General features: G+C 65.5%; 49 protein-coding genes (2 of these 49 running past the window's edge). 21 read left to right on the forward strand and 28 right to left on the reverse strand.

Annotated features, from left to right (window positions below; translation table 11 throughout):
* Positions 1-116, forward strand: partial view of a hypothetical protein gene (locus tag LDL28_RS07840; protein WP_233058047.1) — the 3' portion only. It extends 67 nt beyond the left edge of the window; the window shows 116 of its 183 coding nt (coding positions 68-183); the start codon falls outside the window, past its left edge; its stop codon occupies positions 114-116.
* A gap of 16 nt (positions 117-132) precedes the next feature.
* On the opposite strand, the gene LDL28_RS07845 is transcribed toward LDL28_RS07840, so the two are convergent.
* The 5 genes from LDL28_RS07845 to budA all read right to left on the reverse strand — a co-directional run bounded on the left by LDL28_RS07845 (position 133) and on the right by budA (position 6,983).
* Positions 133-552, reverse strand: coding sequence for an NUDIX domain-containing protein (locus LDL28_RS07845; protein WP_233058048.1), 420 nt, complete (start codon positions 550-552; stop codon positions 133-135).
* A gap of 147 nt (positions 553-699) precedes the next feature.
* The gene (locus LDL28_RS07850; RefSeq protein ID WP_233058049.1) at positions 700-2,394 is read right to left on the reverse strand and encodes an alpha-keto acid decarboxylase family protein; all 1,695 of its coding nucleotides are present in this window, start codon (positions 2,392-2,394) and stop codon (positions 700-702) included.
* Between the two features lie 115 nt (positions 2,395-2,509).
* Complete coding sequence (dld, locus tag LDL28_RS07855; RefSeq protein WP_370636280.1) at positions 2,510-4,243, reverse strand: D-lactate dehydrogenase; 1,734 nt, start codon at positions 4,241-4,243, stop codon at positions 2,510-2,512.
* 194 nt (positions 4,244-4,437) lie between these two features.
* A complete protein-coding gene (alsS, locus tag LDL28_RS07860) occupies positions 4,438-6,129 on the reverse strand; it encodes an acetolactate synthase AlsS (RefSeq protein WP_233058050.1) in 1,692 nt (563 codons plus the stop codon).
* A gap of 68 nt (positions 6,130-6,197) precedes the next feature.
* The gene (gene budA / locus LDL28_RS07865; RefSeq protein WP_233058051.1) at positions 6,198-6,983 is read right to left on the reverse strand and encodes an acetolactate decarboxylase; all 786 of its coding nucleotides are present in this window, start codon (positions 6,981-6,983) and stop codon (positions 6,198-6,200) included.
* A gap of 230 nt (positions 6,984-7,213) precedes the next feature.
* On the opposite strand from budA, the gene LDL28_RS07870 reads away from it, so the two are divergent.
* The gene (locus LDL28_RS07870) at positions 7,214-7,618 is read left to right on the forward strand and encodes a hypothetical protein (RefSeq protein WP_233058052.1); all 405 of its coding nucleotides are present in this window, start codon (positions 7,214-7,216) and stop codon (positions 7,616-7,618) included.
* Between the two features lie 60 nt (positions 7,619-7,678).
* Here LDL28_RS07870 and LDL28_RS07875 read toward each other — a convergent pair whose 3' ends face one another.
* The gene (locus tag LDL28_RS07875) at positions 7,679-8,023 is read right to left on the reverse strand and encodes a chaperone modulator CbpM (RefSeq protein WP_233058053.1); all 345 of its coding nucleotides are present in this window, start codon (positions 8,021-8,023) and stop codon (positions 7,679-7,681) included.
* A complete protein-coding gene (locus tag LDL28_RS07880) occupies positions 8,020-8,949 on the reverse strand; it encodes a DnaJ C-terminal domain-containing protein (RefSeq protein ID WP_233058054.1) in 930 nt (309 codons plus the stop codon). Before LDL28_RS07880 ends, LDL28_RS07875 begins: the two co-directional genes overlap by 4 nt.
* A gap of 282 nt (positions 8,950-9,231) precedes the next feature.
* Here LDL28_RS07880 and LDL28_RS07885 point away from each other — a divergent pair, with 282 nt between their 5' ends.
* On the forward strand, positions 9,232-10,986 hold the full coding sequence (locus tag LDL28_RS07885; RefSeq protein ID WP_233058055.1) for a Na+/H+ antiporter: 1,755 nt from the start codon (positions 9,232-9,234) through the stop codon (positions 10,984-10,986).
* 90 nt (positions 10,987-11,076) lie between these two features.
* The gene (locus LDL28_RS07890; protein ID WP_233058056.1) at positions 11,077-11,442 is read left to right on the forward strand and encodes a hypothetical protein; all 366 of its coding nucleotides are present in this window, start codon (positions 11,077-11,079) and stop codon (positions 11,440-11,442) included.
* Between the two features lie 74 nt (positions 11,443-11,516).
* Here LDL28_RS07890 and LDL28_RS07895 read toward each other — a convergent pair whose 3' ends face one another.
* Positions 11,517-12,515 (reverse strand): aldo/keto reductase, encoded by a 999-nt coding sequence (locus tag LDL28_RS07895; protein ID WP_233058057.1) that lies wholly within the window; start codon positions 12,513-12,515, stop codon positions 11,517-11,519.
* 203 nt (positions 12,516-12,718) lie between these two features.
* Between LDL28_RS07895 and LDL28_RS07900 the strand changes: the two genes are divergently transcribed.
* Complete coding sequence (locus LDL28_RS07900) at positions 12,719-13,612, forward strand: DUF2272 domain-containing protein (RefSeq protein WP_233058058.1); 894 nt, start codon at positions 12,719-12,721, stop codon at positions 13,610-13,612.
* A gap of 50 nt (positions 13,613-13,662) precedes the next feature.
* Here LDL28_RS07900 and LDL28_RS07905 read toward each other — a convergent pair whose 3' ends face one another.
* Positions 13,663-14,073, reverse strand: a complete 411-nt coding sequence (locus tag LDL28_RS07905; RefSeq protein WP_233058059.1) for a rhodanese-like domain-containing protein — start codon at positions 14,071-14,073, stop codon at positions 13,663-13,665.
* A gap of 150 nt (positions 14,074-14,223) precedes the next feature.
* Between LDL28_RS07905 and LDL28_RS07910 the strand changes: the two genes are divergently transcribed.
* From LDL28_RS07910 to LDL28_RS07920, 3 genes are all read left to right on the forward strand, one after another.
* On the forward strand, positions 14,224-15,246 hold the full coding sequence (locus LDL28_RS07910) for a cysteine synthase A (protein WP_233058060.1): 1,023 nt from the start codon (positions 14,224-14,226) through the stop codon (positions 15,244-15,246).
* Positions 15,247-15,324: 78 nt separating this feature from the next.
* Complete coding sequence (locus LDL28_RS07915) at positions 15,325-16,044, forward strand: response regulator (RefSeq protein ID WP_233058061.1); 720 nt, start codon at positions 15,325-15,327, stop codon at positions 16,042-16,044.
* Between the two features lie 8 nt (positions 16,045-16,052).
* Positions 16,053-17,612 (forward strand): ATP-binding protein, encoded by a 1,560-nt coding sequence (locus LDL28_RS07920; RefSeq protein WP_233058062.1) that lies wholly within the window; start codon positions 16,053-16,055, stop codon positions 17,610-17,612.
* A gap of 216 nt (positions 17,613-17,828) precedes the next feature.
* Here the strand turns inward: LDL28_RS07920 and LDL28_RS07925 are convergent, their stop codons facing one another.
* Positions 17,829-18,377 (reverse strand): hypothetical protein, encoded by a 549-nt coding sequence (locus tag LDL28_RS07925; protein ID WP_233058063.1) that lies wholly within the window; start codon positions 18,375-18,377, stop codon positions 17,829-17,831.
* Positions 18,378-18,704: 327 nt separating this feature from the next.
* Between LDL28_RS07925 and LDL28_RS07930 the strand changes: the two genes are divergently transcribed.
* Together LDL28_RS07930 and LDL28_RS07935 are read left to right on the forward strand one after the other, a co-directional pair.
* On the forward strand, positions 18,705-19,283 hold the full coding sequence (locus LDL28_RS07930; RefSeq protein WP_233058064.1) for a YqaA family protein: 579 nt from the start codon (positions 18,705-18,707) through the stop codon (positions 19,281-19,283).
* Between the two features lie 143 nt (positions 19,284-19,426).
* Entirely contained in the window at positions 19,427-20,413 is a 987-nt protein-coding gene (locus tag LDL28_RS07935) for an SDR family oxidoreductase (RefSeq protein WP_233058065.1), read from the forward strand.
* Between the two features lie 41 nt (positions 20,414-20,454).
* On the opposite strand, the gene LDL28_RS07940 is transcribed toward LDL28_RS07935, so the two are convergent.
* Positions 20,455-21,381, reverse strand: coding sequence for a 4-(cytidine 5'-diphospho)-2-C-methyl-D-erythritol kinase (locus LDL28_RS07940; protein WP_233058066.1), 927 nt, complete (start codon positions 21,379-21,381; stop codon positions 20,455-20,457).
* Positions 21,381-23,219, reverse strand: a complete 1,839-nt coding sequence (locus tag LDL28_RS07945) for a tetratricopeptide repeat protein (protein ID WP_233058067.1) — start codon at positions 23,217-23,219, stop codon at positions 21,381-21,383. Before LDL28_RS07945 ends, LDL28_RS07940 begins: the two co-directional genes overlap by 1 nt.
* 18 nt (positions 23,220-23,237) lie before the next feature.
* On the opposite strand from LDL28_RS07945, the gene LDL28_RS07950 reads away from it, so the two are divergent.
* Both LDL28_RS07950 and LDL28_RS07955 read left to right on the forward strand, forming a co-directional pair.
* The gene (locus LDL28_RS07950) at positions 23,238-24,197 is read left to right on the forward strand and encodes a uracil-DNA glycosylase family protein (RefSeq protein WP_408887021.1); all 960 of its coding nucleotides are present in this window, start codon (positions 23,238-23,240) and stop codon (positions 24,195-24,197) included.
* A 166-nt stretch (positions 24,198-24,363) separates the two neighbouring features.
* Complete coding sequence (locus LDL28_RS07955) at positions 24,364-26,346, forward strand: lytic transglycosylase domain-containing protein (RefSeq protein WP_233058069.1); 1,983 nt, start codon at positions 24,364-24,366, stop codon at positions 26,344-26,346.
* 76 nt (positions 26,347-26,422) lie between these two features.
* Here LDL28_RS07955 and LDL28_RS07960 read toward each other — a convergent pair whose 3' ends face one another.
* Entirely contained in the window at positions 26,423-27,712 is a 1,290-nt protein-coding gene (locus LDL28_RS07960; protein ID WP_233058070.1) for a hemolysin family protein, read from the reverse strand.
* Positions 27,713-27,853: 141 nt separating this feature from the next.
* Entirely contained in the window at positions 27,854-29,035 is a 1,182-nt protein-coding gene (gene hpnH, locus LDL28_RS07965; RefSeq protein ID WP_233058071.1) for an adenosyl-hopene transferase HpnH, read from the reverse strand.
* Between the two features lie 451 nt (positions 29,036-29,486).
* On the opposite strand from hpnH, the gene dxs reads away from it, so the two are divergent.
* The 5 genes from dxs (at position 29,487) to hpnK (ending at position 35,860) form a co-directional block, all read left to right on the forward strand.
* Positions 29,487-31,502, forward strand: a complete 2,016-nt coding sequence (gene dxs, locus LDL28_RS07970) for a 1-deoxy-D-xylulose-5-phosphate synthase (RefSeq protein ID WP_370636282.1) — start codon at positions 29,487-29,489, stop codon at positions 31,500-31,502.
* The gene (locus tag LDL28_RS07975; RefSeq protein ID WP_233058073.1) at positions 31,499-32,161 is read left to right on the forward strand and encodes an ABC transporter substrate-binding protein; all 663 of its coding nucleotides are present in this window, start codon (positions 31,499-31,501) and stop codon (positions 32,159-32,161) included. Before dxs ends, LDL28_RS07975 begins: the two co-directional genes overlap by 4 nt.
* Before the next feature lie 63 nt (positions 32,162-32,224).
* Positions 32,225-33,403, forward strand: coding sequence for a bacteriohopanetetrol glucosamine biosynthesis glycosyltransferase HpnI (gene hpnI, locus LDL28_RS07980; RefSeq protein WP_233058074.1), 1,179 nt, complete (start codon positions 32,225-32,227; stop codon positions 33,401-33,403).
* Between the two features lie 105 nt (positions 33,404-33,508).
* Positions 33,509-34,933, forward strand: a complete 1,425-nt coding sequence (hpnJ, locus tag LDL28_RS07985) for a hopanoid biosynthesis associated radical SAM protein HpnJ (RefSeq protein ID WP_233058075.1) — start codon at positions 33,509-33,511, stop codon at positions 34,931-34,933.
* 72 nt (positions 34,934-35,005) lie between these two features.
* Positions 35,006-35,860, forward strand: a complete 855-nt coding sequence (hpnK, locus tag LDL28_RS07990; protein ID WP_233058076.1) for a hopanoid biosynthesis-associated protein HpnK — start codon at positions 35,006-35,008, stop codon at positions 35,858-35,860.
* A gap of 21 nt (positions 35,861-35,881) precedes the next feature.
* Here the strand turns inward: hpnK and trxA are convergent, their stop codons facing one another.
* The 5 genes from trxA to tsaE form a co-directional block, all read right to left on the reverse strand.
* Positions 35,882-36,211 (reverse strand): thioredoxin, encoded by a 330-nt coding sequence (trxA, locus tag LDL28_RS07995; RefSeq protein ID WP_233058077.1) that lies wholly within the window; start codon positions 36,209-36,211, stop codon positions 35,882-35,884.
* A 72-nt stretch (positions 36,212-36,283) separates the two neighbouring features.
* Positions 36,284-39,880 carry a double-strand break repair helicase AddA gene (gene addA / locus LDL28_RS08000; protein WP_233058078.1) on the reverse strand — a complete coding sequence of 1,199 codons (3,597 nt, stop codon included), beginning with the start codon at positions 39,878-39,880 and terminating at the stop codon, positions 36,284-36,286.
* Positions 39,877-42,927 carry a double-strand break repair protein AddB gene (addB, locus tag LDL28_RS08005; protein ID WP_233058079.1) on the reverse strand — a complete coding sequence of 1,017 codons (3,051 nt, stop codon included), beginning with the start codon at positions 42,925-42,927 and terminating at the stop codon, positions 39,877-39,879. The genes addA and addB overlap by 4 nt, the downstream gene beginning before the upstream one ends.
* Positions 42,924-43,685, reverse strand: coding sequence for a nucleotidyltransferase family protein (locus tag LDL28_RS08010; RefSeq protein ID WP_233058080.1), 762 nt, complete (start codon positions 43,683-43,685; stop codon positions 42,924-42,926). The genes addB and LDL28_RS08010 overlap by 4 nt, the downstream gene beginning before the upstream one ends.
* Positions 43,676-44,149: a tRNA (adenosine(37)-N6)-threonylcarbamoyltransferase complex ATPase subunit type 1 TsaE gene (gene tsaE / locus LDL28_RS08015; protein WP_233059236.1), complete on the reverse strand. Its 474-nt coding sequence runs from the start codon at positions 44,147-44,149 to the stop codon at positions 43,676-43,678. The genes LDL28_RS08010 and tsaE overlap by 10 nt, the downstream gene beginning before the upstream one ends.
* A 217-nt stretch (positions 44,150-44,366) precedes the next feature.
* Here tsaE and LDL28_RS08020 point away from each other — a divergent pair, with 217 nt between their 5' ends.
* Together LDL28_RS08020 and LDL28_RS08025 are read left to right on the forward strand one after the other, a co-directional pair.
* Entirely contained in the window at positions 44,367-45,395 is a 1,029-nt protein-coding gene (locus LDL28_RS08020) for an NAD(P)/FAD-dependent oxidoreductase (RefSeq protein WP_233058081.1), read from the forward strand.
* Between the two features lie 95 nt (positions 45,396-45,490).
* Positions 45,491-46,756, forward strand: a complete 1,266-nt coding sequence (locus tag LDL28_RS08025) for a D-amino acid dehydrogenase (RefSeq protein ID WP_233058082.1) — start codon at positions 45,491-45,493, stop codon at positions 46,754-46,756.
* Positions 46,757-46,895: 139 nt separating this feature from the next.
* On the opposite strand, the gene LDL28_RS08030 is transcribed toward LDL28_RS08025, so the two are convergent.
* The 3 genes from LDL28_RS08030 to LDL28_RS08040 form a co-directional block, all read right to left on the reverse strand.
* A complete protein-coding gene (locus LDL28_RS08030) occupies positions 46,896-47,156 on the reverse strand; it encodes a hypothetical protein (protein ID WP_233058083.1) in 261 nt (86 codons plus the stop codon).
* A gap of 221 nt (positions 47,157-47,377) precedes the next feature.
* Complete coding sequence (gene typA / locus LDL28_RS08035; RefSeq protein ID WP_233058084.1) at positions 47,378-49,201, reverse strand: translational GTPase TypA; 1,824 nt, start codon at positions 49,199-49,201, stop codon at positions 47,378-47,380.
* Positions 49,202-49,398: 197 nt separating this feature from the next.
* Positions 49,399-50,409: an adenosine kinase gene (locus LDL28_RS08040; RefSeq protein ID WP_233058085.1), complete on the reverse strand. Its 1,011-nt coding sequence runs from the start codon at positions 50,407-50,409 to the stop codon at positions 49,399-49,401.
* Between the two features lie 295 nt (positions 50,410-50,704).
* Between LDL28_RS08040 and LDL28_RS08045 the strand changes: the two genes are divergently transcribed.
* Positions 50,705-51,301 carry a polymer-forming cytoskeletal protein gene (locus LDL28_RS08045; RefSeq protein WP_233058086.1) on the forward strand — a complete coding sequence of 199 codons (597 nt, stop codon included), beginning with the start codon at positions 50,705-50,707 and terminating at the stop codon, positions 51,299-51,301.
* Between the two features lie 106 nt (positions 51,302-51,407).
* Here LDL28_RS08045 and LDL28_RS08050 read toward each other — a convergent pair whose 3' ends face one another.
* Both LDL28_RS08050 and rnd read right to left on the reverse strand, forming a co-directional pair.
* Positions 51,408-52,052: a GcrA family cell cycle regulator gene (locus LDL28_RS08050; RefSeq protein ID WP_233058087.1), complete on the reverse strand. Its 645-nt coding sequence runs from the start codon at positions 52,050-52,052 to the stop codon at positions 51,408-51,410.
* 143 nt (positions 52,053-52,195) lie between these two features.
* Positions 52,196-53,383, reverse strand: coding sequence for a ribonuclease D (gene rnd / locus LDL28_RS08055; RefSeq protein ID WP_233058088.1), 1,188 nt, complete (start codon positions 53,381-53,383; stop codon positions 52,196-52,198).
* 137 nt (positions 53,384-53,520) lie between these two features.
* On the opposite strand from rnd, the gene queF reads away from it, so the two are divergent.
* Positions 53,521-54,000: a preQ(1) synthase gene (gene queF, locus LDL28_RS08060; protein ID WP_233058089.1), complete on the forward strand. Its 480-nt coding sequence runs from the start codon at positions 53,521-53,523 to the stop codon at positions 53,998-54,000.
* Between the two features lie 107 nt (positions 54,001-54,107).
* Here the strand turns inward: queF and atpC are convergent, their stop codons facing one another.
* The 4 genes in view from atpC to atpA are tightly spaced (at most 32 nt apart) and all read right to left on the reverse strand, a layout consistent with a single transcriptional unit that may run on beyond the window.
* Positions 54,108-54,533 (reverse strand): ATP synthase F1 subunit epsilon, encoded by a 426-nt coding sequence (gene atpC / locus LDL28_RS08065; RefSeq protein WP_233058090.1) that lies wholly within the window; start codon positions 54,531-54,533, stop codon positions 54,108-54,110.
* A gap of 29 nt (positions 54,534-54,562) precedes the next feature.
* A complete protein-coding gene (gene atpD, locus LDL28_RS08070) occupies positions 54,563-56,038 on the reverse strand; it encodes a F0F1 ATP synthase subunit beta (protein WP_233058091.1) in 1,476 nt (491 codons plus the stop codon).
* A 32-nt stretch (positions 56,039-56,070) separates the two neighbouring features.
* Positions 56,071-56,952, reverse strand: a complete 882-nt coding sequence (locus LDL28_RS08075; protein ID WP_233058092.1) for a F0F1 ATP synthase subunit gamma — start codon at positions 56,950-56,952, stop codon at positions 56,071-56,073.
* A gap of 16 nt (positions 56,953-56,968) precedes the next feature.
* On the reverse strand, positions 56,969-57,671 hold the final stretch of the coding sequence (atpA, locus tag LDL28_RS08080) for a F0F1 ATP synthase subunit alpha (protein ID WP_233058093.1). Its footprint extends 836 nt past the window's final position; the window shows 703 of its 1,539 coding nt (coding positions 837-1,539); the start codon falls outside the window, past its right edge; the stop codon is at positions 56,969-56,971.

Raw genomic sequence — 57,671 nt, forward strand, 5'->3', positions numbered from 1 at the left:
TCGCGACCGATGAGGTTCCGACCCGCTCCCAGACCACGCGGATGATCTATTCCCGCCACCGTCGCGCGCTGCGGGATTATGCCCGCAAGCTCGGCACCGCAACCGAGCCGTCCTGATCCCTTAACGGGCCGTTCACCCCATCTTTCGCCGCCGCAGGGCCGCCAGTGCCTGGCGTGTGGGTGTTGTCAGCCGGTCCGGCAGGCTGTCGGGGGCGTACCAGTGCGGGCCTTCATGTTTTTCGGGCTCCATGAGACGTGGCTCCCCCTGCCATGAGGTCACCAGATAAACGGGGGAAACCCAGTGATGCCCACCCGTGGCGTCCATTTCCTCTACCAGGCAAAGCAGGTCACGCGCCTGTATGGTCATGCCCAGTTCCTCGGCTATTTCGCGCTCCGCCGCATGGGCCGTCGTCTCGTACGGATCGACCTTGCCGCCGGGCAGGCCCCAGCATCCCGCTTCCAGCCCCCGCAGGCGCCGCAACAGCAGAATCCGGCCATCCCGGTCCATGATGGCCGCGCCACACCCCACGCGCGGGCCGGTCCTGTCCGTCATTTACCTGTACTCCTGTTGTTTGAAGGCGCCTGAAACTAATGGCCTGATAAGAATAATAAAAGCTTCCCCAAAAGAAGGCTGTTCAAACAGCCTGATAAAAAAGGGGCACCCGAAGGCGCCCCACTAGCCGGAAAATGGTGTCCGGCCTTACCGCGCCACGGGCGGGCGGGCATTGGCCGTCGCCACCCGGCGGCCCCAGGAAATCAGGTCGCTGGTGCAGTCGTCACGGTCGATCACACATTCGATCAGGGTCGGCCCCTGCGTGTTCGCGAGCGCCGCGGCAATCGCCTTTTCCATTTCGGCCCCCGTGGTGGCGCGGAAGCCCCTGCCGTGTCCGTCCTCCGCGTTGAAGACGTTCATGAGCCCGGCATAGTCCCAGTTCTTGATGTTGTTGTACGGGCCATCATGAATCTGGACTTCGATGGTGTAACCCCGGTTATTGATCAGGAAAATGATCACCGGCAGGTTCAGCCGCACCATCTGGGCCACTTCCTGCGCGGTCAACTGAAAGGAGCCATCACCGATCATGGCGATGATCCGGCGTTCCGGCGCGCCCACGGCATAGCCAAACGTGGCCGGAACGGACCAGCCGATATGGCCCCACTGCATTTCCAGTTCCACGCGCGCGCCATGGGGCAGCTTCATCTGCATGACGTTGAACCAGGAATCCCCGGTCTCGGCGATGACGGATGTGCTGGTGGTCAGCAGGCCCTGAATCTGCCGGGCCATTTCAGCACGCACCAGCGGTGCGTCCGGGGCGGCGGGCGCGGGCGGCACGGCGGCGGTGTGGACGCGGCGGTATTCCACCAGCGTGGCGTCCTTTTTCGGCTGGCCTTTCAGCCGTTCGATCAGGGCTTCCAGCACATCGCGCAGATGGACGCCATCAAACGCCTTGCCGCCTGCCGCGATGTGGCGGCTGTCGAGCAGCGCGACATTGTCGCCCTTGGGCCATGCGGTCCACCCGACGGTGGAATAATCGTTGAAGACCGGCGCAAGGCACAGCACCCCATCGGACCAGTCATATATCTGCTGCGCCTTGGAACTGCTGACATCCCCCCAGTAGGTGCCGATATAACCCGCGTGGTCCTCGGGGAAGAAGCTCTTGGCCGCCGCCATGGTCGCGACCGCGCAGCCCAGCGCATCGGCCAGGCGTATGGCCACGTCCTCGCACCCTGCCGCGCGCAGGCGGCTGCCCAGCAGCAGCATCGGCTTCTTGCGCGTGGCGATGAAGCTGGCCAGTTCGTCCACCGCCAGCCTGAGTGTCGCGGCATCGGATGGCGCATCAGCCAAGATTGCGCCAACCGGGCCGGGACGTGGGCAGGGCTGCGAGGCGATATTGCACGCGATCTCGATATAGGCGGGTTTCTTCTCGCGCAGGGCGGTGCGGATGGCATGGTCGATCAGGGCCGGCGCGTCTTCCGCCGCCGTGATGGACACCGCCGCACAGGTCAGCCGCTTGGCGATTTCAAGCTGATAGGAATAGTCCGGCGTGCCGATGGTATGGTGCAGGATATGCCCGCTGCCATGGTCGTTGGAATTGGGCGCGCCCGAAATCAGGATGACCGGCAGGTTCTCGGCATAGGCCCCGCCAATGGCGTTCAGCGCCGAGAGCGCGCCGACGCTGAAGGTGACGACCGCGGCCCCCGCCCCACGCGCGCGGGCATAGCCTTCGGCGCTGAAGCCGCAGTTGAGTTCGTTGCAGCAATAGACCTGTTTCAGGCCCTCGATTTCCAGAAGCTGGTCCAGCAGGACAAGGTTATAGTCGCCCGCCACCGCGAAGTGATGGCCAAGTCCGATCTGCGCCAGACGCTCGCCCAGATAATGGCCCACTGTATATGTCATTATTGAGACTTTCCTTCCCTTGTGCGGGCGCATCGGCCCGCGCCCGCCCCCCATGGGGTGCAATGGATGGCCCGCACCGGGCCATCATGCCCGAAGCATGGCCCGGCGATGGTGCCTAGCCTACGCTTTCGGCAACCCAGTTCCGGCGCTTGGTCGCCTGGCCGATGCCCGGATTGAAACAGTTGCATGGATCAAGCTGGCGGTAATGGGCCAGTACATCATCCGGGGCGCTGTAGAGATGCCCGAAATTATGCTCCGCCGGATAGCGCGCGCCACGCCGGTCCAGCAGCGGCAGCATCCGGTGTTCGAGCGCCATGCAGTCATAGCCTTTGCGGACCACGTAGTCCTGATGCATCACATGGCACAGGAAATGGCCATAATACAGCTTGACGATGATTTCGTCCTCGATGTCCCTGGGCAGCACCTCGAACCAGTCGCGGTCATTACGCCGCAGGGCCACGTCCAGCGCGACGATGTTCTCGGTCGTGTCGGTGTGGATGTCGCGGTAGCGTATGGCCGCGCCCGCGGCGGCAAAGCGGTGCAGGAACGCCTTCGCCCCTTCATCGGGGGTGCATTCGAAGAAATCGCCTTCATGCGTTTCGAAATGGCTTTTCAGGAATTCCCGCGCTTCCTGCGCACCCGATGCGCTGACCTTGAGCATCAGGTGATGTTCGAAACGGTCCCGGTAGTCACGCATGCGCGCGGGCAGGTGTTCGGGAAAGAGATGGCTCAGGAACTGCATGCAGCGGTCGCTGAAATGCTTGGGCAGGAAGCCCAGGCGCCCCGCCACCCGGTCGAACGCGTTTTTCATGGCGAACAGCGCGGGCAGGCGTTTCGTGCCGATCAGGCGGATGATGACGAATGTGTCCTTGCCGTATTTCTCGGCAATGTTGAACGCGTCACGGTGCAGGTATTCACCCGCGATCGGCAGTTCCGCGAAAGACGACAGGATATGCCGCCGCACATCTTCCAGCACATCGGTCCCGTTGGTGCCGATATAGAACACGACGGGGTTCTTCTCCGCCTCGAACGTATCGAGGCGGACGGCGAACAGCCCCAGCTTGCCCGCGCAGCCGGAGCCTTCGTGCAGGCGGCGCAGGTCGGCGTTGTAGCGGGCGGGGGTATCGGCCTCCACATCGCGCACATGGCGGGCATAACCATCGTCATGCCCGCGCCCGGCATGCCAGTCGATGCTGGATTCGGGAAAATTGCCGGCTTCCGCGCGGGTGAGGATCTCCTCGGGGTCGGTGCCCAGTTCGATGCCGAGATGGTTGACCAGTTGCAGCTCACCCGCGGGCGAGACCTGCGCGAACAGTGCCATGTCGGTATAGGCCGGGCCACGACGCACCAGCGCGCCCCCCGAATTGTTGCTGACGCCGCCAAACACCGAAGCCCCGATGCATGACGAGCCGATGACCGAATGCGGTTCGCGCCCGATGGGCTTAAGCCTGCCCTCAAGCTGGTCCAGCGTCGCGCCGGGCAGGCAGACAACCTGCCTGCCGCCACCGATCAGGTGGATCGTGCGCATACGCATGCTGTGCACGATCACGATGTCACGGTCATAGGTATCGCCATCCGGCGTGGAGCCGCCGGTCAGGCCGGTATTGGCCGCCTGCATGATCACGATCACGCCCGCCTTCACGCAGGCCCGGAGCACGCGCCACTGCTCAACCAGCGATCCGGGCATGACCACCGCAAGCGCGCGCCCTTCCCCAAAGCGGAAGCCGCGCCGGTAGGGCAGCGTCGCCCCGTCTTCGGTCAGCACATGGGGGTGGCCGACAATGTTCCGAAGTTCCGTAACCAGTTCCGCACCTGCAGGCGATGACATGCCGTGTGCCTTGTTCAGCATTCCTTGCTTTCCTTAATGCCATGTCCCTGCCGTGCCCGCCGTTACAGGTCACACCGCGCGCAGGGAATGATGGCTGTCAGTCTGGCATGTCCGACGCCGGGGGACTTACGCATAAAATGCCGATGTCGCATGCCGGAACGGACCGGCCCGCCCGCGCGGGGGCATGGGCCGGGGTTTGCCGCCGCCGCGTTCCCTTACGCGGCGGCGGAGGTTTCGCCCAATGTGGCCAGCGGCTTCATGAGCAGGTGGTTCTGCGAATAATCGACCGGCACGGAAATCACCACCGGGCCTTCACACTCCATGGCTTCGCGCAGCGCCGCCGCCACGCCATCGGCGGAATGGACCGCGATGCCCCGCGCCCCGCACGAACGGGCGAACATGGCGAAGTCGATCGGCCCGAATTCCACGCCGGAACCACGGCCGTATTTCTTCTTCTCCTGCATCTCGACCATGTTGTAGGCCTGATCGACCCAGACCATGTGGATGAGGTTGCACTTGAGCCGCACCGCCGTTTCCAGTTCCATGCACGACATCATGAACCCGCCATCACCCGATATGGAAATGACCTTCTGCCCCGGGTTGACCAGGCTTGCGGCAATTCCCCACGGCAGGCCGACGCCCATGGTCTGCTGCCCGTTGCTGATCAGCATCTGCCGCGCGCGGAAGGACAGCAGGTAACGCGCCAGCCAGATATGGAAGGTGCCCATGTCCAGGCACATCGTGACATCGGGGGTGATGAACTGCTCAAGCTCACGCACGATGTGGAGCGGATGCACCGCCGCGTTGCTGGTGCCGCGCGCGCCCGCCAGCGCGGACAGGCGGGTGGCGTGATACTGCGCCAGGATGTCCTCAAGCTGTGGCGCGCGCGGCAGCCTGCCCGCCTGTGCCGCCAGCGCCCGCACGGTGGCCGCGATGTCCCCCACCAGTTCGACCGCCGGGTCATAATGGGTGTCGAGCTCCGCCGCCACGACATCGATATGCACGATCTGGCGGCCGTTATCGACATTCCACAGCCACGGATCATACTCGATCGGGTTGTAGCCGATGGAGATGACCACATCCGCCTCATGCAGCAACTGGTCGCCCGGCTGGTTGCGAAACAGCCCCACGCGGCCACCAAAACGGTCGGACAGTTCCTGCGACACCGCACCGGCGGCCTGGTAGGTGCCGATAACCGGCACGCCGGTCGTGGCCACCAGTGCGCGCACCGCATCGGCCACGTCGGGCCGGCTGGCCAGCAGGCCCAGCAGGATGACGGGGCGCTGCGCCCGCCGCACCAGCTTCAGGGCCTCGGCCACCGCATCGGCGGGGGCGGGGCCCGGTACGGGCAGCCTGCGCCCGGCCAGAACGCGCCCCTCCGCGGGCATGGACAGGATATCCATGGGCGTGCTGACGAAGGCCGCGCCGGGGCGACCGCTTTCGGCAAAGCGCAGGGCGTTGGCCACCACTTCGGACACGGCGGCGGGGGATGTGATTTCGGCGCTGTATTTGGTCACCGGCTGGAACAGGGAAACGGTGTCCATGCTCTGGTGGGTCAGCTTCAGCCGGTCCGCGAGCTTTACCGCCCCGCCGATGGCCAGTACCGGATCCCCTTCGGAATTGGCGGTGGCGAGCCCGGTCACGAAGTTGGACGCGCCGGGGCCGGACGTGGCGATCGCCACGCCCGCCTTGCCCGTCAGCCGGCCGATGCCACCGGCGATGAAGGCCGCGTTCTGTTCGTGCCGGGTTACGACCGTCTCGATGGGCGAGTCGACCAGCGCATCGAACAGGCGGTCCACCTTGGCCCCCGGAATGCCGAATACATGGGTCGTGCCGTGTGCGACGAGGTTGCGCACGATCATGTCCGCCCCGCACTCCGGCGGGGCCGATTGGGTCTTGTCAGTCATGATGTCTGGTTTCCTGAACGGGTTGGCCCGCAAGCCTGCGCGGGCGGTCAGGCGGGAGGGGCGTGCCCTCAGCCGCCCTCGGCCACGCGAATGGCCTCATGAATGTTTTCTGGCGACAGGTTGGCGCGCGCGAACTGTTCCGTGCGGGGAAGCTGGATTTCCACATCCGAGATCACGCCCACCTCCAGCTTGCCCTTCAGCACCGCGTAATCGGTAACATGGCCGCCGCGGCGTCCGTCTTCCGTCAGGAAATGCAGGTGGTAGCCCGCCACGTTCACGCCCTGCATGTAGCCCGGCGTGCGGAAACCCAGCATGATGCCCGCCGACGCGCCAAGCTGCATGGTGGGCTGGCGGCTGACCACATCCAGCATGGGCGGGTAGGGGCGGCACTGGCAGAACACGGTGCGTGTCTCCACACGTTCGAACAGGCCGGTAAAGCGCACGGCGGCGAACAGGTTGGGATTGTTGACAAGCTGGTCGACAATCGCCTCGAAGCCGTCTTTGTCGCGCGCGGTGTCGATCATGTATTCCTTCTCCGGGTTGAAGAAGGTGACGCAGGCGAACGGCGTCTTGAGGTCGCCCGGCACGCGCCCGGCCTGCCCGTCGGCGCGGAACTGGTGGATCACGCTGTCATTGACGATCATCTCGCCATCCAGCGCATTGAAGGTGCCCAGGCCGAAATTGCCGTGCATCAAAAGTTCGTCAAGCGTGGTCTCGCCATCGTACACCGCGTCCAGCAGGGCGGCCATGGTCGATGTCTGATACAGGCGGTTCATGCGCGGGCGCACGCCCGTCGCATCCGCCGCGCTGGACCGGGTGTCGATATCGTTCACCGCGTAGCATTTCAGCTTCATGGCCTCGGTCTCCTGCAACGGCAAGGCGCGGGGCTTCGCCCGCCACGCTTCCCGGTCATGTGGGATTGCGCAGTGATGGTGGGCTACACCGCTTCGTACGTCCAATATATATTCAAGGCTATTTCCATATATAAAAAATATGCATCTGGTGGGGATATGTCCCGCACGGCTTGCCCTTTTCGCCGCGCCTGCCATTGTAACGCCTGAAGAAAGATCAGGATGGCAAAGTAATGAAATCATTCAGCATGGCGCTTGGCGCGCTGGCCCTGGGCGGCATGATCGCCAGTTCCGGCATGGCGCGCGCCGATGAGGCCGACCCCAAGCCGCCCTATGGTCCCGGGGCCTATACCGGGGAATGGACGGCGCTGGGCCTCCAGCCCGTGACCATCAGCGCCAATCGCGCCCTTGGCCCGGCGGCGCGGCTGTACCTCCGCCTGCCCGATGCGCTGAACAAGATTACCGGGCTGACCGGCCGCACCATCGAACTCAAGGTGCATGATGACACGTCCCTGCTCTCGGTCGATGACAACCCGCGCACGGTGTTCCGCCTGGTCTCACCCAACAGCGCCGACCTGCAGATGCAGGGCGAAAAGCCGGGGCAGAAGCTGGATCTGCCGCTCAGCCGCGCGGACTGAACGAAAAAAAGCCCCCGCACCGGGCCGGGTGCGGGGGCTTTTCAGGGAAAGTGCGGGCATTCAGTCGTGCATGTGGGCGTCATGCATGCTGGTCAGGAGGGCGCGCAGCGTGCCGCGCAGTTCGTTCTCACGCGGGATGCTGATGGCCTCACGCAGGCGCAGCATCTGGCGGCGGGCGGCGTAAAGCTGGTCCAGCAGTGACAGCACCACGGGCACGCCTTCGTCATTGACGCCCATTTCATCGCGCAGTTCGATAATCAGGCGGGCACGCGCCTCGTCGATCTCACGGAAAAGATAGTGCCCGCGCGTGCCTTCGGGCCGCAGCCATTCACTGTCGATCCACCCCTGCACGTCCTCCGCCGGCACGTTGCCGATGCGCAGGCACAGGGTCTCGAGCGTGATCATGCCTTGGCCTCCCCCTGCTCCGCCGTCTCACCGGGTGTCCAGCTCTTCAGGAAGGCTTCGAGGGCGGCGTCCACCTTGCCGATGGTGACCTGGAGCTTCACGTACAGGTTGCCCGCTTCCTGCCCGCCATGCGCCTTGACCCCGCGCCCGCGCAGGCGCAGCACGCTGCCGGTGTCCGAGCCGGGCGGCACGTTCATCTTGACCGATCCCGCCGGGGTGGGAATGGTGATGCTGCCGCCCAGCACCGCCGTTTTCAGGTCCACCGGCAGCGACATGCGGATGTCATTGCCCTCACGCGTATAGGTACTGTCGGGCGCGACCGTGATGGTGATGAGCGCATCGCCCGCCGGGCCGCCCTGATGCCCCGGATCGCCCTTGCCGCGCAGGCGCAGCACCTGCCCGTCGGTAATGCCGGGCGGGATCTTGACATCCAGCGTCGCGCCCCCGGGCAGGGTGATGCGCGACGTGCCGCCATTGACCGAATCAAGAAAGCTGACGGTCAGCGCGTACTGGCGGTCGCCGCCCTTCATCGGGCCCTGCGGCCTGCGGCGGAAACCACCGCCGCCCTGACCGAACATGGTGCCGAAAATATCGCCCAGATCATCTTCCGAAAACTGGCCGCCGCCGTAATTGAAGCCCTGCGGCCCTTCCGCGTAATCACGGTAGCCGCCACCACCGCCGCCAAATCCGTAGCCCTTTTCCTGGCCGCTGGCGTCGATTTCGCCCCGGTCGAAGCGTGCGCGCTGCGCCTCGTCCGACAGCAGGGCGTTGGCGGCCCCCACGGCCTTGAAATTTTCCTCGGCCACCTTGTCGCCCGGGTTGAGGTCGGGATGGTACTTCTTGGCCAGCTTGCGATAGGCCTTGCGTATGTCATCCTGGCTGGCCGTGCGGGCTATGCCGAGTACTTCGTATGGATCCTTGCTCACTTAAAAATCATCCCTTCGTCAGGAACATGCCAGCCTGGCCACGCCACGCCCATCCCTGAACACCATGTATACAGCCTTGCGACCACTCTTCCTTCAATAATGGGAATTGGAAGCAGAAGGGTCAATGAAAGCAGGGGGAAATCTTCGGGTTACCGCTTGCGCATGGCTGACAGGAAAAAATAGCAAAGCAGAGAATTGAGAATAACATTTTTTGTATTTCTCATTCCAAGAAAAATAAACTATTTCTTGAGAATAATAGAAATATAAAAAGACCCCCTCAAGATGCATGCCGTTTTCCTCACCCTTGCATTACTGACTGTTACCGGGATCAGCAGCCTGATCTCACGCGTGGGCCGCATTCCGGTGCCGCTGCCGCTGATCCAGATCGGCGTGGGCGCGGTGGCGGCGCTCGCGGGGTTGAATATCGGCTTCGACCCGGACATGTTCCTGCTCCTGTTCATTCCGCCCCTGCTCTATGCCGATGCCTACCGCATGCCGATGCGTGAGTTCGGGGAACTGCGCAACATCATCATCATGATGGCGCTGGGGCTGGTGGTGTTCACCACGCTGGTATGCGGCTATTTCATCCACTGGCTGATCCCGCCCATCATGCTGCCCGCGGCTTTCGCGCTGGCCGCCGTCATGTCGCCCACCGATGCGGTCTCGGTCGGCAGCATGATCGAGGGGGGGCGTGCGCCCGCGCGCGTGGTGCATATCCTGCATGGGGAGGCGCTGCTGAACGACGCGTCCGGGCTGGTCTGCTTCAAATTCGCCGTGGCGGCGGCCATGACGGGGCTTTTTTCCTTCCAGCAGGCGCTGGGCAGCTTCATCTTCATGTCCGTGGGCGGCATTGTGATCGGCATCGCCTGCGCATGGGCGGCCTGCCGGGCGGAGCATGTGCTGCTGGTGCGCGGTTATGATGACCCGCCCACGCACATCACGCTGGCCATGATGCTGCCGTTCGGCATCTACCTGACCGCCGACGCGCTGCAATGCTCGGGCATCCTGGCCGCCGTGGCGGGCGGCATGACCGTGAAGTTCACGGGCGTGATGAACGAAGCCCGGACCGAAACCCGCCTGAAGGCCACAACGGTATGGGACATGGTGAACTTCACGTTCAATGCCGTGATCTTCCTGCTGCTGGGGCTGCAGTTGCCCGATCTGGTCACCGGCGGCGCGCAGATCGCGCGGGAGGGCGGCATTTCCCCGTGGTTCCTGATCCTGGCCATTGTCGGCATCCAGGTCATGATGAGCCTGATCCGTTTCGCGTGGATATGGATTTCGATCTCGGCCCGGCGGCTGTTCGCGCATTTCCGCCACCGCAAGACGGTCGTCCCATCCGCCCGCACCGTGCTGCTGATGACGGTGGCGGGCACGCGCGGGGCGATTACACTGGCGGCCGTGCTGTCACTGCCGGTGGTGACGGCGGCCGGCCCCGGCTTTCCCGGTCGCGACCTGCTGGTCACGCTGGCGGCGGGGGTCATCATCTGTTCGCTGCTGCTGGCCAGCCTGGCCATTCCGCCGCTGCTGCACGGCATGAGCGCGGATGAAAACGACCCCGCCCTGCATGAACTGGACATGATGCGCATCGAACTGGCGCAGGTCGCCATCCAGACCCTGCATGCCGAACAGACGGCGCTGGCGCAGAAGGAACTTGACGCCACACCCGGCAATGAGGAGATGGTCGACCTGAAACAGGAAGCCGTTGGCCGCCTTCTGCACGAATATCAGGACACGGTGCGCAGGCTGGACAATTCCCGCGCCGCCGAGGCCAGCATCCGCGCCACCGCCATCCGTGAAAAACGCGCCGAACTGGCCCTGCGGTTCCGGATTATCCGGCATATGCGCGAACGCCTGCACATGCGCGTGGTCGAAAAACACATCAACGACGAAACCGAGTGGACCATCAACCAGGAACTCGACTTCATCGAACAGGAACTCCAGATCGAGGCCCGTTCCCTGCCCCGCCCCGACAGCCTGCCCCCCGCGCCACCGGCCGTCGCCCCGATTGCGGGGGCGCGGACGGCCGAGGGATAGGCCCCGGCCTGCCGGCCTGACAGAACCGGATGACGGCGCTATGATCGCCCCCACCACGACACCATGACAATGACGGGAGATACAGCCTTCATGCCTTTCATCCGCACCCTGCCCATCGGGCTGTGCCTCGGCATGGGTCTTGTCATGGCGGTGTCATGCGCCCATGCCCGTTCACATCATCTGGAGGTGCACCAGCACCATCCCCACACCAATTCGCCCTACGGCTACATCCGCAATTACGAACCCGTGTACGACAAGCAGGATCCGCGCTACATCTCCGCCACACAGCGCTGCGAAACACAGTCTTCCATCGGGGCGCTGTACAACGGCAGCGGGAACAGCACCCAGGTCTCGGCGGGCAGCAGCCACAAGAAATATTTTGCCGTATGCATGGTGGAAAACGGGGCCTGGAAGGCGCGCTACGAAAGCAATGTCGGCGGCCGGATCGCCCAGTAAGAAGCTTTTTTTTCAAAAGCCTTCAGGAGACGCCGCCTTTTTGAAAAAAGGCGGCGCCCAAAAACTTTTGTTGTTCAGCGGCCCGGTGGCGCCATGAATTCCGGCCCCACGGGATCCTTGATGCAGTTACGCAGGATCGTATCGATCTCGCGCTGGTCATCGGCATCCAGATGCCAGCCACTGGCGTCCGCCACCGCCGCGATCTGGTCCGGGCGGCGCGCGCCCCACAGGGCAATGGTCGGCCCCTGATCCAGCACCCAGCGAATCGCAAGCGCCAGAAGCGACTTGCCATGCCGCTCACGCGCGAAGTCCTGCAACTGCCGCACCGCTTCCAGATACTGGGCGAAGCGTGGCGACTGGAACTTGGGGTCGGCGCTGCGCAGGTCGTCGGAGCCGAATTCCGTCCGCGCCGTCATCTTGCCCGACAGCAGGCCACGGCATAGCGGCCCATAAGCCAGAATGGCCAGGTCGTGCTGGCGGGCATAGGGCAGGATGTCGCGCTCCATTTCACGCTCGAACAGGTTATAGGGCGGCTGCACGGCGGACAGGGGGGCGAACGCGCGGAACGCCTCCATCTGCTCCACGGTGAAATTGCTCACGCCAAGGGCAAGCACCTTGCCTTCACGCACCAGTTCTTCAAGCGTGCGGGCGGTTTCCTCCATCGGCACGGCGGAGTCCGGCCAGTGAACCTGATAGAGGTCGATGTAATCGGTGCGCAGGCGACGCAGCGAATCCTCGACTTCCCTGCGGATGCGCGCGGCCGACGTATTGCGGAAAGGCTTGTGGTCCGCCTTCCAGTCCAGGCCGACCTTGGTTGCGATCGCCACCCTGTCGCGCCGCCCCTGAAGGGCCTGGCCCACGATTTCCTCCGAATGGCCAAAACCGTAAACGGGCGCGGTATCGACCAGCGTGATGCCCAGTTCAACCGCTTCGTGAATGGTGGCGATGGCCTGCTGGTCATCCGGGCCGCCCCACATCCAGCCACCAATGGCCCATGTGCCCAGGGCGATGCGTGATACGGGATGTTTCAGGCCACGGATCGTGGTGGTTTCCATCATGGACGTTTCCGTCATGAAGTTTTCTCCCTGTCTGTACATTTGGTCATGGCGGATATTTTCCCCGCGGGCCTGACTGTGCCACAGCATGGGCGCCCATGTTACCCTCCCGCCGCCCCGGCAGGGAAAGGGGGGTATGTCCTTTTTCCCGGGCCGACCCTTCCGTCGGGTCGGCTGGCACCGTATGGAGGGAAGCTGTTGCCCGCAACGGAGTGCCGATCTTGCGCAAGATAGCCTTTCTCGCCCCCCTGGCCTGCCTTGCGGCCTGCGCGTCCGGTCCCGGCAACCATGCCCACCGGGCCATGACGCCCGCCGCGCAATACGCCACGGGCGCGGGCGCGCTGATCGTGAACACGCATGTGCCCGATTTCGCCACCCGTGGTTACGAAGCCTTTACCCGGCAGGATGTGGTGGCCATCGCCCTGCGCGAATGGCGGCTGTTCGGCCAGCCGGTCGATGATGACGACCCGCTGCTCCGCCCCGAACCCACAACACCCTCCGTCAAGCCCGAACGCACGCCCGGCCTGTGGCAGCGCGTGGGCGAATACTGGTGGATCGGGCAGGATCCGGAGGAAACCGAAGTCGCCTGGGATGGCAAGCACGATGCGGACGGGCACATAACCGATTTCACGCATGACGGGCTTTACGCGTGGTCGGCGGCCTTCATTTCCTATGTGATGCGGGTGGCAGGGGCCAATGACCGCTTCGCCTATTCCCCCAACCACGCGACCTACATCAATGCCGCCGCATCAGGTCAGGAAAAGGGCGTGAAAGCCCGCAATCCCGCCCATTACGCCCCGAAGATGGGGGATCTGATCTGTGTGGGGCGCGGGGCAAGCAAATCGGTGCGCTTTCGTGACCTGCCGACTCCGCAGGGCTTTCCCGCCCATTGCGGCATCGTGGTCGCCACCGGGCAGGACGACGCGCCCTTTGGTCACCAGCTCAGCATCATTGGCGGCAACATAGATGACGCGGTCGCCCTGACCCATGTGCCGATAGCCCCCGACGGACGCCTGACCGACCGCAGGGGCAATAGTCTCGACCCGCGCTACCCGTGGTGCGTGGTGCTACAGGTCCGTTACGACGCGGACCGCGAACCCGTAACCAGCCAGTAACCCCGCCCGCCCGGCGCAAACGCACCCGCCGGGCGGGGGCCGGTCGGTTCTCAGCCCCGCGCGCAGGGCAGTTGGGACGCCTGCCAGCCCGCAAGGCGGCCACGGCGGCCGGTGGCGTCTTCTGGCCCCTCGAATCCATCCGCCACGTTGAACACGTTATGGTAGCCGGCCTCATAGGCCGCATGGGCGGCGGCCATGCTGCGCATGCCGGAACGGCAGATGAAGTAGATCCGGGCCGTCCGGCCAATCCCCGCCTTTTCCAGCGTGGCGATGAAATCGGGGTTGACCAGCCCCACCGGGGGCAACTGCCAGCTGTCGCGCACCACTTCCTTGCCCGCGCCGGACAGGTCGGGCACGCCCACCTCCGCCCACTCCATGGGGGTGCGCACGTCCACCAGATAGGTATCGGGATCGCCACGCACGGCTTCCCATGTGGCGGCGGGTGAAATATCTTCAATCATTACCGTTTCCTTTCAGCGGCAAAACCTGTTGCAGGGATATGCCAAGTCGCCGCCATTCCTGATAGTAGGGAATGAAATACGCACGACATGACCGAACCTGCCGCCAGCCGTGCCGCATGATATTATCCAGACCAGTGAAGGTGCTGCCTTATGGCCAAAAGTGCAAATCCCGTCTTACCCCTCTCTCCCGACATGCCGGCGGCCGTCGGCCATACGCCCCTGATCCGACTGCGGCAGGCGTCGGAAGCGACGGGATGCGATATTTACGGCAAGGCGGAATTCATGAACCCCGGTGGTTCGGTCAAGGACCGGGCGGCGCTGGCCATCATCAACGACGCCGAGCGCCGGGGCGTGCTCAAGCCCGGCGGCACGATCGTGGAAGGCACTGCGGGCAATACCGGTATCGGGCTGACGCTGGTGGCCAATGCGCGCGGCTACCGCTCGATCATTGTCATGCCGGAAACCCAGAGCCAGGAAAAGATCGATTTCCTGCGCATGATCGGCGCGGATCTGCGCCTTGTGCCCGCCAAACCGTTCCGGGATCCGGGCAACTACGTCCATGTCTCGCGCCGCCTGGCCGAAGAAACGGGTGGTGTGTGGGCTAACCAGTTCGACAATACCGCCAACCGTGAGGGGCACCGCCACACCACCGCCCCCGAAATATGGGAACAGACCGAAGGCCGGATCGACGCCTTCACCTGCTCGTGCGGCACGGGCGGCACGCTGGCGGGGGTCACCCTGGGGCTGGAAGACTGCGCGCAGCGCGCCGGGGTGGCGCGGCCCCGCATCGTGCTGGCCGACCCGGAGGGATCGGGCCTGTACGGCTGGGTGAAATCGGGCGACCTGTCGGCCAGCGGGTCATCCGTTACCGAAGGCATCGGCCAGTCGCGCGTGACGGGCAACCTGGAGGGGCTGCACTTTGATGATGCCGAGCGCATACCGGATGCGGAAGCGCTGGAACAGATTTACGCGCTGCTCATCCACGAAGGGCTGTCGGTCGGCGGATCGACGGGCATCAACATCGCCGCGGCCATACGCGTGGCGCGCGCCATGGGGCCGGGGCACCGTATCGTCACCATCCTGAGCGATGGCGGCGCGCGCTACCAGTCCAAGCTGTTCAATCCCACCTTCCTGCGCAGCAAGCACCTGCCGGTGCCCGCCTGGCTGGCCTGAAGGGCCACTGTGGCCCGATAATTGCAACGGAGTGAAACATCTGGTGCGGCGGCGTACCGGGTCATGTAGAATACCGCAATGACCCCCCTGCCGCATATCCTGATCATTGATGATGACCGCGAGATCCGTGACCTGCTGGCGCGCTTTCTCGAACGCAACGAACTGCGTGTCACCACCGCGCGCGACGGGCATGAAGCCCGCCGCCGCTGGGCGGAGGGACACTACCAGCTTGTCATCCTTGACCTCATGCTGCCGGGGGAAAGCGGGCTGGACATCTCGCGCTGGCTGCGCACGCAGGCCAACGTGCCCATCGTGATGCTGACCGCCATGGGCGATGATACCGACCGGATCATCGGGCTGGAACTGGGGGCGGATGATTACGTCCCCAAACCCTTCAACCCGCGCGAACTTCTGGCGCGCATCCGCGCGGTGCTGCGCCGCACATCCGACACGCCGGACCCGCGCAGCGTGCCGGTGCTGCATACCCTGCGCTTTGCCGGATGGGTGCTCGATACCGGCCGCCGCCGTCTGGTCAACCCCGACGATGTGGAAGTCCCGCTGACCGGCGGGGAATACGACCTGCTGCATGCCCTGCTGGAACGGGCCAACCGCGTCATGACGCGCGACATGCTGTTCGACCTGCTGCGCGGGCGGCAGGCGGGGCCGTTCGACCGGGCCATTGACGTGGCGATCAGCCGCCTGCGCCGCAAGCTGGAAGATAACGGGCGCAATGCGCAGCTCATCAAGACCGTGCGTGGGGGTGGCTATGTCCTCGCCGCGGAGGTTGAGCGTATCTGACCGCGCGTATGTCCCCCTTTCCGCCGTCCTACCTGTCCCCCCCCGCACCGGATGAACAGCCGCCCGGCAACTGGTGGACGCACCTGCGCACGCGCCTGCTGCCCCAGTCCCTGGCGGCGCGGACCACGCTGCTCCTGATCGGCGGGCTGGGGGTGATCCAGATCATCGGCCTGACCATCCATGCCATGGACCGCTTCGATTTCGACCAGCGCATGATCAACGCGCAGGCCCGCAGCAAGGTCTTCACCTATTACCGCGCCATTGTGGAAACCGCCCCCTCCGACCGGGCGCGCGAACTCGCGGCCCTTCACCTGCCCGAAGGGGTCAGCATAACCCTGACCCCCGGCCCGGAACCGGACATGGTCAATGGCCTGGTCATGCCGCCCCACCCCCCGCACCACATGCACCCGCCGGGCGACTGGATGCCCCCCGATGACAGGGGGCCCACGCCCTTCGGCCCGCCGGGCCACCACCACCACCCCTTCGGCCCCGGCGGGCCGGATGGTGATGGGCCGGGAGAAGATCCGGGCATGGGGCCGCTGCCGCAGTCGCTCCGGCCCGAGCAGGTCATGGTCTCCCCCGCGACGGGGCGCAGGCGCACGGTCGCCTTCCTGCTTCCCGATGAGCGGCGATGGGTCACCATCCATTACATAACGCCCCGGCCCAGCCCGTTCCGCTCCCCCACATTTCCCATCGCGTTCCTGATCATGACGTTCACGGGGGGGCTGCTGATCCTGTGGGGGGTGCGCAGGCTGATCGCGCCGGTCAGCACGCTGGCCGCCGCCGCCGAGGAACTGGGCCGCAATGTCAACGCCCCGCCCATGCCCGAAGACGGCCCGCTGGAGGTGGCGCGCGCCGCCCATGCCTTCAACACCATGGCGCACCGCATCCGTCGCTATCTCATGGATCGCACGCTCATGCTGACCGCCATCGGCCATGACCTGCGCACCCCCATCACACGGCTGAAGCTGCGCGCCGAATTCGTTGAGGACGAGGAGATGCGGGCCAAGATTCTCACTGACCTCGACGAACTGGAAGCCATGGTCACGGCGACGCTGTCCTTTGGACGCGATGCGGCGCAGCGCGAACCCATGGGGCGGGTCAACCTGACCGCCCTGCTCCAGACCATCGCGGATGAAGCCGCCGAGACCTACCCCGAAGCCGCCGGGGAGATCACCTTCACCCATGCCGACATCCCGGACACGCATGTCCGCACCCGGCCGGTCGCGCTCAAGCGCGCGCTGAACAATCTGGTGACGAACGCCATAAAATACGGCGGTGGCGTGCGCATCACACTCAATGCACCCCAGCAGGGCGAAGGCGGGGACGCGGGTGAATACACCGTCACCATACTGATCGAGGATGAAGGCCCCGGCCTGCCGACCGAGGATCTGGAACGCATGTTCGACCCCTTCGTCCGCGCCGAACAGAGCCGCAACCGTGAAACCGGCGGCACCGGGCTGGGGCTGTCCATTTCACGCAATATCATATGGGGGCTGGGGGGGGACATCCGGCTGACCAACCGGCAGCCGCATGGGCTGCGTGTGACCGTGACCCTGGTGTGTTAGGGCGGCACGCCCCGCATGGGCCTGGCCATCACATTGATGTGTAGGGTCGGGACTGACGGGCGGCGGCATGCAGGAGATGAGAAAGACAGGCGATGGGGGCGATCGGATCCTGTCTGGAGGGTTGTTCCGGAGTCCGGGGGGAGGCGACTTGACGAATACCGGAGTTCAGGAATGAATTTTCAACGGCCCGGTTAAATATCCGGTAAAGGCAGGCTGTTATATCGCCACTGATGTCAGGTGAATATTGGATTCATCAAGTTCGTCCTGACGGATCATGTCCTTCACTTTCGCGATGGAAAAAGACGGCGCCTTTGTCTTGGAGCGCTGGCGTTTCTCGTTATCGTCCTCGATAAACGCATTTGTTGCGGGGTCGAGATAGCCGTAGCCGCACAGATATGGATTCCGCACATCGGCCATCACGGCCACGACATGATAACGCCGACGTCCCACCCAGTATTCAGCAACCGAGTCCTGATCCACGCCGGGATAGTTGAACGTTACTCCGCGGGAATGGAGATAATCAAAGATATTCCCCATGAGAACATTCATAAGCTTCTGTTTTCTCGGATTGAATTCAAAAGCATAATAAAAATGTTCCAGATAGACCTTCTCTTCCTGCGGCAGGGACTTCGGATTGACCCATCCCAGGATGCTCTGCATCTTCGTGGGTTTGGGTTTTACCTTGATGGGCCGGTCACGGAAGATAATAGTCCCCCGTTGGTTAAAGAAAATCGGAAGAATAACGTGTTGCGGATCATCATTCATGAAATCACCTCCTGATTTTGCAATATCAGACCTCTCCTGTTTCCGGCAATGGCCTGAATATCAGGCGCCTCCATCATGTTCGTGCCCATGGAAATGACCCACGGGGAAGAATTTCGTCCCTGTTGAAACAGAATCCGCGCGGCCGTTCCGGCGCAAACGCGGTTCCCGGATATGATCCATTCCACACGCGCCCCATAAAATGATGCCCTGTTCACCCCGCGCGCGGAGCCATTGCGCCTCTGGCCCGTTTGGGTCGCGTGGAAGGCCGGGACAGCCGGATTCCAATAACTTCTTGCTCCGCCCGGGGGACAATGGCATTGCCCGATAATGCTTAACCGCCTGTATGCCCGCATCATTGCGCTGGCTGCCAGTCCGCATGCCGCCATCTGGCTGGCTGTCATCTCCTTTGCCGAGGCCAGCGTCTTCCCGCTGCCGCCCGACATCATGCTCGTGCCCATGGTGCTGGCGTGCCGGGAACGCGCGTTCCGGCTGGCGGCCATCTGCACGCTGGCAAGCGTGTGCGGGGCGGTGCTGGGGTGGACCATCGGCGCGTTCCTGCTCGATTATGCCGCCATACCCATCGCGCGGTTCTATCATGCTGAAAACACATTGCATTCACTGCAGGAACGCTTCCGTGAATGGGGGGTGTGGATCGTCCTGTTCAAGGGGCTGACCCCCATCCCGTTCAAATTCGTCACCATCGCCAGCGGCGCCGCGCATTTTTCGCTGCTGCCGTTCCTGCTTGCCTGCGCCGTGACCCGTGGGGCGCGGTTCTTCCTGCTGGCGGCCCTGCTGCGCCGCTTTGGCGCGCCCATACAGGATTTTATCGAACGCAGGCTGCCACTGGTCGCGCTCATGTTCGCGGTGGCGCTGCTGGGCGGCGTGGTCGCGCTGAAATACATCTGAGCGCACGCATCAGGCCTTGCCTGCCCGTGTGGCAGTGTTCGGCCCCCGCAGGCCGTGATAGGCTGCGCGCTCTGTCATTTTCATTCCGCGCGGGCCGAGCATTCGCCGCGCGGGCATCTATCCACGGGTTGGGAGCATAGTTCATGCCGCAGCAGGTTGCTGTCATTACCGGAGCGGGCGCGGGAATCGGGCGCGCCACGGCGCGTACACTGGCGCGCGCGGGGTGCGATGTCGCCCTGATCGGTCGTAACCGCGACCGGCTGGGTGACGCGGCGGCCGAACTGCGCGAACTCAATATCCGCACCCATATCGCCTGCGCCGACGTGGCCGACGCGGCGGCCATCGAACAGGCCGCCGAGGAAATCGAGGAACAGCTCGGTCCCATCACGCTATGGATCAACTGCGCGGGGGCGACCGTAACCGGCCAGATCGCGGCCCTTGACGCCGATGAAATCCGCCGTGCGACGGAAGTGACCTATCTGGGCACCGTCAACGGCACGCGCGCGGCGCTGAACCGCATGCGGCGGCGCGGGCATGGCACGATCGTCAACCTTGACCGGCTGGCCAGCCTGCGCCCGCCGCCGCTCCAGGCGGTGGAAAACGGGGCGCGCGCCGCGGTCCGCGCCTTTTCCGAAAGCCTGCGGCCCGAAATCCTGCATGATGGGGACCGCATCCATATCGCGCTGGTACACCTGCCCGCCATCAACACGCCGCGTTTTTCATGGACACGGAACCATACCGGCAAGCACCTGAAGCCGATGGGGCCGGTCTATGAACCCGAAATCGCGGCCGAAGCCATCTGCCGGGCCGCCTTCGGGCGGGAGCGGGATATATGGGTGGGCCTGTCGGGCATGCGCAACTGGGTGCTGAGCACCTTCCTGCCCGGCCTGTCGGACCACTGGCTGGCGGGCAAAGGGTATGGCCGGCAGATGGAAAAAATGCCGGTTACGGGCGACGAGCCCGATGACCTGTTCGAGACCGTGCCGGGCGCTTACGCCGCCCATGGCCGTTTTGACATGATCACCCGCAAGGGCATGCCGCTGTTCCTGACCAGCCGCCACGCCCAGTTCGCCACGGTGGCGGGGATGCTGGGGATGCTGCTGTTCGCGCTCCGCCGCAGGCGGGGCTGAAAACCCGGAGTGCTTTTCCTACCTGATGGCGTCCCGCGCCATCAGGCATGAAGCGGGGCGGCCGAAGGGACCAGTCGCGCCCCGCCCCGGTACAGATCCCCCGCCCATACCCACCATTTCGCGCGCTGGACGCCCGCCTGCGCGGCGCGTGCGGCGGCGGGACTGTCGAACAGGGCGTAACAGGTGGCCCCCGACCCGCTCATGCGCGCAAGGCGGCAACCGGGCGCGCTTTGCAAGGTGGCGAGGACATCCGCGATTTCGGGGCAGATGGCGCAGGCGGCTTCCTGCAGGTCATTGGTCTGCATGGAAAGGTCACGCACCATGTCGGCCAGCGTATCCCACCGGGGCGGAAGGTCCGCGCGCGGCGTGAAGCCGGGCTTGCGCGCACGGAATACCTGCGGGGTGGAAACGCTCTGCCCGCAATTGACCAGCATGATCCCGCATTCCGGCAGGCGGGGCGCGCTGGACAGTTCCTCCCCGATGCCTTCCATCCGCGCGGCAAGCTGCTCCACGCAGACCGGCACATCGGCCCCCAGGCGGGTCGCGAGCATCAGCAGCCGCGCGCGCGGGATGGACAGCTTCCATACATCGCGCAGCAGCCGCAGCGCCGCCGCCGCATCCGCCGAGCCACCGCCGATTCCCGACGCCACCGGCAGTTCCTTGCGCAGCACGATTTCGACATCGGGCAGGTGGCGCGCCACGTCCGCCCCCACATGCTCGCACAGCAGCCTGCCCGCGCGCACGATCAGGTTGTCCGCGTGGTCGCCCTGCAGGCCGGGTGAAAAAGTGCCCTCGACCCGCAGCTTCACGTTCCCGCCCCGCCCCGCGCCACGGGTCAGTTCCAGCTCATCCGCCGCCCCGGCGAAAACGGCCAGACTGTCCAGCAGGTGATAGCCATCTTCCCGCCGCCCGGTGACATGCAGGTACAGGTTGATCTTTGCATGGGCCAGTTCGTGCAGCGAAGACATCAGTGACGGGTTCCGTTTGCCGGGGATGGGGGGGTGGCGGGCGTGGTCACGGGCTTGAGATCAGCCGGAAGAGAGGTGGCGGGCGCAGGCGCGTTCCCCTTCCATGCCCGGGCGTAATCGAGGGCGGCCGTGATCTTGCGGCGGTCCAGCGGGTCGGGCTGGAACTGGATGGCGTTCTGCCATTCATTCACCGCCTCCAGCCTGCGGCCCGCCATCCAGTACGCAACGCCCAGGTGATAGTTGATGGCCGGGTCCTGCGGCATCTGTTCGACCGCCTGTTCCAGCAGGGGCAGCCCCTCCGCCACATGGCCCAGGCGCATGAGCACCCAGCCCACGCTATCGCGGATCTGGTTGTCCGCCGGGGCCAGCGCCAGCGCGCGGCGCAGGTAGCTTTCCGCCATGGCCGGGTTTTCACCGTACTCGACCATGGAATAACCAAGATAGTTCAGCAGTTCCGGTTCGTTGGGGGAAAGTTGGAGCGCCTGTTGCAGCAGGGCGCGCGCCTGCGGCCAGTGGTTCTGGCGTTCCTGCGCTATGGCCTGACCGAACAGCAGCCGCCAGTCATCGCCCTCCAGCCGGTGCGGCACCAGCGCGGTGGCATGCTGGTAGGCGTCCAGCGCCTCGGGCCATTTCTGCTGGTCCAGCAGGGCGTCGCCCAGGCTGCTCCACAGCATGCGGTCATCAGGAGCCTGTTGCAGCAGGTCGCGCAACTCCCGCGCCGCCTGTTCCCGGTTGCCCATCATGACATCCAGATCCGCCTGCTCGGTCCGATAGACGGCCAGGAGCGGATCATCGGCCGGTGCGCCGTCCAGCGCCTCACGCGCCAGCCGGTCCTGCTTGCGCACATGCAGCATGGAGGACAGCAGAAGCCGCGCCTCGGAATCCGCCGGGTCGAGCATGAGCGCCATGCGCAGCATCATCTGCTCGGTCCCGCGCAGGGTGCCGATTTCCTGCGCGGCATCGGGCTGGCGCTCCTCATCCGCGCCGTCATGGGCGTAAAGCTGCTGGTCGATCAGCAGGGCCACCAGCCCGTATGCCTGCGCCAGCCCCTGCGCCGCATGGGTCACGACAGGTCGCCTGACCATGGCCATGATGTTGGCCCGCGCCACCTCCAGCACCGGCATACCCGCGATGCGTTCGTTCAGCATGGCCTGCGCCTGCGCTTCCTGCCCCTGCGTGATCAGCCAGTGCGCCAGCACCAGCGTGGTGAACAGGTCGCCCCCGGTCATGCTGGTGGACTGGCGGAACAGGGTGTCCGCGCGCATCTGCATGCCGCCAAGCTGGGCGATCAGGGCGGCATGCAGCGTATAGTACCCCCCCAGCGTATGATCCAGCCGCGCGGGCTCCAGCGTGGCCAGGGCCTCGTCCGTTTTGCCCGCGCCCTGCAGCGCCCATGCGCGCAGCAGCGGGCGCAGCAGGTTCATGATCTGGTCGGGCGGGGCGTTGAGGTAATGGGTCGCGGCCTCGTCCCACTTGCCCGCCAGCGCGGCGGCGTTGCCCATGACCAGTTCCGGCATGACCCCGCTGGGCTGGTCGGGGGCCAGGGCAGCCGCCTGCGGGCTGCCCGCCATGATGCTGTAGAAAAACGCCCGTTCGCTGAACAGGCGAAAACCCGGGGCCAGATGGGCGGCGGTGCTGAACGCACGCGCGGCTTCGGCGTTATCCCCCTCATTGGCGGCAACGCTGCCGACCAGCAGGTTGGTGGCCAGATCCTGCCGCCCGGCCTGCATGATGGCGTCATCGGGCGTTGCGGCCCGCATTTCCCGGTTGGGAAACCCGGCCAGGAGCGGTACAACGAGGGAGGCCACGACCATGCGTGACAGACGAGGTAAGAGCATGACGCCAGAATCTACCGCGTGCGGCGTCCGCTGCCAAATCCCGCGCCTGACGGCGGGGTGGCGCGCGCCTGCATTACCTGTGTCGGTAGGGGACATATCCATCCGATGACTGATTCCATAACCCTGTTGCGCCTGTATGTGGAGTGGGGCGCCGATGACGCGCTTGACACCCACCCGCATGACCGGATGGCCCGTCCCGCCACGATACACCATCCCGCCACGGCTACACAGCCCACCCCCATACAGCCAGACAGGGGGAATGGACATAAAAATTCACCCCTGCCCCCCGCCGCCGCCACGCCGCGCGGGGCCGCGACGCTTGTCGATCAGGCCGTCACCGCCGCCCGCACGGCCGCGCAGGCGGCGACGACGCTGGATGAGCTTCATGCCGCCATCCGGGATTTCGGCGCCTGCACCCTGCGTGACAGCGCAACCCACAGCGTTTTCGTGGAAGGTCCCGCCGGCGCCCCGCTCATGCTGATTGGCGAGGCCCCGGACGCGGATGAGGACCGTAGCGGCCACCCCTTCGCGGGGGAGAGCGGGGCGCTGGTCTCGGCCATGTTCGCCAGTATCGGCATCGACCGCGCCACCCTGCCATGCGCTCCGGTCATTCCGTGGCGGCCGCCGGGGGGGCGTCCCCCCTCGGCGGCCGAGACGCGGATCTGCCTGCCCTTCATCCAGCGCGCCATCGTGCTGGCGCAACCCGCGCGTGTGCTGCTGCTGGGCAACCTGCCCGTGTCCGTCCTGCTTGGGGAGCGCACGACAGCCGCGCGCATGCGCGGGCGCTGGCGCGAAATCACCCTGCCCGCGAACCCCGGTCAGCCGGGGCCCGCGCACACATTCCAGGCCCTGCCCATGCGCCATCCCCTGCAATTGCGCGCGAGTGCCACGGCGCGTCGTGACACATGGAAAGACATGCTTTTGATCCGCGAAACACTTGAGAGTATATCTGGCGGGCAGCAAGGGGTAATTGCGTAATCTTTCCCGGGTATTAGCATATAGCAGGGCAGGTATTCATTCACGTTCCAATGTATGTTTCCCTCTGTTACATCTGGTTCCCGCATCTGTTCTGAAAACTTATTTACCGGCGCGCAAGAAGCTGGCTATTGCTTTCTGTCTGCATTGCGCCTACATCCCCACCGCTATGCGAGGGACAACCAATACCCCCCATCATGCCGTGACGGCCTTTCTGGCTGGCGCGGCATTTCTGGCAGGGGCGGCGTTCGCGCCGCTGCGTGCCCAAACAGTGGAAACCAGAGCGACGGATCAGGATCCGACCGCGCAGGGTGACCATAACGAGGAAACGGCGCTCGCCCTTCCACGCCTGCCCGCACATGGCAGCGCCGGGCTGCCGCGTCCCCTCGCGCCTGAGGACGTCAGCCGCATCCGCCGGGTCTTCAAACTCCAGGCCGATGGGGATTTCAGCACCGCCATCCGTGAAACCGCCGCCATCCATGACGACACCCTGCTGGGTGACCTGCTGGCGGCGCGCTACCTCAATCCCGCCTACCATGCCGATGCGGGACAGCTCCGGCTCTGGCTGCGCACGTTTTCGGGGCTGGCGGATTCACCCGCCATCTATTCCATGCTGGCCGCGATGCCATCGAAGGGCGGGCCGCTTCCCCCCGCCCCCGCCCGCAACGCGCTGGACAGCAACAGCAGCCATCCACCGCAGCATATCCACCTGCCGGAGGAGGATGACCCCTCCCTGCGGGTCTTCACCCGCAACAGCATGCTCGACCACACCGTGCGCGAACGCGCGGCGCAGGGCGCGAAGGGGGCACGCAGCGCCCTGCGCCTGATCGCCGCGACACCGGGCATGAACGATCTGTACGCGGCCCACCTGCAGGCGGAAATCGCCATGGCCATGTTCAGCAACGGTGAAAACCGGCTGGCCATGTCCATCGCCCGCGAGGCATTTGAAAAATCGGGCCAGCGCCTTGGGCTGGCGGGGTATGTCGCCGGCCTGTCCGCGTGGCGGCAGGGGCGGCCGGACATAGCCGAACCCCTGTTCGAGACCGCGTCCCGCGCACCGCTGACACCGGGCAGCATCCGTGCCGGGGCCGCCTACTGGGCCGCCCGCGCCCATCAGGCCACGGGGGATGTGGCGGCTTACTCGCCCTGGCTGCACCGCGCGGCGGCGGCGCCGCATACATTCTATGGCCAGCTCGCCTCCCAGATACTGGGCCTGCGCACCCCCGTCACGCGCGCCGGCGCCACGTCGGGTACGATCGGCTCCGCCCCGCCCCTGACCCTTGCCGCCGACCAGCAGGGCATCCATGCGGGCAGTCCGGTCCTGGGTGAAATCGACATCGAGGCCGTGGCCGCGACCCCCGCGGGCCGCCGCGCCTTCGCCCTGTTGCAGGTGGGAGAGCGTGACCGGGCGGAAGCCACGCTGCGCCGCATGTGGCCCGACATCCAGAACGACGCGGCACTGTGCCATTCCACCCAGATGGTGGCGGACGCCATGGGCATGAAGGATCTGTCATCCCAGATGCTCATGCTGATCGACACCAACGAAAACGAATACAGCACCCACGCCGCCCGTTTTCCCCTGCCCCCGCTCCAGCCCGCGCATGGCTTCCGCATGGACCCCGCGCTGGTCTATGCCCTGACGCGGCTGGAATCCAATTTCGACAGCAATGCCGTTTCAGGCTCCGGCGCGCATGGTCTCATGCAGGTCATGCCGGTGACCGCCGGTTTCGTGGTGCATGAAAAGGACCGCTTCACCCGCCACCCGGCGGCGTTGCATGACCCGGCGACCAATCTGGATATCGGGCAGCGTTACGTCCTGTATCTGGGCCAGCTTTCGGCGCAGGCCGGGGGGCGGCATGTGCCCGCGGGCGGTGACATGATCCGTATGCTGGCCAGTTACAATGCCGGGCCATCCGCCATTTCGCGCCGCAGCGCCACGATGGACGAGGATGAAGACCCGCTGCTCTATATCGAGAGCCTGCCCAGCAACGAGACGCGTGATTATGTCCGCCGGGCCTTTACCTACCTGTGGATTTACGCCGACCGGCTGGGTCTGGCCGCGCCGTCGCTTGAAACGCTGGCGCGCAATGAATGGCCGGCCTTCGGTTCGGAAACAGCCATGGCGGGGCATACCAGCCATACCATCCACTGAACATTACAGCCCGTATCGCTGTAAAAAAGGGGCGCATCCCGACCGGATGCGCCCCTTTTTTTTGAAAAGCCCGGCTTCAGTTCTCGGCCAGAAGCTGGCGGCTGGCCTGCACCCGCACCACGCGGCGGCCCTCCATTTCCAGCACCTCGAACAGCCAGCCCGAAAATACCACCTTGTCCCCCTTGGCGGGCACGCGGCGCAGCAGGGCCAGCACCAGACCCGCCAGCGTATGATAGCTGCCTTCCGCCGGGAGGTCGGACAGGCCCAGCCGGTCCTTGACCTCATCGGCGGGCATGGAGCCGTCAAGCACCAGGACACTGTCATGCGCCAGGCGCTGGGGTGGGGTATTGCCCGGCTCATGCTGCTCGCCCACGATCGCCCCGAACAGGTCGGATGAGGTGACGATCCCCTCGAACGAACCATATTCATCCAGCACCAGCGCCAGGCCCAGCGGGGAGGCCCGCATCCGCTCCAGCATGTCGAAGGCGGACAGCGTATCGGGCACCGAAATGGGATGCCGCAGCCCCACCCCGATCGAAGGGCTTTTGCCATCCAGAAAGCGGTCGAGCATGTCCTTGGCCAGAATTACGCCCACGGGGTTATCCACCCCCCCTTCGCACACCACGATGCGGGAATAGGTGGTCGAACGCAGGACCTGAAGCAGTTGCGCGCGCGATACGTGCCGTTCCACCCAGCACAGTTCGTTACGCGGCGTCATGATCGCCCGCACCGGGCGTTCGGCCAGACGCAGCAGGCGCTCGATCATGTCGCGCTCCTCCTGCTCCAGCACGCCCGCCTGCGCGCCTTCGGCAATATAGGCCCGCAGTTCCTCGACCGAAACGGATTGCCGGATCGCACCGCCAATCCCGATAATCTTCAATACCAGTTCGGACGACCGCCCCAGCAGCCACACGACCGGGCGGGTCAGCCATGCCATCCATTCCAGCAGCAGCGACAGCCGCGCGGCGATCAGTTCGGGCTGGCGGAGCGCGATCTGCTTGGGCACCAGTTCACCCAGCACCAGCATCACGGCGGTAATGACGCTGACCACCAGCAGCATGGCGATTTCATCGGCAATGGAATGCAGGGCCGGGATCTGGGCCAGCCAGTGGCTGACGCCCGCCTCGATGCTGCTACCGCCAAAAGTACCTTCCAGAATCGAGACAAGGGTCATGCCGATCTGGACGGTGGGCAGGAAGCTCTGCGGGTCGCCCGCCAGTTTCAGCGCCCTGTCGGCCCCGGCCGTGCCATTGCGCACCAGGATGGCGAGCCGAGCGCGCCGCGCGGAAATAAGCGCCAGTTCGCCCATGGCGAAAAGCCCGTTGAGCAGGACGAGGCACAATATAACAATCAGTGAAAAAACCATGATCCCGCCATCCTACAGCATAATTGCCCGCACGGGCACACTCCGCATACAGGGGCCGGGACATGCAAAAAAGAAAAGGCGGAACCCCATGGCTCCGCCTTTTCCCTGATGTCGCCCCGCGTGGGGCGGATCCGCCTGCCGTCAGTCGGCGGCGTCAGCCGTTTCAGCCGGCGCGGACACCTTGTTCACGCGCGGGGGGGCCGCCGGCTTCTTGCGGGCCGCGAGTTCCGCCATCTTGGTATCGACGTGCTGGGTAAAGACGTATTCAGCCGGGCGCTGGTGTTCCAGCGAGATTTCCGGAACCATGGGCTTTTCCGTCTCGGGCCCGAACAGCGCGACCTTGGCGATGTGCCAGGGGCGACGGACCGCATCCATCACAGCCGTTGACTCGTAACCCGAATGGACCATGCAGTCGGCGCATTTTTCATAATTGCCGGTGCCGTAGGCATCCCATTCGGTATCGGCCATGAGTTCTTCAAAGCTCTTGGCGTAGCCTTCGCCCAGCAGGTAGCACGGGCGCTGCCAGCCAAACGGGTTGCGCAGCGGCTTGCCCCACGGCGTGCAGTGGTACTGCTCGTTGCCCGCAAGGAAGTTCAGGAACAGCGGCGACTGCGTGAAGCGCCACTTCTTGCCCTTGCCAAGGCGGAAGATGTCGCGGAAGAGCTGCTTGGTCTTCTGGCGGTTCAGGAAGTGCTCCTGATCCGGCGCGCGCTCATAGGCATAGCCCGGCGCGGTCATGATGCCGTCCACGCCCATGGCCATCACTTCATCAAAGAAGGCCGCGACGCGCTTGGGATCGGCCCCGTCGAACAGGGTGCAGTTGATCGACACGCGGAAACCACGGGCCTTCGCCTTCTTGATCGCCGCGACCGCGCGTTCGTACACGCCGTCCTGACAGACGGAGGCGTCATGCATCTCCGGGTCGCCATCAAGATGCACATCCCACGAGAAGAAGGGGCTGGGCTCGTAATCGTCCATCTTCTTTTCCAGAAGAAGGGCGTTCGTGCACAGATATACGTACTTCTTGCGCGCGATCAGCCCGCGAATGATCTCGGGCATTTCCTTGTGCAGCAGCGGCTCGCCACCGGCCACGGCAATGACCGGCGCACCGGCCTCGGTATCCGCATCAAGGCATTCCTGAACGCTCAGGCGCTGATTGAGGATCTGGGCGGGATAATCGATCTTGCCACACCCGGCGCAGGCCAGGTTGCAGCGGAACAAGGGCTCGAGCATCAGCACGAGCGGATAACGTTTGCGCCGCGTAACGTGCTGCTTGACAACATAGGCACCGACGCGGACTGCCTGCATAATCGGAACGGCCATGAAACCTCTGCTCCTGCACCGGCCCAACCGCCGGTCTCATATTTCAAGTCTGGTAGGCTGGACTATGGTCACATCCACCTACGAGAAAACAAGCCCAACCTGACTCAGCCCTGCATCCAGAGCATGCCGAGGTTGCGGACTTGTACGACACATGAAGCCTTTCGGGAGGGTATAGGACAAAAACCATCCTGTATTCAATTGCTATCACCGCTGGTGTGGCCAATTAACAACAGTCCGGGAATTAGAGACTGTATTTGCATACTTAATCGGAGTAACACAACGCGATTACGCTACGGTCGCCATGGTTTTCGTGCCATGAGCCGCCATTCATCGCCGCCGGGGCAGTCCGGTCCGCCCCCGCACGGGTGCCGGGCCGGCCAACCGGAAACCGGGTTGGTTCCGCCCCTGCACACCGGGAAAGGGCCAACGCAGAACAATGGACGCGAATATCATGGATCAGCCCAAACCCGCGATTCCGACGCTCGGGCGCTATGCGCAGCTTGACCGCGTGCGTATGCCGCATGACCTGCGCAACCTTTCTGTGGAGCAGCTCCGGCAGCTTGCGGATGAACTGCGCTCGGAGACGATCGACGCGGTCTCCACCACCGGGGGGCACCTTGGGGCGTCGCTGGGCGTGGTTGAGCTGACCGTGGCGCTGCATGCCGTGTTCGACACCCCCGATGACCGCGTGATCTGGGATGTCGGCCACCAGGCCTATCCGCACAAGATCCTGACCGGGCGGCGCGAGCGGATCCGCACCCTGCGCCAGCCGGGCGGGCTTTCGGGCTTCACGCGCCGCAGCGAGAGCGAATACGACCCCTTCGGCGCGGCCCATTCCTCCACCTCCATTTCCGCGGGGCTCGGCATGGCCGTCGCCCACCACCTGCGCGCGGAGGAAGACCCCTCCTACCGTGAGCGCAACGTGATCGCGGTGATCGGGGACGGCTCGATCTCGGCAGGGATGGCGTACGAGGCGATGAACAACGCCTCGCATTGCGGGCCGGGCGCCGAACGCCTGATCGTGGTGCTCAACGATAACGAGATGTCCATCGCCCCGCCCGTGGGCGCGATGTCGAACTACCTGTCGCGGCTCATGTCCTCGCGCAAGTTCCTTGGCCTGCGCGAGCTTGCGGGCAAGATGGCCAAACGCCTGCCGGGCCGGCTGGAACGCACCGCGAAGAAGGCGGATGAATACGCGCGCGGCATCATGACCGGCGGCACGCTGTTCGAGGAACTGGGCTTTTACTATGTCGGCCCCGTGAACGGGCATGACATGAACCAGCTTGTCCACATCCTGCGCAACCTGCGTGACGCGGAAGATGTCGGCCCCGTGCTGGTCCATGTGATTACCGAAAAGGGGCGTGGCTACACCCCGGCCGAATCGGCTGGCGACAAATACCACGCCGTGTCCAAATTCAACGTGGTGACGGGCGAGCAGAAAAAGGCCCCGCCCGGCCCGCCAAGCTATACCTCGGTCTTCGGGCGCGAACTGATCCGCCAGGCCGCGACGGACAACCGCATCGTCACCGTCACCGCCGCCATGCCCTCGGGCACGGGGCTGGACAAATTCGCCAAAGCCTATCCCGACCGCTTCTTCGATGTCGGCATTGCCGAGCAGCATGCCGTCACCTTCGCCGCCGGGATGGCGACGGAGGGGCTGCGCCCGTTCTGCGCCATCTACTCCACCTTCCTCCAGCGCGCCTATGATCAGGTGATGCATGACGTGGTGCTGCAGAAGCTGCCGGTGCGCTTCGCCATCGACCGCGCGGGGCTGGTGGGGGCCGATGGCGCGACCCATGCCGGGTCGTTCGACATCGCCTATCTTGGCTGCCTGCCGGGCATGACCATCATGGCGCCCAGCACGGAGCTGGAACTGCTGCACATGACCGCGACCTCCGTCGCGTTTGACGAAGGCCCGATCGCGCTGCGCTACCCGCGCGGCAACGGGCTGGGGCTGGACCTTCCGGCGGCGGGCGAGGTGCTGGAGATCGGGCGCGGGCGAATCGTGCGCGAGATGGCCCGCCAGTCGGGCCCCGAGCAGGGCGGCATCGCCATCCTCTCGCTCGGCCCACGGCTGGGGGAGGCGCTGAAGGCGGCGGACATGCTGGCCGCGCAGGGCCTGTCCCCCACGGTGGCCGACGCCCGCTTCGCCAAGCCGATCGACACCGCCCTGGTCGAGCAGCTTGCGCGCAACCACGCCGTGCTGATCACCATCGAGGAAGGGTCGGTGGGCGGCTTCGGCAGCTATGTCATGACACACCTGGCCCGGACCGGCCTGCTGGACCGCGTGCGCTTCCGCCCCATGACCCTGCCCGACCGCTTCATCGACCACAACACCCAGCCCGCCCAGTACCATGAGGCCGGGCTGGATGCGCTTGCCATTACCAATACCGCACTCGATGCGCTGGGTGTCGGAATCAGCATGACGCAGCCCTTGCTAAAGACAGCAAACGGACCGAAATCATGACAGCTATGAAACATGTCCTGAAAACCACATCGCTGGCGCTCTGCGCCGGACTTATGGCGGCACCGGTCATTCCGGCTGTCCTGCCCATTCCCGCGGCCCAGGCCGCCAGCGCGGGCGACGCGCAGGTGCAGGAGCCGATCAAGGCGCTGTATGCAGCCCTTGACCGCGTTCAGGCCAAGGCCAGCGGCACCTTTGACCAGCGCGCCCAGATGCTGGCTCCCGCCATCGACCATGCCTATAACATAGAAGCCGTGCTCGCCTCCTCCGTCGGGCCGCGCTATGCCGGGCTGCCCGATGACCAGAAGCAGGCCCTGCTGGCCACATTCCGCCAGTTCACCATCGCCCGCTATGTTTCCAGCTTCAAGCCGGGCAGCGACGCGCGCTTCACCATCGAGCCGGGCGTGACCCCTTCCCCCGTTGGCGACGACCGGATTGTTATAACGCATATCGGTTCCTCGGATGACCCGAGTGGCACGGAAATCAATTACGTGATGCGCTCCGGCGCGAAGGGCTGGCAGATCGTCGATGTGCTGCTCAACGCCCATATCAGCCAGGTTGCGGCGCAGCGCGCCGATTTCAGCTCCGCGCTGGCCAGTGGGAATGTGCAGAAACTCACAAACCTGCTACAGAAAAAAATCAAGGCATTCTCGGAAGACTGATATCGTACTTCCCCGATACCCTTTTGTGATTCGCACCATGCGCGGGACCTTGCCGGAAAGATAATGTCTGTTTTCAACGCTCTTGTTTCACCCGCCGGACTGGCCGCAACCATTGCGGCCGCCGGGTGCATGCAGGCAGCGCTAGGCACTTTTCTGGTCTCGCGTTTCCGCTGGCAGGAAAAACGGGTGGACCGGTCGGTGCCTATGCCTCCGGTCTCCGTGCTCAAGCCCCTGCACGGCAACGAACCCCTGCTGGAGGAAGCTCTGGAGAGCTTCTGCACGCAGGACTATCCGCAGATGCAGATCATCTTTGGCGTGCAGGCGGAAGAAGACGCCGCCATTCCCATCGTGCGCCGCCTGATGGAACGCCATCCCGACGTGCAGATGGAACTGGTCATCGACCCTACCTTCCATGGGGTCAACCGCAAGATCGGCAACCTGATCAACATCATGACCCGCGTGAAGCATGATGTGCTGGTCATTTCCGACTCCGACATTCATGTCGCTCCCGACTATCTGCGCCATGTGGTCGGCGCGCTGGTGCCGCCCGATGTGGGGCTGGTCACCACGCTCTATGCCGGGCTTCCGGCCTCCGCCACCGTGCCGCGCCTGCTGGCCGCATGCCAGATCAACCACAATTTCCTGCCCGGCGTCATGCTGTCGCGCTATCTCGGCCGGCAGGACTGCCTTGGGGCGACCATGGCGCTGCGCCGTTCCATGCTCGATGCGATCGGCGGGCTTGAAGCCCTGGTGCCCCACGTGGCCGATGACGCGATCCTTGGCCGCTATGTACGTGAACGTGGCAAGGACATCGCCATCGCCGCGTGCATGACATGGACCACGGTGGGCGAGACGGCGATGCGTGAGGTTCTGGCGCATGAACTGCGCTGGGGCCGGACCGTCAAGACGCTGGAGTCGGCCGGCTATGCCGCCTCGGCCATCCAGTTGCCCCTGTTCTGGGCTACCGTGGCCGTGTTGCTGGCGCCACATGCGACGTGGACATGGTTTTTCTTTCTTGGTGCCTGGGGATGGCGGGCGGTATGTTCGCTCATCCTGGACCGGGCGCTGGCGCAGCGCAGCCTGCTGCCGTTACTGCTCCTGCCGCTGCGCGACTGGATATCGGCCGCGGTGATGGTGGGCAGCGTGACCGGCACCCGGGTTGCCTGGCGCGGACAGACGATGCATGTCACACCGCATTCAGTTATGACATCACGATCCCAGCCGGCTTCCCCCGGTGACTGATCCACCGCTGGCAGGTTGAACTGCTGTAGAATACCACCTTGTCATCAATAAGAACGGGTCATAAGGGAACCCCGTTCCCCGCCAGAACCCGAGGATACGCGTAGCATGATGAAAACCCTGTTTCTCCAGCCGCCTTCGTTTGACGGATTCGATGGCGGGGCCGGTTCCCGCTATCAGGCCAAGCGGGAAATCAAGTCGTTCTGGTATCCGACGTGGCTGGCGCAGCCGGCGGCGATGGTCGAGGGCAGCCGCCTGATCGACGCGCCCCCCGCGCGCATGGGCATGGAGCCGATTCTGGAAGACGTGCGCAACCGCGATCTCGTCATCATGCACACCTCCACCCCGTCCTTTGCGTCGGATGTGCGCGTGGCCCAGATGCTCAAGGATGCGAACCCGAACGTCAAGATCGGCATGGTCGGCGCGAAAGTGGCCGTCCAGCCCGAGGAAAGCCTGCTCAACGCCCCGCCGGTCGATTTCGTGGCGCGCAACGAGTTCGACTTCACCATCAAGGAAATGGCCGAAGGACGCGACTGGAAGGATGTTGACGGCATTTCGTGGCGCAACAGCGAGGGCGTGATCGTCCATAACCGCGACCGCGCCATGATCGAGGACATGGACAGCCTGCCGTTCGTGACCGAGGTGTACAAGCGCGACCTCAAGATCGAGGATTACTTCATCGGCTACCTCATGCACCCCTACATCTCGATCTATACGGGTCGTGGGTGCAAGTCGCGCTGCACGTTCTGCCTGTGGCCGCAGACGGTGGGCGGACACCACTACCGCACCCGCAGCCCCGAGCATGTGGCGGCCGAAATCCGGCTGGCGAAGCAGTATTTCCCGCAGGTGAAGGAATTCTTCTTCGACGACGACACCTTCACCGATGACCTGCCGCGCGCCGAAGCCATTGCCAAAGAACTGGGCAAGATGGGCATCACCTGGTCGTGCAACGCCAAGGCGAACGTGCCGCGCAAGACGCTGGAAGTGCTGAAGGCGAACGGCCTGCGCCTGCTGCTGGTCGGTTACGAAAGCGGCAACCAGCAGATCCTGCACAACATCAAGAAAGGCCTGCGCGTCGAGACCGCGCGCGAGTTCACCAAGAACTGCCACGAACTCGGCATCAAGATCCATGGCACCTTCATCCTTGGCCTGCCGGGCGAGACGAAGGAAACCATTCAGGAAACCATCAAGTTCGCAACCGAGATCAACCCGCACACGCTGCAGGTCTCGCTCGCCGCGCCCTATCCCGGCACGTTCCTGCACCAGCAGGCGACCGAAAATGGCTGGCTGGACGAAAAGAACGCCGAACTTCTGGATGAAAACGGCGTGCAGATCGCGCCGCTCCACTATCCGCACCTCTCGCACACGGAAATTTTCCAGAGCGTGGAGGAATTCTACCGGAAGTTCTACTTCCGCGCGCCCAAGATCGCCTCGATCGTAAACGAGATGGTCCGTTCCCCGCAGATGATGAAGCGCCGCCTGCGCGAAGGGGTGGAGTTCTTCCAGTTCCTGCGCGAACGCCGCGCCGCCTGATCGGGCCATGCCCCCTGTGCCGGAACCCTCGGGTTCCGGCATTTGTTTTTTCAAGCCATCCGGTTTTCCAGTATGAAGCGCGTCATCATATCCGCCGATGACTTCGGCCTGTCCGAGGAAGTCAACGAAGCCATCGAGATCGCCCATCGGGACGGATTGCTGTCAACCGCGAGCCTGATGGTGGCGGGCCCCGCCACGGCCGACGCCATACGCCGCGCGAAAAAACTGCCGGACCTGCGGGTCGGGCTGCACCTTGTCGCGATCGAGGGACCGGCCACGCTGCCGCCTGCCGACATTCCGCTCCTGGTGCCGCAGGACGGGCAGTTCCCCTCCGACCAGTTGAAGCTGGGTGTCGAATATTTCTTCCGCCCCGCCGTGCGCCGTGAACTCGCCGCCGAGATCGAGGCCCAGTTCCGCGCCTTTGCCGCAACGGGGCTGGCGCTGGACCATGCCAATGCCCACAAGCACATGCACCTGCACCCCACCGTGGGGCGCTACCTGATCGAGAGCGGGCTGCGCCACGGCCTGCGCGCCGTGCGCGTGCCGCTGGAACCGCCCGAACCCCTTTACGCCGCCGGGACCTATACCGATACGCTGGGGGACGCGGCGCTGCGGCGCTGGACGGCGCTGCTGCGCCATCAGGCACACAGGGCCGGTCTGGTCACGAATGACTGGTGCTTCGGGCTGGCCTGGAGCGGGCACATGACCACCGGGCGTGTCTCGGCGCTGGCCGCCCACCTGCCCGATGGCCTGTCGGAAATCTATTTCCACCCGGCCACGGCGAAAAACCGCCTGCTCCAGCGGCTCATGCCGACCTATGAACACGAAGCGGAATTCCGCGCGCTCTGCGCGCCGGGCTTCCGCTCGGGGCTGGCGCATGCCGGGGCCACCCCCACGACATGGACGGACGTGGCCCGCACCCGCTGACGGGCCACATCCGCACAGGCTTCAGCCGATCTTGCTCTGGACCCATGCCTTGAGCTGGCTCTTGGGCATGGCCCCTGTCTGGGTGGCCACCGGCGCGCCATCCTTGAACAGGATCAGCGTGGGGATGCCGCGCACGGCATAATCGTTGGGCGTGCGGGGGTTTTCATCAATATTGACCTTGGCCACGGTCATCCTGCCCTTGGTTTCCGCGCCGATTTCATCCAGCGCCGGGGCGATCATCTTGCACGGACCACACCATTCCGCCCAGAAATCGACCAGAACGGGTTCCTTTGATTCCAGAACAAGCTTCTTGAACTGGTCATCACTGACGGCAATCGTGTTTTCGCTCATCGCTTCATCTCTCCTTTGTGGCAGCCGGAGCTGCCCGCTGACCTACTGACATGGCCACGTTGGCGCATGCGGTCAAGACTGCCCCCCATCCTTTGTCCCCACCCGATCCGGCGCGTTGCGGTCCAGCAGGGGGGCGGGCAGGATGTCAACGCGCACGCCCTCCGTCCAGACCAGCGCGCACACGACCCGCCTGCCCGGATAGACACCGCGCAGCAACGCGCGGTAAGCCGCCATCTGCCGCAGGTAGAGTACGGGGGTATGCGCCACATCGGCCGGGGGGTGGCGATTGGTCTTGAAATCACACACCGTGACCGTATCCGCGCCGACCGCCATCCGGTCCACCTGCCCCACGATCACCTGCTGGCCCACGATACCGGCCAGCGGCTGTTCGGCCCGACTGCCGGGCGCGAACAGGGCCGCGAGTTCCGGGCTGTCCATCACCGCCAGCACCTGGGCCACCAGTTCATCACATGCCGCAGGCTCCAGCCCCGCCGCCGGGCGCGACAGCCATGCATGGGCAAGCTCCGCGCGCGCGTCTGCCGGGCAGTCGGGCAGGTATTGCAACAGGGCATGCACCAACTGGCCGCGTTGCAGGGCGCGGGCGCGCTGGCTGACGCCGTCCGCCCGCTCCCGCACCGTACTGGCGGACAGGAGCGGCGAACGTACGGCCGGCTGGGGGCCAAGGGCGATGTCATCGGGCCGGCTGGGCGCCAGCGGGCGGGCGAGCGGTTCCTCCACCGCGGGCCTGACGGGCTGCCACAACGGCGCATGGCCCATCCAGTGCGGCAGCGGGGGCGTGGGCGGACAGGGCGGCTGCGCGCCGGTCTGGGGCAGCTCGCCCGGCGCGGGCGGGCGTACGCGCTCTTCCTCCAGCACCAGGGTTTCACCTTCCCAGCCCAGATCAAAAGGTTGCGCGCGGACACCCGCGCCCTCGAACCCCTTGCGGCACAGGTCGTACCAGCACCCGCCGGGCACGCCCCGGCGTGGTTCCCAGCCGCATATGACCAGCCGGTCGCTGGCGCGCGTCAGGGCGACATAGAGCAGCCGGTTGTATTCTTCCGCCGCGTCCTGCCTGATCTTTTCCTGCAGGCTGGCGGTCAGGTCCGTCACCAGTTCGCGCCGGGGCACCCATATCGGGATGTCCAGCTTGGTCCGGTCATCGGTTTTCCATAACACGCCGGTATCGGCGCGGGGGGTTGCGATGGTGTCGGGCAGGATGACCAGGCGCGCCTGCAACCCCTTGGCCCCGTGCGCGGTCATGACGCGGACCATGTTGGCCGAGGCATCGGGTTCATGGCGCACCGTTTCATCCGATGCGTTGAGCCAGTGCAGGAACCCCTGAAGCGAGATGGCGTGCGTCTCCTCGAACCGCAGGGCGGCGGAGAGCAGTTCATCAACCGGCTCCACCGCTTCCGGCCCCAGCCGGGCCAGCAGGCGCGCACGACCGCCCAGCGGGCCGAGGGCTTCGGCCAGAATCTGGTACGGAGTCGCGTAATCCACCTGCCGGAACAGGGTGTTGAGGACATGCCAGGCCGTGGACCAGTCGGGCCGTTCGCCATGGCGGGCCCGCAGCACCGCCCATAATGGCTGGCCGTCGCGTCCCGTCGCCAGATGCATGAGCGAGGGATCATCCAGCCCGCCCAGCGGCGAGGTCAGCACGCAGGCCAGCGTCAGGTCGTCCTGCGGCAGCAGGAGTGCGGCGCACAGCGCCATCAGGTCGCGCACCGCAAGCTGGTCGGTCAGCACGGTGCGCACCAGTGTCGCCACCGGCACGTCATGGGTCTTGAGCGCGCGGATCAGCGCGCGCGCGAAGGCAGAGCGGCGCGGCACGAGAATCAGCACGTCACCCGGCGTCAGGGGCGCTTCCCCCGCCGGGGCGGGACGGCGCAGTTCGGCCGCGATCCAGGCCGCCAGCGTATCCGCCAGACGCTGCTGCGCGGTGGACTGCCCGGCATTCTGCCGTGGCGCCATCCACGGGTTCACATCCGTCCCGTCGGGCACCACGGGTACGGGCGGCCAGATTTCCACGCGCCCCCCCTGCCCCGGCCGGGCGGTGACATGGGCGGGAATGGTGCCATCAGGCTCCACTACGCCGCGCGCGGCGGCGGGGTTGGCGAAAACGCTGTCCACCAGATGCAGTACGGGCGCCGTGGAGCGGAAGGAGACGGTCAGCGCGGGTTCACGCCATGGCACATGGGCCGCGGCCGCGCTGTGGCGGAAACGCTGCCGCCAGGCGCGGAACGCCGCCGGGTCCGCGCCCTGGAAGGAATAGATCGACTGCTTGTAATCCCCCACCGCGAAGATGGTGCGGGGGCAGCCATCGGCATCATGCGTGCCTTCACCGGCAAAGAATTCCGCCGTCAGCCCACCGGCGATGGCCCACTGGTCGGGGGATGTGTCCTGCACCTCGTCGAGCAGCAGGTGGTCGATGCCGCCATCAAGCTTGTACAGCACCCATGCCGCACCCGGGTCGCGCAGCAGGTCGAGCGTGCGGTCGATCAGGTCATCATAATCCACCATGCCCTGCGCGCTCTTGCGCGTGGCGTAACGCTCCAGCACCGGCTGGGCCACGTCCAGCAGCGCGCAGGTCAGTTCGAACACGGTAATGGCGCGCAACTGGCCCTCGATCCCGATCACGCGCGCGGCTTCGGCCAGCAGGCTGTCGGCCAGCGCGGGGCATGCGGCCTCCATCCTGGGGTTCAGGCCGCCGCGTTTGCGCGGTGCGCCGTCGCGCGTCACCAGCGCGTTGCGCCAGTCGGCCCATTGCTGCGCACGGGTTTCAACATCCGAGCCCAGCCATGCCAGCATGGCTTCGGCCTGCTTGCGCACCGTGGGCGAACCCTCATGCGCGACATGGCGCAGCCCGTCGCGCAACCCATCCCCGTCGGGAATGGCGGCGCAGGCCTGCTGCAGGATTTCAGCCTCGTTCCGCCCGCTTATGCCCAGCAGGCGCATCAAGGCGGCTTCCACCCCCGCGCGGTCCGCCACCCAGCGGCGCGCCACCGGCAGCATACGCCGCGACTGGGCCTGAAGATGTGCGATGAGCGTCGTGAACTCGCCCATTCCCACCTGCCCCGCCAGCATGGCCACCGCCGGGCCGCCACGCTGCACCACGTCTTCCACCGCCGCGCGCTGGGCCAGACGGGCGTCAGTTTCCTCGATCAGGGTGAAATGCGGGCTGATCGCGGCCTCGACCGGGAACCGCCGCAGCAAGGACTGGCAGAAGGCATGGATGGTGCCGATGCGCATGCCGCCGGGCAGGTCCAGCACGCGGGCGAACAGTTCGCGCGCGACGCGGCGCGTGTGCTCATCCACGGGAACGGACAGGCGGGCCAGTTCCCCGTCCAGTTCCGCATCGGGCAGCATGACCCACTGGCCCAGGCGGTTCTGCAGGCGGATGGACATTTCCGCCGCCGCCGCCTTGGTAAAGGTCAGGCACAGGATACGGGCGGGGTCGCTGCCGGGCACGCGTGTCGGCGTGCCCTCGCGGTCGGGTATCTCACGCGGGAGCATGAGGCGCAGGAGCCGGTCGATCAGCAGCTTGGTCTTGCCACTCCCCGCCGAGGCCGACACGAACACCGAGGCCCGCGGATCCGAAGCCTGCATCTGGCTGCGGTTTGCAAGGCTGATCGCATCCGCCCCGCCGCCGGGCATCACGGCCTCGTTCATCCGCTCGTCTCCTCACGCGCCGCACTCCATTCCGCCACGCGCGCCAGATGCGCGTAATCGGCAAAACGCGGCTCCTCACCGGGAAAGGGATGGGACAGGTAAGGCTGGTCCGGGCTGTCATACGCCGTAACCAGCGCGTGCAGCCCCGCCCGGCACCCGGCGATGAGTTCCGCCAGTTCCTCGCCCCGCGCCACCTCCAGCACCTGCGCCGGCACGTGGCCGCCGGTCAGCCGCCAGTACACGAGCTCCGCCACCGTGCCCGCGACGGGGGGCGGAAAGCCCCCGCTTTCAATCATCGCGGCCTCCAGCACAAGCTGCGACTGCCAGCCTTCCACCACGCTGCGCCGCGCGGGCAGGGTGCCGGTCTTGTAATCGAACAGGCTCAGCCCGCCATCGCCATGCAGGTCGATCCGGTCCGCGCGCCCGCGCAGGGTGAACGGGCCGCCGGGCACATCCTCCAGCCGTATCCGGCCGCTCTGTTCCGTCAGCACCGTGCGGGGGCCGCCCGTGGCGTGGCGCGCAGCCTCCGTCCCGGCGCACCACGCCGCAATGCGCTCAAGCCGGGGCGCCCACCATGCCGCAAGAGCCGGACGCAGCCCTGTCTCGCGCAGCACGTCGGCAAAGACGGCCTGCATCTGTTTTGCCCCCCCTTCCGGCCAGTCGGAGGGATGGGCGCGGAACCAGCGTTCAAGCGCCGCGTGCACGATCTGCCCATAATCGGCGGCGTCGGCCAGTTCCTCCAGATCCGCGAGCCGCCGCAGCCTGAGAACGCGCCGGGCGTAGATGGCGTAGGGATCACGCATCCATGTCTCGATCTCGGTCACCGACAGGCTGCGGGGCCGCAGGCCCACCGCCGGGCAGGGCCGGGGCGGGGAAACAGGCATGGGCGCCCCTTCCGGGCGGTCAAGGCAGTCCAGCCAGCGCAGCGCCGGGTGGGCGGGCAGCGCGCGCCCATGACCGGCCAGATAGGCGTCAAGCCGCACCAGCCAGCGCGCGGGCACGGTGGGCGCGCCCTGCCGCCGGGACGGAACCGACAGCACCACATGGTCCGCGGCACAGGCGCATGAGACGAAGTCATGCGCGGCCTGCCCGATCCCCCATTCCGGTGAGGGCAGGCCGACGCGCGCGCGCATGGGCCGGCTCATCCATGGCCCCGGATCCGTCGCGGGGGGCCACACGGTTTCCACCAGCCCGCCCAGTACGATGGTGTCCGCCGTCTGCAACCGTGCCTCGAGCAGGCCCCAGATCAGCACGCGTGGATGCACCATCGTGCCATCACGCCCCCGCACGGCCTGGCGGCCATGCACCGTCATACCCGCGAGGGAGGACGCCAGCAGCCCCTCCAGCGCGCCAAGGCGGGAGTCGGGCAGCACATCGCACCAGGCCAGCAGGGCGCTGAGATGCTGGCCCAGCGCATTGCCTTCCTCCCCCGCCCATAACCGTTCGGCCCCGTCGGTGGTGTCGGTCGTGGCCAGCGCCTGCGCGGTCTCGACCAGGGCCGCAAGCAGGGTCGGGACCGGAACCATGGCATTACGCGGCAGGGCCAGGAGCGGGCCGAAAACCGTTTCCAGCCGGGTGATGAAGGCGCTGATTTCCTCCGGCGCATCCGGGGCGTCGGCCAGTGCGCCATGCGGGTCTTCCGCCGCGCGTTGCAAGGCGCCGCGCAGCCCGGCGATGCCCGGTGGCGGGGCGGGACCGCGCAGTACCAGACGTTCGAGCTGGCGCGCACTGGCCCGGCAGTTGCCCGGCGAAAGCCCGCATGCCGCCAGCGGGTGCTTGATGACCGAGAGCAGGGCCACGGGCGAAAGGCCACTATCGACCGCCTGCACGATCAGCCGCACGAACGCGGCCTGCGGCACCGCCAGCAGGCTTTCGCCCGCACTGTCATCCGCCACCACGCCCCAGCGCGCCAGTTCCGTCGCCACGCGCCCGGCCAGCGCGCGATCGGGCGTGACAAGGGCCGCGCGCCTGCCGGGCTGTTCAAGCACCTGCCGTAACACCAGTGCGATGGCGGCGGCTTCCTCCTGCTGGTCGCGGCTGCGCAGCACGGACAGGCCCGGCGCATCCACCGGGCCATCGGGTTCACGCCACTGCGCCAGCGCATGGGCGGGCAGCAGCGCGCGTGAAAGCAGCCCCGCCCGTGCGACGGGGCTGCTGGCCACGCAATCCGGCGGCAGGGTTGTCCACTGTTCCATGCAGGCGCGCTCCACGCCCAGTTCCGCCAGCATGTGGGCGGTGCCCGCCTGCGGGTGGTCGGGGGGCAGGTGCCGCCAGATCTCCTCCGCGCACGCCATGTCCACGCCGGGCAGTACCAGCAGCCCGTCCGGCAGGTCCAGCACGGCGCGCAGCATGGCGATGGTGGAAGGCACGGCATCGGAAAAACCGGCCGCCCATACGGGATAACCCGGCGGCGGCGGGGTGTCCTGCCAGCGCGCGGCCTGCGCATGCAGCAGCGCGGTCTGGCGCGCGACCGGGTTCATCACCCCCTGTTCGGCCAGCCATGTGGGCCAGACACGGGTCACGATGGACAGGAATTTCAGCGTCAGGTGCCAATGACGGGCAAAATCCCCATCCGCCGCCAGAGGCAGGCGTTCGCACAGGTCGCATTCGGCCCATTCCGCCTCATCCATCAGGTCCGCCAGCGCGCGCGCCAGTGGCCATGCCTGGTCCACGCCCTGCACATCGCCAAACGCCCTGCCCGCCTGCATGACCAGAAGCGTGAGGGTCGCCAGCCGCCGCATGGGGTCAACGGCGGGCGGCAGGTCCAGCGCGCTCTGTCCCGACAGGGCGAGCGACGCCTCATCCAGCGCGGCGATGGGGGCTATGCGCGGCAACAGGATGGGACGGCCATCGACCTGCCGCACGAAGGCTTCGGTCAACGCCCGGGCGGCACGGCGGCTGGGCAGCAGGATCAGGCCCGCGCCACATTCCTGCGGGTCATGACCGGCCTGATCCAGCCAGCGCGCGGCGATCTGGTCCACAAACGGCACATGCGGCGGGACAACCGCCACACGGCCACATGCGCGCTCACTGTTCCGTCCGGTCATATGTCATTGTCCGGGTCCGGGTTCAGGGCGGCGTGGAGCACACGCTCGGCGGCGTCGATATCCGCCGGGCGGGACAGGTGGAACCACAGCGAATCATGCACGATCACCCCCAGCCTGCCCGCCTCGATGGCGCGATCCCATAGCTGGTTCATGCTGAACCCACCCTGCGGCGCGTACTCGAACAGGCGGGGCGAGACGATCTGCACCCCCGTGAAGACATAGGGCGTGATCTCACCCGCCCGCGGGCGGCGGGGCCTGCCGTGTACGTCAACGGCGAAATCACCATGCCCCACCTCGCCAAAGGCGCGGGTCATGGGGCCGAGCAGCAGCAGGGCATCCATGCCGTCGGGATCGAACGCGGCCGCCAGCCGCCGCAGGGCGGGCACCGGGCCGTTGAGCCACATCACATCCCCATTGAGGAGGAAGAACGGATCCGGCCCCAGCCGCCCCGCGCGCAGGGCGGCGGCGGCACTTCCGCCGGTTTCCAGCAGGTCGGGCTCGGCCTGTTCCACCGTTCGTGGCCCGCGCCCGCTGGCCGCCCGGGCGTGCAGGGCATCGCGGATGGCGTCGGGCCGCCAGTGGGCGTTGACCACGACCCGCTTCACCCCGGCCGCTTCCAGCCGGTCAAGCAGGTGGTCCAGAATCGGCTGGCCCGCCACATGCAGCAGCGGCTTGGGCACCGATTCGCTCAACGGTCGCATCCGCCGCCCCACGCCCGCGGCGAAAACCATGGCGGTGGCGGGGATATTCACGCCCATGATTCATCTCCACTCAACAGATTTCCCGGCAGCGCAAGCCGTGTGCCCCACCCGCAAAGGCGTGCGATCCGTCCCCCCGCCGCATCGGCCAGCAGGTGCACCCACAGCGCACCCGGTGGCGTGAGCGGACCCAGGCGCTCGGGCCACTCCACAAGGACGATCCCTTCACAGGCATCATCCCATCCCAGTTCATGCAGCCCATCCGGTCCGTCAAGACGCCACAGGTCAAAATGCGCGACTTCCGCCACCGGCGCGTCATAGACCTGAACCAGCGTGTAGGACGGGCTTGGCACCTCCATTTCCGCATCACGGCACAGCGCGCGCAGCAGCGCGCGGGCCAGCGTGGTCTTGCCCGCGCCCAGATCCCCCTCCAGCAGCACCGCGTCACCCGGCCTGAGCAGCGCCGCGAGCGCACGGCCCAGCGCCGCCGTGGCCTGTGCGTCCGGCAGGGGAATTTCACGTATGTCCGTCACGTTTCCCGGTTCCTGAAAAGGGGTATGGCCCATGCGGCGATTGTGCCCCCACCCCCCACCCGCGCACAAGGGGGGCACACAGGCGGGGCGGACGGGCGGCAATGAAAAACAACGCGGCCGGGACTTGCGCACGGACGGACAACGCCGCAAAACCACAGCCGATATACGCCTTAACCAGACCATGGATTGCGGGACACCAGAGCCGGACATGACCATGCCCTCCACCCCCACGCACGTCACCGATGTCGCCATTATCGGCGCGGGCCCCGCCGGGCTGTTCGCGGCCTTCGAATGCGGCATGCTCAAGCTGAAATGCATCCTGATCGACGCACTGGATGAAATCGGCGGCCAGTGCGCGGCGCTGTACCCCGAAAAGCCCATTTACGACATTCCCGCCCACCCCGCGATTGAAGGGGGTGCGCTGATCGACGCTCTCGACCGCCAGATCGCACCGTTTGGCGTACCACGCCTGCTTGGCCGCCGGGTGGAAAGCCTTGAGGGCACGCGCGGCGGGTTCCGCCTTGGCACCAGCCGTGGCGATGTGATCCATGCCCATGCGGTCATCATCGCCGCGGGCGCGGGGGCGTTCGGCCCCAACCGGCCACCGCTTGCGGGGCTGGACGCCTATGAACGCAGCGGGGGAGTCCAGTATTTCGTCCGCCGCCGCGCCGATTTCGCGGACAGGGACGTCCTGATCGCGGGCGGCGGGGATTCGGCGGTGGACTGGGCGCTTTCCCTGCGTGACGTAGCGCGCAGCGTGCGGCTGGTGCACCGACGCGACCGCTTCCGCGCCGCCCCCGAAAGCCTGCGCCAGCTTGATGAGGCGGTGGCGCGGGGCGAGATCGAAAAGATCATCGGCTACCAGCTTCACGGCCTGCACGGAACGGACGGGCAGCTGACCGGCGTGGATCTGGCAACGCTTGACGGCACGCTCAAGCATGTCGCGTGCGACCACCTGCTGCCCTTCTTCGGGCTGGCGACCGATCTGGGGCCGATCGCGCAATGGGGGCTCGACACCCTACGCGGCACCATTCCCGTCACGCCATCAACGTGCGAGAGCAGCCTGCCCGGCATTTTCGCGGTGGGTGACATCGCGGCCTATCCGGGCAAGCTCAAGCTGATCCTGCAAGGCTTTACCGAAGGGGCGATGGCCGCCCACGCCATCCACCCCATCGTGCATCCCGACACGGCGCTGCATTTCGAATATTCGACCAGCAAGGGCGTGCCCGTGGGCTGATTCCTGCCCTTCGCTCCTGTCATAACAGAAACGGTTGACCATTCCCGCCACGTGGCGCATCCCCGCCCAGTGGAGACGCAAGGGAGGATGCAGCCATGAAAGTTATCGTTCTGGGCGCGGGAGTGGTCGGGGTGACAACGGCATGGTACCTGGCGAAGGCAGGCCACGAGGTCTCGGTCATCGACCGCCAGCCCGCCGCCGCGCTGGAAACCTCCCTTGCCAATGCGGGCCAGATTTCCCCGGGTTTTTCCGCGCCATGGGCCGAGCCCGGCCTGCCGCGCAGGGCGTTGCGGTGGATGGTCCGCCGCCACGCGCCGCTTGTCATCCGTCCGCGCCTCGATCTGGCCCTTCTGCGCTGGATCGAGCAGGTGCTGGCCAACTGCAACGCCCGTGATTACGACATCAACAAATCCCGCATGCTGCGCGTGGCGGCGTACAGCCACGACTGTCTCGATGCCCTGCGCCAGGAAACCGGCATTACCTATGATGACCGGCAGCGCGGCCTGATCCAGCTTTTCCGCACCCGCAGGCAGGTGGATCGCTGCGCGCGCGACATGAAGCTGCTGGACCAGTTCGGCATAGCCCACGAATTCCTGAACGCGGATGACATCGCCCGCCATGAGCCCGGCCTGTCCGAAAGCCGGCACCTGTTCCACGGCGGGCTGCGCCTGCCCGGCGACCAATCGGGCGATGCGCATATGTTCACCCAGCGCCTGGCCCTGAAGGCGGAGGGGGAACTGGGTGTCACCTTCCATTTTGAAACGACCGTTGAAGCGCTGGAGGCTTCCGCCACCGAAATCCTGGGCGTGCGCACTTCCACCGGGCGCATGACGGCGGATGCCTACGTGGTGGCGATGGGCAGCTATTCGCCGCTGCTGCTGCGCCCGCTGGGCGTGAGGCTGCCGGTTTACCCGGCCAAGGGCTATTCGCTGACCCTGCCGGTCACCGATGCGGCGCGCGCGCCGGTTTCCACCTTGTGCGATGACACCCACAAGGTCGCCATCACCCGGCTGGGGGAGCGTATCCGCATTGGCGGCACCGTGGAACTGGCGGGCTACGACCTGCGGCTGCGCCGTGACCGGCGCGCGGTGCTGGAACTATCTTTTTCGGAACTGTTCGGGGCTGGCGGCGACCTGTCGCAGGGCGTGTACTGGACCGGACTGCGGGCCAGCACGCCCGATGGCACGCCGATTATCGGCCCGGCGGGGCGTTTTTCCAACCTGTGGCTCAATACCGGCCATGGCACGCTGGGCTGGACCATGGCCTGTGGGTCAGGCCGGGTGCTGGCGGACCGGATGAGCGGCAGACGCACCGAGATTCCGTGCCTCGACCTCTCGCCTGATCGTTACACGACGGCCTGAGGCAGCGCTCCCCGGGCAGGCCTGTCAGAGTGACCCTGAAGGCCCAGGCCGAACATAAAAAAAGCCCGGTGTGAACCGGGCTTTTTTGTTAGCGACCGCATGCGCCGCCGCAGGGGCGCCGCGTGCGGGCTGGCCGTGATTACTGCGCGGCCGGAGCGGCGGGAGCAGCTTCCTTCTTCTCAGCATGATGATGGCTGCCATGGTGATGCGTGCCGGAATGCTTTTCCTTCTTGGCGCCAGCTTCGGGGGCCGCGGGAGCGGCGGCGTCGGGCGTGGCCGCCGGGGCGGAAACGGCCGGGGCGGTCGGCTCGGCGGCGGTCTGCGCCATGACGGGAGCGGCAACGCCCATAACAGCAACTGCGGAGAGAGCGGCCAGAATACGGCGGGGAGAAACGATCATATAAAGATACTCCAGAACACAGGATTTCTGTTCCAATGCGCCAGTCGGGGCGCATGGACGCGTCCGATCTGACTTCCCTGCTATATCATGTTGCAGGAAAGCCGTCTCGAATTAAAATTCTTAAATATTTCGGTAGTATTCCAGATTTGCCCCATTATGACCGCAATCTCAAGCACTGAAACATTACTAAAGATTGCAGCCTGGGGTCTGAGGGCCGGAAATCAGTCAACCGTGCCCTGGCGTTCGCGCTTCTTGCGCTCATGCGGGTCAAGGTAGCGCTTGCGGATCCGCACGGCGGACGGCGTGACCTCGACCAGTTCATCATCCTCGATATAGGCGATGGCCTGCTCAAGGTTCATCTTGCGCGGCGGAATCAGCAGCAGGGCCTCATCCTTGCCTGCGGCGCGGATGTTGGTCAGCTTCTTTTCGCGAATCGGGTTCACTTCCAGATCGTTCTCGCGCGAATGCTCACCGATGATCATGCCGACATACACCTTCTCGCCCGCATCGACGAACAGGGTGCCACGGTCCTGTAGCGAGAACAGGGAATACTGTGTCGTCGTGCCATCCTCGGACGAGATCAGCGACCCGTTGCGACGGCCCGCGATCGGCCCGACATAGGGCTGGTAGCCCGAGAACAGGCGATTCATGATGCCCGAACCGCGCGTATCGGTCAGGAATTCGCCATGATAGCCGATCAGCCCGCGTGAGGGGATGAGGAAGCTCAGGCGCACCTTGCCGCCGCCCGAAGGCTGCATGTCCTGCATGATGCCCTTGCGCAGGGCCATCTTTTCCACCACGACACCCGAATACGGCTCGTCCACGTCGATCAGGACTTCCTCGAACGGTTCTTCGCGCTCGCCGGTTTCCTCATTCGTGCGGAACAGCACACGGGGGCGGCCGATGGTCAGCTCGAAGCCTTCGCGGCGCATCTGCTCGATCAGCACGCCAAGCTGGAGTTCGCCACGGCCCGCGACCTCGAAGGCCTCGCTCTCGGGGCTTTCGGACACGCGGATGGCGATGTTGCCTTCCGTTTCCTTGAACAGGCGGTCACGGATCTGGCGCGATGTGACCTTCTTGCCCTCGCGGCCACCCAGCGGGCCGTCATTGAGGCGGAAGGTCATGGACAGCGTCGGCGGGTCAACCGGGGTGGAGGGCAGCGGTTCGGTCACTTCCGGGGCGGCGATCGTTTCGGGAATCGTCGCCTCCGACAGGCCGGCCACGGCCACGATGTCACCGGCCTCGACTTCCTCGACCGGCACGCGGTCAAGGCCACGGAACGAGAGCAGCTTGGTCAGGCGGCCGGTTTCCACCACCGAACCGTCGGGGCGCAGCACGCGCACCGGCATGTTCATCTTCGCGGTGCCCTGCTCCACACGCCCGGTCAGGACGCGGCCAAGGAAGTTGTCGTTTTCAAGGATGGTCGCGACCATGGCGAACGGCGCGTCCTTGTTCACCGCCGGCGGCGGGACATGGCGCAGGATCAGGTCGAACATGGGCGACAGGTCCTTGCGCGGCCCGTCGATTTCCGTATCCGCCCAGCCCTGGCGGCCCGATGCGTACAGCATGGGGAAGTCGAGCTGTTCGTCATTCGCGCCCAGGGCCGCGAACAGGTCGAAAATCTCGTTATGCACCTCGTCGGGGCGGGCGTCGCCACGGTCGATCTTGTTGACGACCACGATCGGCTTCAGGCCACGCGCCAGCGCCTTGCCGACCACGAACTTGGTCTGCGGCAGCGCGCCCTCGGCGGAATCGACCAGCACCACGGCGCCATCGACCATGCTCAGGATACGCTCGACCTCGCCCCCGAAATCGGCATGGCCCGGGGTGTCGATGATGTTGATGCGGGTATCCTTCCACACCACGGACGTGCACTTGGCCAGGATGGTGATGCCACGCTCACGCTCCAGGTCGTTGCTGTCCATCGCGCGTTCGGCGACGTGCTGGTTCTCACGAAAAGACCCGGACTGTTTCAGAAGCTGATCGACCAGTGTGGTCTTGCCATGATCGACGTGCGCGATAATGGCGATATTGCGGATATCCATAACTGCTCTTGACCTGACTTTCCTTGGCGGACGCCATAAGGGCGCGGCGGCACATGCGGGTGAAACCCGCGCATGCGGCGGCGGACTGGGTGGCTGGTGGGTGCGTAGATAACGGGGAAGGGCGCGAATTGCACGCGAAACTTCGCGCACAACCCCGTCACACGCCCCGAAGAAGGCCCCGTGGGAGGCCCCCGGAATCAGAAATCCATGTCCTGGCGCATGTTCATGAGCGGGCGCGCGCCATAATGCGAGATCACTTCGGACGCCGCGACACTGCCCAGCCGCCCGCATTCCGCCAGCGTCCGGTCCGATGTCCAGCCCGCCAGGAAGCCCGCGGCATAGGCGTCGCCCGCGCCGGTCGTATCCACGACCTCGGTGCGCACGCTGCCGATGACGATGCGCTGCTGGCCCTGAATGATCACGCTGCCGCGCTCGGAACGGGTCAGGACGGCGAAATGCGTCTCGGCGGAGACGCGGCGCGCGGCCTCGTCAAAATCATCGGTCTGGTACAGCGCGCAGATCTCGTCCTCATTGGCGAACAGGATATCGACATGCCCGCGCACAAGGTCATGGAACGCCGCGCGATGGCGGTCCACGCAGAAACGGTCCGAAAGCGACAGCGCCACCTTGCGCCCCGCCTCATGCGCGATGCGCGCGGCGGTGCGGAAGGCTTCCTGCGCCGCCGGGGGGTCGAACAGGTAGCCTTCCATATAGATGATCTTGGATGCGCGCACGACATCGGCCAGCACATCTTCCGGCCCGAACCGGACGCATGCGCCCAGATAGGTGTTCATGGTGCGCTGGCCATCGGGCGTGACCAGGATGATGCAGCGCGCGGTGGGGTTATGCACGCTCTCGTCACCCTGCAACGGCGCGGAGGGGAAATACACCCCCGCGGCCTGCATGTCCGCGCCAAAGGCCTGGCCCGGCGCATCATCCGCCACCTTGCCCAGATAGGCCACGCGCGCGCCCATGTTGGACGCCACCACGCAGGTATTGGCCGCCGAACCGCCGCCCATTTCCTTTTCACGCCGGATCTGGCCATACAGCGCCGTGGCGCGCGCGGCGTCGATCAGCGTCATGCTGCCCGGCGTCATGCCATTGCGCTGCGGGAAGGCAGCTTCCACCGGCGCCAGCACATCAACAATCGCGTTGCCGATGCCCAGCAGATCAAACCGGCATTCCGCCGCCCGCCCCGAATTTTCCATATTCTGTTCCACTACCCGTTATTGATCCGTCATGTACGCAGCCGTGACGTCCATTCGCCACGAAATAACCTCAAATATCGCGCATGATGTGTGCATCGCTATCATTGGCGGTTAACCGGCGCAATGGGCGCGATGGATGATGTTTTCACGACACTTCCCCTTAACGCCCTTGTCGGCATGATCGGGGTGCGTATAACCGATTATGGGGCAGCAGCCTGCAACCAGCCCGAAAGCGTAACCTCCATCCAGGCGGAACATTCCACGTTCCGGCGCAGCATAATCAAGCGGGGTAACATTGTTTAGACGACGCAAGCCAGCCGAAGCCCAGCCACCCACCCCCACGCCATCCCCCGTACCGCAGCCGGGCCGTCCGGCAACAGCCGGTGGCGCTTCTTCCCCCTCCACACCCGCCAGTAAGGAAAATGCATCCATGGCCCGTCCGCCCTTTCCGTCCACGCCCACTCCCGCCCCGACCCCGGCAGGTGCGCGCCCCGGCGTGCCAGGCGCCCAGGCCGCCAAAAAGGAAACCGACCGCCGGACGCTGGTGGTGGGCCGTGGCATAAGCGTGCAGGGCACCATTCAGGACGCCGAGCGGCTGGTGGTGGAGGGAACGGTCGAATCCTCGCTCATCAACGCCTCCGAACTCCAGATCGCGCAGGGTGGCGTGTTCAAGGGCGAAGTCGAGGTCGAGGACGCGGAACTGGCGGGCACCATTGACGGTACGCTGACCGTGCGCGGCAGCCTGACCATCCGCGCCACCGGGCGGCTGCTGGGCAAGGCCAAGTGCCGCCGGCTCAAGGTGGAAGATGGCGGCCAGATAACCGGCCAGCTTGAAATGATCACGACACCGGACGCATCGGCCCCGGCCGCGCAGCCCGCCGCCGCCGAATAACAGGCCGCCTGATCCGCCCATACTGCGGGCGGATACAAAAAACGCCAGTGGCCGCAATGCCCTGGCGTTTTTTATGGCGTTCCGTCCAGATGGCGGGAAGGATTGTTCAGGCCACGTTATCGCGCCGGTCGCGCAGCTTGACATAGGCAAGCTGGGCATGTTCGGCGCAGTACGGCTTGCCCGGCAGCGGTGTCGCCCCACAGAAGTGAAAACCCGGCGTGCCGGGATCGCCCAGCGGCCAGCAGCACGACTGGCTGCTGCGGCGGCGCGGTTCGCTGACCGGGCGCAGCGCCGCACGCGTGGCGCGCGGCTGGGCACGGGTTGCGCGGGGCGCGGGTTCCGGCGCGGCGGCGGCGGCGGCAGGTTCAGCGGGCTCCGCCTTCGCCCCGGTCACGGCGGCTGCGGGCGCGGCAGGGGAAGGAGGGGAATCGTTGCCCTGCGGTGCGGCGGCTGGGGGGGGAGCGACTGCCGCGACAGGCGCTGCCTCCACCGGCGGCGGATCGGATACGACAGGGGCCGTCCCTTCCGACTTGACGACAGGAGCGACCTGCGCCGCCGCTTCGGCAGGTGGGGCGGTCTTGGCGGCACGGCGGATGGGCGACGGGCGGGGCTTGAGGCCCAGACGGTGCGCCTTGCCGACCACCGCGTTCTTGGTGACGGATAGCTGACGCCCGATTTCGGCGGTCGACAAGCCCTGCTGCCACAGATCACGCAGGCGCGCGATCGTCTCCTCGGTCCATTCCATCGCCATCGTCCTGCACTCCCTACGCGGAATGGAGCGAAACTAGGCGTATCCGGTGTCCGGCTCAACCGCCAAGGTACAGAATCTTGTGGACAGTTCTGCGCATAACCTGTTCGCAACCCCGGTAAAACCGTACCGGAACAGTAAACGGCTCAGTCGTGGATCAGTTTTATCTTGCCCCCTTCAACCCCCATTATCAGCCTGCCCGCCTTGAGCTCCCGCGCCAGCTTGCCAAATACCGTGTTGCGCCAGCCATGAAAGGCGGGAATATCCGCCGTATCATCAAGGGCGAAACGGTCGAGGTCATCGGATGAGGCGACCAGTTTGGGCGCGACGCGATGCGTCTCGCAACAGGTCGCAAGCAGGACCTTGAGCAGCGCGATCAGCGCGGGGGATGGACGCTGCGCTTCCTTGCCGCGGCCCTTGGGCATGCGGGGCAGGTCCGCTTCCGGCTCCTCCATGGCCCTGGCCACGGTTTCCAGCAGGGACTGGCCGCTGCGCCCTTCGGCAAACCCGCGTGAGACGCCACGCACCCGGGCCAGGGCCTCGGTCGTGACGGGGGCGGTCGCCGCGATTTCCATAAGGCTCTCGTCCTTGAGCAGGCGCTGGCGCGGCACGTTGACACGCTGGGCCTCCCCTTCCCGCCACGCCGTCACGGCGCGCAGGATACCCAGCATGCGCCGATTGTTCGTGCGCGGCCGCATCTTTTCCCACAGGGTCAGCGGATCGGGGCGGAAAGTGGCCGGATTGTTCAGGATATCCAGTTCGGCCGCAACCCAGTCCAGACGGCCTTCGGCCTCAAGCTGCTGCAACAGCTTATCATAGACAAGACGCAGATACGTGACATCCGCCGCCGCGTACCCGATCTGCGCGGGGGACAGCGGGCGCGCCGACCAGTCGGAAAAACGGTGCGACTTGTCGATCTGCACCCCAAGCAGGGACGAGACGAGGTTGTCATACCCGACCTGGTCCCCATACCCCGCCACCATGGCCGCGACCTGCGTATCGAACAGGGCGGCGGGCAGGCGGTCGAACAGGTGCAGGAAAATTTCCAGATCCTGCCGCGCCGCATGGAATACCTTGGTGACGGCGGCATCATCCAGCAACGCGCCCAGAGCCGACAGGTCAATGCCGGGGGCGGTCGTATCAATCACCACGACCTCGTTTTCCCCGGCCAGCTGCACAAGGCACAGTTCTGGCCAGTACGTACGCTCGCGCACGAATTCGGTGTCGATTGTCACAAACGGCTCATGCCGCAGTCGCGCGGTTACAGCCTCTAGCTCCGCCGTGGTGGTCACCAGGGCGGGAGCAGGAAATTCAGGTCGGGATACACGTGCCATGCCATGCAGTTATCATGCCTGCCCCCGGGTGTGAAAGCGGCGAAAACCGCATGCCGGTCCCCTGCATTTCCATTGACGCTGGCGCGACCCTTACGGCATCAGCACACATCCCTTTTTCATTCCTGACGGACGCGCCCATGAACACCCGCCCCCCAGCCGATGATGGCAGCCAGTTCCTGACCCAGCTTGGCCAGAACACCGCCCAGCCCGCCCGCCCTGAAGACGCCCGGCTGGAGCGCGTGCCCGCCCCCGAGCGCGGGCGGCATTATGTCGTGCGCTTCACCGCGCCCGAATTCACATCGCTCTGTCCCGTGACCGGCCAGCCGGACTTCGCCCATATCGTCATCGACTACATTCCCGATGAATGGATCGTGGAGAGCAAGTCGCTCAAGCTGTTCCTGACCAGTTTCCGCAACCATGGCGCCTTCCACGAAAAATGTTCCGTGCAGATCGCCACCACGCTGGTCGACCTGCTGGGTCCGGTCTGGCTGCGGATCGGGGCTTACTGGTACCCCCGCGGCGGCATGCCGATCGACGTTTTCTGGCAGACCGGCGCCCCGCCGGAAGGCGTATGGATACCGGCACAGGACGTGCCCGGCTACCGGGGCCGTGGCTGAAGGGTAAAACAGAAAAAGCGCCCCGGTCAGGGCGCCTTTTCCAAAAACCTTCAGGGAACACCGCCTTTTTGGAAAAAGGCGGCGCCCGGAAACGTTGGTATTTAAACCTAGAGGGACATGGCCGGGACAGCCGACTGCGCGGCGTCGATCTCGGCGCGGGCCGAGAGGATCTTGTCCATAAGGATATCGAGCGCGGGCACGTTCATCTTGTCCGCTTCCTCATAGGATTTTTCCAGCCCCGCCAGACGCGCTTCCGCCTCGTCAACCGACAGGTCGGCCACCCGTGTCGCCCGGTCGGCAAGGAGGGTGCAGTGGGTCGGTGCGATATCGGCAAACCCACCCGCCACGAAGAAGCGATGCGTCACCACACCGCCTTCGTAGACATCAACCACGCCACCGCGCAGTGTCAGCATAAGCGGTGCATGATCGGGCATGGCCGCGATGTCACCTTCCGATCCCGGCATGACGACCATATCGGCGTCATGCGCGAACAGCACCTTCTCCGGACTGACAATCTTGACCTTAATGGACATGGTCTATCTTCCTTGCGTCAGGGGTCGGGTTAGGCCGATTCCTTCATTTTCTCGGCCTTGGCCACCGCTTCCTCGATCGCACCAACCATGTAGAAGGCACCTTCGGGCAGGTGATCGTATTCGCCAGCCACGATCGCCTTGAACGAACGGACCGTATCTTCCAGCGAGACCAGCTTGCCCGGCGCGCCGGTGAACACTTCGGCCACGTGGAACGGCTGGGACAGGAAGCGCTGGATACGACGGGCGCGGGCCACGACCAGCTTGTCATCTTCCGACAGTTCATCCATGCCGAGAATGGCGATGATGTCCTGCAGGGACTTGTAGGTCTGCAGGATGCGCTGCACGTCGCGCGCAACCTGATAATGCTCCGCGCCCACGATCTTCGGGTCAAGCGAACGCGACGTGGAGTCCAGCGGATCCACAGCCGGGTAGATGCCCATTTCCGCGATGGAGCGGTTCAGCACCGTGGTGGCGTCCAGATGGGCGAAGGTCGCGGCGGGCGCCGGATCGGTCAGGTCATCGGCCGGGACGTACACGGCCTGCACGGACGTGATCGAGCCCTTCTTGGTCGAGGTGATGCGTTCCTGCAGCGCGCCCATTTCGGTCGCGAGCGTCGGCTGGTACCCCACGGCGGAGGGGATACGGCCCAGCAGGGCGGACACTTCGGCGCCAGCCTGCGTGAAGCGGAAGATGTTATCCACGAAGAACAGGACGTCCTGGCCTTCGACATCACGGAAGTATTCCGCAACCGTCACGCCGGACAAGGCGACACGCGCACGCGCGCCCGGCGGCTCGTTCATCTGGCCATAGACCAGCGCCACCTTGGAGCCTTCGGTCGAGTCACCGTTGATCTTGATGACGCCCGCGTCCTGCATTTCGTAATACAGGTCGTTCCCTTCACGGGTACGTTCACCAACACCGGCGAAGACGGACACGCCGCCATGCGCCTTGGCGATGTTGTTGATCAGTTCCTGGATGATGACGGTCTTGCCCACGCCGGCGCCGCCGAACAGGCCGACCTTGCCGCCCTTGAGGTACGGGCAGAGCAGATCGACCACCTTGATGCCGGTGGGCAGGATTTCCGTCGCGGCAGCCTGTTCGTCAAAGGCCGGGGCGGCACGGTGGATGGGGGCGCGGGCCGCCGCGTTCACCGGGCCACGGTCGTCAATCGGCTCACCGATCACGTTCAGGATACGGCCCAGCGTGCCCGGGCCGACCGGCACGGTGATCTGGTTGCCCGTGGCGGTCACTTCCGCGCCACGGCTCAGGCCATCGGTCGTATCCATGGCGATGCAGCGGACTTCGTGTTCGCCGATTTCCTGCGCCACTTCCAGCACCAGGGTCTGGCCGTTGAGTTCGACATGCAGGGATTCAAGGATATGCGGCAGCACACCCTCGAACTGTACGTCAACAACGGCGCCGCGGATCTGCGTTACGCGACCAACGACATTGCTTTTCTGCGCCTGCGTGGAGACAGGAGCCTCTTGAGTTGTGGTTTCCGACATGGGACAGCTCCTGTGAGCGTGAAGATTGGTCCTCAGACTGCCTGAGCGCCCGAGATGATTTCAATCAGTTCATTGGTAATATTGGTCTGACGCGTACGGTTGTAGGTCAGTGTCAGGCGATCGATGGCCTTGCCGGCGTTCCGGGTCGCGTTGTCCATGGCCGTCATCCGCGCGCCGTTCTCGCCCGCCGCCGTTTCCAGCATGGTGGCGTAGAGCTGAACCTGAAGGTTGCGCGGCAGGAGGCTGGACAGGAGCGTTCCCTCATCCGGCTCGAATTCATAGGCGGCAAGATCGCCCTGGGCCGTATTGTCATTGTCCGGCAGCGCAAGCGGAACAAGCTGCATTTCCGTCGGCGTCTGGGTCATGACATTGCGGAAGCGGTTATACACCAGCGTGCAGACGTCGAATTCGCCCTTTTCCAGCAGGGACGAAATCTGCTCACCCAGTTCCGCCGCGGCGGAAAAGGGAATTTCCTTGCCCGCAGCCAGATGGCGGTGGCTGATGATGAGATCTTCGAATTCCCGCGCCAGGAAATCATGCGTCCTGCGCCCGACGGGCAGCAGCTTGACGGTCTTGCCTTCCGCCTGGAGCTTGAGCACCAGGTTGCGGGTCGTGCGGTTGATGTTGGCGTTGAATGCGCCAGCCAGGCCACGGTCGCTGGACATGGGGATCAGCAGATGCACCTTGTCCTGACCTGTTCCGGTCAGCAGTGCGGGCTGCCCGCCTTCACCTGCCACGCTCCGCGCGACCTCGGCCAGCATGCGACGCATTGCATCGGCGTATGGCCGCGCGGCGGCCGCGCGGGCTTCCGCCCGGCGCAGCTTGGCAGCGGCGACCATTTTCATTGCGCTGGTGATCTTACGCGTCGATTTGACGCTGCCAATCCGTGCGCGTAGTTCCTTCAGGGAAGCCATGGTTGCCCGATCTTCCTCAGTTGACGAACTGACGGCCGAAAGTCGTCAGGAAATCATTCAGACGGCTTTCGATATCCTTCGTCAGCTGGCGCTGTGTCCGGATCGATTCAAGGATGTCCTTGCCCGACGTGCGCACATCATCCAGCAGGCGCTTCTCGTATTCGGTCACCTGATCGACCGGCACGGCATCGATATAGCCACGCGTGCCCGCGAACAGGACCACCACCTGCTCCTCGACGGAGAGGGGGGAGGTCTCGGGCTGCTTCAGCAGTTCGACCAGGCGCGCGCCACGCGAAAGCTGCTTCTGCGTGGCCGGGTCCAGGTCGGACGCGAACTGCGAGAAGGCCGCCATTTCACGATACTGCGCCAGTTCCAGCTTGATCTTGCCGGCAACCTGCTTCATCGCCTTGATCTGTGCCGCCGAACCCACGCGGGACACGGACCCGCCCACGTTCACCGCCGGGCGGATGCCACGGTAGAACAGGTCGGTTTCAAGGAAGACCTGACCATCGGTGATGGAGATCACGTTGGTCGGGATGTAGGCCGACACGTCACCGGCCTGCGTCTCGATCACCGGCAGGGCGGTCAGCGAACCCGCGCCGAACTTGTCGGACATCTTGGCCGCGCGTTCCAGCAGGCGGGAGTGCAGGTAGAACACGTCACCCGGATAGGCTTCACGTCCCGGCGGACGACGCAGCAGCAGCGACATCTGGCGGTAG

It is taken from the genome of Komagataeibacter sp. FNDCR2 (assembly GCF_021295395.1).
GTDB lineage: Bacteria > Pseudomonadota > Alphaproteobacteria > Acetobacterales > Acetobacteraceae > Komagataeibacter.

Excerpts from the sequence above, each read along its gene's own strand:
- LDL28_RS07845 (WP_233058048.1), bottom strand. The coding sequence starts at position 552 with ATGACGGACAGGACCGGCCCGCGCGTGGGGTGTGGCGCGGCCATCATG.
- LDL28_RS07850 (WP_233058049.1), bottom strand. The coding sequence starts at position 2,394 with ATGACATATACAGTGGGCCATTATCTGGGCGAGCGTCTGGCGCAGATC.
- dld (WP_370636280.1), bottom strand. The coding sequence starts at position 4,243 with ATGCTGAACAAGGCACACGGCATGTCATCGCCTGCAGGTGCGGAACTG.
- alsS (WP_233058050.1), bottom strand. The coding sequence starts at position 6,129 with ATGACTGACAAGACCCAATCGGCCCCGCCGGAGTGCGGGGCGGACATG.
- budA (WP_233058051.1), bottom strand. The coding sequence starts at position 6,983 with ATGAAGCTGAAATGCTACGCGGTGAACGATATCGACACCCGGTCCAGC.
- LDL28_RS07870 (WP_233058052.1), top strand. The coding sequence starts at position 7,214 with ATGAAATCATTCAGCATGGCGCTTGGCGCGCTGGCCCTGGGCGGCATG.
- LDL28_RS07875 (WP_233058053.1), bottom strand. The coding sequence starts at position 8,023 with ATGATCACGCTCGAGACCCTGTGCCTGCGCATCGGCAACGTGCCGGCG.
- LDL28_RS07885 (WP_233058055.1), top strand. The coding sequence starts at position 9,232 with ATGCATGCCGTTTTCCTCACCCTTGCATTACTGACTGTTACCGGGATC.
- LDL28_RS07890 (WP_233058056.1), top strand. The coding sequence starts at position 11,077 with ATGCCTTTCATCCGCACCCTGCCCATCGGGCTGTGCCTCGGCATGGGT.
- LDL28_RS07895 (WP_233058057.1), bottom strand. The coding sequence starts at position 12,515 with ATGACGGAAACGTCCATGATGGAAACCACCACGATCCGTGGCCTGAAA.
- LDL28_RS07905 (WP_233058059.1), bottom strand. The coding sequence starts at position 14,073 with ATGATTGAAGATATTTCACCCGCCGCCACATGGGAAGCCGTGCGTGGC.
- LDL28_RS07910 (WP_233058060.1), top strand. The coding sequence starts at position 14,224 with ATGGCCAAAAGTGCAAATCCCGTCTTACCCCTCTCTCCCGACATGCCG.
- LDL28_RS07915 (WP_233058061.1), top strand. The coding sequence starts at position 15,325 with ATGACCCCCCTGCCGCATATCCTGATCATTGATGATGACCGCGAGATC.
- LDL28_RS07920 (WP_233058062.1), top strand. The coding sequence starts at position 16,053 with ATGTCCCCCTTTCCGCCGTCCTACCTGTCCCCCCCCGCACCGGATGAA.
- LDL28_RS07925 (WP_233058063.1), bottom strand. The coding sequence starts at position 18,377 with ATGAATGATGATCCGCAACACGTTATTCTTCCGATTTTCTTTAACCAA.
- LDL28_RS07930 (WP_233058064.1), top strand. The coding sequence starts at position 18,705 with ATGCTTAACCGCCTGTATGCCCGCATCATTGCGCTGGCTGCCAGTCCG.
- LDL28_RS07935 (WP_233058065.1), top strand. The coding sequence starts at position 19,427 with ATGCCGCAGCAGGTTGCTGTCATTACCGGAGCGGGCGCGGGAATCGGG.
- LDL28_RS07940 (WP_233058066.1), bottom strand. The coding sequence starts at position 21,381 with ATGTCTTCGCTGCACGAACTGGCCCATGCAAAGATCAACCTGTACCTG.
- LDL28_RS07945 (WP_233058067.1), bottom strand. The coding sequence starts at position 23,219 with ATGCTCTTACCTCGTCTGTCACGCATGGTCGTGGCCTCCCTCGTTGTA.
- LDL28_RS07955 (WP_233058069.1), top strand. The coding sequence starts at position 24,364 with ATGCGAGGGACAACCAATACCCCCCATCATGCCGTGACGGCCTTTCTG.
- LDL28_RS07960 (WP_233058070.1), bottom strand. The coding sequence starts at position 27,712 with ATGGTTTTTTCACTGATTGTTATATTGTGCCTCGTCCTGCTCAACGGG.
- hpnH (WP_233058071.1), bottom strand. The coding sequence starts at position 29,035 with ATGGCCGTTCCGATTATGCAGGCAGTCCGCGTCGGTGCCTATGTTGTC.
- dxs (WP_370636282.1), top strand. The coding sequence starts at position 29,487 with ATGGATCAGCCCAAACCCGCGATTCCGACGCTCGGGCGCTATGCGCAG.
- LDL28_RS07975 (WP_233058073.1), top strand. The coding sequence starts at position 31,499 with ATGACAGCTATGAAACATGTCCTGAAAACCACATCGCTGGCGCTCTGC.
- hpnI (WP_233058074.1), top strand. The coding sequence starts at position 32,225 with ATGTCTGTTTTCAACGCTCTTGTTTCACCCGCCGGACTGGCCGCAACC.
- hpnJ (WP_233058075.1), top strand. The coding sequence starts at position 33,509 with ATGATGAAAACCCTGTTTCTCCAGCCGCCTTCGTTTGACGGATTCGAT.
- hpnK (WP_233058076.1), top strand. The coding sequence starts at position 35,006 with ATGAAGCGCGTCATCATATCCGCCGATGACTTCGGCCTGTCCGAGGAA.
- trxA (WP_233058077.1), bottom strand. The coding sequence starts at position 36,211 with ATGAGCGAAAACACGATTGCCGTCAGTGATGACCAGTTCAAGAAGCTT.
- addA (WP_233058078.1), bottom strand. The coding sequence starts at position 39,880 with ATGAACGAGGCCGTGATGCCCGGCGGCGGGGCGGATGCGATCAGCCTT.
- addB (WP_233058079.1), bottom strand. The coding sequence starts at position 42,927 with ATGACCGGACGGAACAGTGAGCGCGCATGTGGCCGTGTGGCGGTTGTC.
- LDL28_RS08010 (WP_233058080.1), bottom strand. The coding sequence starts at position 43,685 with ATGGGCGTGAATATCCCCGCCACCGCCATGGTTTTCGCCGCGGGCGTG.
- LDL28_RS08020 (WP_233058081.1), top strand. The coding sequence starts at position 44,367 with ATGACCATGCCCTCCACCCCCACGCACGTCACCGATGTCGCCATTATC.
- LDL28_RS08025 (WP_233058082.1), top strand. The coding sequence starts at position 45,491 with ATGAAAGTTATCGTTCTGGGCGCGGGAGTGGTCGGGGTGACAACGGCA.
- LDL28_RS08030 (WP_233058083.1), bottom strand. The coding sequence starts at position 47,156 with ATGATCGTTTCTCCCCGCCGTATTCTGGCCGCTCTCTCCGCAGTTGCT.
- typA (WP_233058084.1), bottom strand. The coding sequence starts at position 49,201 with ATGGATATCCGCAATATCGCCATTATCGCGCACGTCGATCATGGCAAG.
- LDL28_RS08040 (WP_233058085.1), bottom strand. The coding sequence starts at position 50,409 with ATGGAAAATTCGGGGCGGGCGGCGGAATGCCGGTTTGATCTGCTGGGC.
- LDL28_RS08050 (WP_233058087.1), bottom strand. The coding sequence starts at position 52,052 with ATGGCGATGGAATGGACCGAGGAGACGATCGCGCGCCTGCGTGATCTG.
- rnd (WP_233058088.1), bottom strand. The coding sequence starts at position 53,383 with ATGGCACGTGTATCCCGACCTGAATTTCCTGCTCCCGCCCTGGTGACC.
- queF (WP_233058089.1), top strand. The coding sequence starts at position 53,521 with ATGAACACCCGCCCCCCAGCCGATGATGGCAGCCAGTTCCTGACCCAG.
- atpC (WP_233058090.1), bottom strand. The coding sequence starts at position 54,533 with ATGTCCATTAAGGTCAAGATTGTCAGTCCGGAGAAGGTGCTGTTCGCG.
- atpD (WP_233058091.1), bottom strand. The coding sequence starts at position 56,038 with ATGTCGGAAACCACAACTCAAGAGGCTCCTGTCTCCACGCAGGCGCAG.
- LDL28_RS08075 (WP_233058092.1), bottom strand. The coding sequence starts at position 56,952 with ATGGCTTCCCTGAAGGAACTACGCGCACGGATTGGCAGCGTCAAATCG.